At 45.6% G+C, this 57,671-nt stretch carries 43 protein-coding genes (1 of these 43 only partly in view); 2 read left to right on the forward strand and 41 right to left on the reverse strand.

From position 1 onward, the window contains the following. Nucleotides 1–250, reverse strand: partial view of a YhbD family protein gene (locus MKZ12_RS26815; RefSeq protein ID WP_339257623.1) — the 5' end (the start) only. 374 nt of this gene lie to the left of the window's left edge; the window shows 250 of its 624 coding nt (coding positions 1–250); the start codon lies at nucleotides 248–250; its stop codon lies off the left edge, out of view. A 299-nt stretch (nucleotides 251–549) separates the two neighbouring features. Between MKZ12_RS26815 and MKZ12_RS26820 the strand changes: the two genes are divergently transcribed. Beyond that, on the forward strand, nucleotides 550–1,338 hold the full coding sequence (locus MKZ12_RS26820; protein WP_339238098.1) for an alpha/beta hydrolase family protein: 789 nt from the start codon (nucleotides 550–552) through the stop codon (nucleotides 1,336–1,338). 195 nt (nucleotides 1,339–1,533) lie between these two features. On the opposite strand, the gene argH is transcribed toward MKZ12_RS26820, so the two are convergent. From argH to argC, 8 genes are all read right to left on the reverse strand, one after another. Then, the gene (gene argH / locus MKZ12_RS26825; RefSeq protein WP_339261529.1) at nucleotides 1,534–2,937 is read right to left on the reverse strand and encodes an argininosuccinate lyase; all 1,404 of its coding nucleotides are present in this window, start codon (nucleotides 2,935–2,937) and stop codon (nucleotides 1,534–1,536) included. 106 nt (nucleotides 2,938–3,043) lie between these two features. Continuing rightward, nucleotides 3,044–4,279: an argininosuccinate synthase gene (locus MKZ12_RS26830; RefSeq protein WP_145324334.1), complete on the reverse strand. Its 1,236-nt coding sequence runs from the start codon at nucleotides 4,277–4,279 to the stop codon at nucleotides 3,044–3,046. Nucleotides 4,280–4,437: 158 nt separating this feature from the next. Beyond that, on the reverse strand, nucleotides 4,438–5,403 hold the full coding sequence (argF, locus tag MKZ12_RS26835; protein ID WP_339257627.1) for an ornithine carbamoyltransferase: 966 nt from the start codon (nucleotides 5,401–5,403) through the stop codon (nucleotides 4,438–4,440). A gap of 200 nt (nucleotides 5,404–5,603) precedes the next feature. Then, nucleotides 5,604–6,857, reverse strand: coding sequence for an aspartate aminotransferase family protein (locus tag MKZ12_RS26840; protein ID WP_339257629.1), 1,254 nt, complete (start codon nucleotides 6,855–6,857; stop codon nucleotides 5,604–5,606). Nucleotides 6,858–7,180: 323 nt separating this feature from the next. Next, nucleotides 7,181–8,020 carry an acetylglutamate kinase gene (gene argB, locus MKZ12_RS26845; RefSeq protein WP_339257631.1) on the reverse strand — a complete coding sequence of 280 codons (840 nt, stop codon included), beginning with the start codon at nucleotides 8,018–8,020 and terminating at the stop codon, nucleotides 7,181–7,183. A 44-nt stretch (nucleotides 8,021–8,064) separates the two neighbouring features. Next, on the reverse strand, nucleotides 8,065–8,247 hold the full coding sequence (locus MKZ12_RS26850) for a hypothetical protein (protein ID WP_339257634.1): 183 nt from the start codon (nucleotides 8,245–8,247) through the stop codon (nucleotides 8,065–8,067). A gap of 93 nt (nucleotides 8,248–8,340) precedes the next feature. Further along, nucleotides 8,341–9,579 (reverse strand): bifunctional glutamate N-acetyltransferase/amino-acid acetyltransferase ArgJ, encoded by a 1,239-nt coding sequence (gene argJ / locus MKZ12_RS26855; RefSeq protein WP_339257636.1) that lies wholly within the window; start codon nucleotides 9,577–9,579, stop codon nucleotides 8,341–8,343. A 135-nt stretch (nucleotides 9,580–9,714) separates the two neighbouring features. Further along, entirely contained in the window at nucleotides 9,715–10,764 is a 1,050-nt protein-coding gene (gene argC / locus MKZ12_RS26860; RefSeq protein ID WP_339257637.1) for an N-acetyl-gamma-glutamyl-phosphate reductase, read from the reverse strand. Between the two features lie 330 nt (nucleotides 10,765–11,094). On the opposite strand from argC, the gene cls reads away from it, so the two are divergent. Next, on the forward strand, nucleotides 11,095–12,543 hold the full coding sequence (gene cls, locus MKZ12_RS26865; RefSeq protein ID WP_339257638.1) for a cardiolipin synthase: 1,449 nt from the start codon (nucleotides 11,095–11,097) through the stop codon (nucleotides 12,541–12,543). Between the two features lie 250 nt (nucleotides 12,544–12,793). On the opposite strand, the gene MKZ12_RS26870 is transcribed toward cls, so the two are convergent. From MKZ12_RS26870 to MKZ12_RS27025, 32 genes are all read right to left on the reverse strand, one after another. Beyond that, nucleotides 12,794–13,702 (reverse strand): YitT family protein, encoded by a 909-nt coding sequence (locus MKZ12_RS26870; protein WP_339238111.1) that lies wholly within the window; start codon nucleotides 13,700–13,702, stop codon nucleotides 12,794–12,796. A gap of 134 nt (nucleotides 13,703–13,836) precedes the next feature. After that, nucleotides 13,837–14,950, reverse strand: a protein-coding gene (gene prfB, locus MKZ12_RS26875; RefSeq protein ID WP_339238113.1) for a peptide chain release factor 2 whose coding sequence is annotated in 2 segments (ribosomal slippage) — nucleotides 13,837–14,877 and nucleotides 14,879–14,950 — 1,113 coding nt in all. Because the reading frame shifts where the segments join, the coding sequence is not laid out codon by codon here. Nucleotides 14,951–15,191: 241 nt separating this feature from the next. Beyond that, nucleotides 15,192–17,696, reverse strand: coding sequence for a preprotein translocase subunit SecA (secA, locus tag MKZ12_RS26880; RefSeq protein WP_339238115.1), 2,505 nt, complete (start codon nucleotides 17,694–17,696; stop codon nucleotides 15,192–15,194). A gap of 1,019 nt (nucleotides 17,697–18,715) precedes the next feature. After that, a complete protein-coding gene (gene raiA, locus MKZ12_RS26885; protein ID WP_124116500.1) occupies nucleotides 18,716–19,279 on the reverse strand; it encodes a ribosome-associated translation inhibitor RaiA in 564 nt (187 codons plus the stop codon). A 432-nt stretch (nucleotides 19,280–19,711) separates the two neighbouring features. Then, nucleotides 19,712–19,909, reverse strand: a complete 198-nt coding sequence (locus MKZ12_RS26890) for a cold shock domain-containing protein (RefSeq protein ID WP_024631599.1) — start codon at nucleotides 19,907–19,909, stop codon at nucleotides 19,712–19,714. 353 nt (nucleotides 19,910–20,262) lie between these two features. Continuing rightward, nucleotides 20,263–20,598: a hypothetical protein gene (locus MKZ12_RS26895; RefSeq protein WP_339257640.1), complete on the reverse strand. Its 336-nt coding sequence runs from the start codon at nucleotides 20,596–20,598 to the stop codon at nucleotides 20,263–20,265. Beyond that, nucleotides 20,591–20,986, reverse strand: a complete 396-nt coding sequence (gene fliS, locus MKZ12_RS26900; protein ID WP_339257641.1) for a flagellar export chaperone FliS — start codon at nucleotides 20,984–20,986, stop codon at nucleotides 20,591–20,593. The genes MKZ12_RS26895 and fliS overlap by 8 nt, the downstream gene beginning before the upstream one ends. A 29-nt stretch (nucleotides 20,987–21,015) precedes the next feature. Beyond that, on the reverse strand, nucleotides 21,016–22,560 hold the full coding sequence (gene fliD / locus MKZ12_RS26905) for a flagellar filament capping protein FliD (RefSeq protein WP_339257642.1): 1,545 nt from the start codon (nucleotides 22,558–22,560) through the stop codon (nucleotides 21,016–21,018). A gap of 39 nt (nucleotides 22,561–22,599) precedes the next feature. Next, nucleotides 22,600–22,986 (reverse strand): flagellar protein FlaG, encoded by a 387-nt coding sequence (locus tag MKZ12_RS26910; protein ID WP_339257644.1) that lies wholly within the window; start codon nucleotides 22,984–22,986, stop codon nucleotides 22,600–22,602. A gap of 135 nt (nucleotides 22,987–23,121) precedes the next feature. Then, a complete protein-coding gene (locus MKZ12_RS26915) occupies nucleotides 23,122–24,801 on the reverse strand; it encodes a flagellin (protein ID WP_339257646.1) in 1,680 nt (559 codons plus the stop codon). Between the two features lie 146 nt (nucleotides 24,802–24,947). Further along, complete coding sequence (gene csrA, locus MKZ12_RS26920) at nucleotides 24,948–25,193, reverse strand: carbon storage regulator CsrA (protein WP_339257649.1); 246 nt, start codon at nucleotides 25,191–25,193, stop codon at nucleotides 24,948–24,950. Nucleotide 25,194: 1 nt separating this feature from the next. Continuing rightward, nucleotides 25,195–25,677 carry a flagellar assembly protein FliW gene (fliW, locus tag MKZ12_RS26925; RefSeq protein ID WP_339257650.1) on the reverse strand — a complete coding sequence of 161 codons (483 nt, stop codon included), beginning with the start codon at nucleotides 25,675–25,677 and terminating at the stop codon, nucleotides 25,195–25,197. A 49-nt stretch (nucleotides 25,678–25,726) separates the two neighbouring features. After that, nucleotides 25,727–26,296, reverse strand: coding sequence for a DUF6470 family protein (locus MKZ12_RS26930; RefSeq protein ID WP_278298063.1), 570 nt, complete (start codon nucleotides 26,294–26,296; stop codon nucleotides 25,727–25,729). A gap of 19 nt (nucleotides 26,297–26,315) precedes the next feature. Further along, nucleotides 26,316–27,236, reverse strand: a complete 921-nt coding sequence (flgL, locus tag MKZ12_RS26935; protein WP_249912650.1) for a flagellar hook-associated protein FlgL — start codon at nucleotides 27,234–27,236, stop codon at nucleotides 26,316–26,318. A gap of 23 nt (nucleotides 27,237–27,259) precedes the next feature. Then, nucleotides 27,260–28,813 carry a flagellar hook-associated protein FlgK gene (gene flgK, locus MKZ12_RS26940; RefSeq protein ID WP_339257654.1) on the reverse strand — a complete coding sequence of 518 codons (1,554 nt, stop codon included), beginning with the start codon at nucleotides 28,811–28,813 and terminating at the stop codon, nucleotides 27,260–27,262. 19 nt (nucleotides 28,814–28,832) lie between these two features. Further along, nucleotides 28,833–29,336, reverse strand: coding sequence for a flagellar protein FlgN (locus MKZ12_RS26945; protein ID WP_076333996.1), 504 nt, complete (start codon nucleotides 29,334–29,336; stop codon nucleotides 28,833–28,835). Nucleotides 29,337–29,347: 11 nt separating this feature from the next. After that, entirely contained in the window at nucleotides 29,348–29,632 is a 285-nt protein-coding gene (gene flgM / locus MKZ12_RS26950; RefSeq protein ID WP_047840678.1) for a flagellar biosynthesis anti-sigma factor FlgM, read from the reverse strand. 176 nt (nucleotides 29,633–29,808) lie between these two features. After that, nucleotides 29,809–30,213, reverse strand: a complete 405-nt coding sequence (locus tag MKZ12_RS26955; RefSeq protein WP_339257657.1) for a TIGR03826 family flagellar region protein — start codon at nucleotides 30,211–30,213, stop codon at nucleotides 29,809–29,811. Nucleotides 30,214–30,363: 150 nt separating this feature from the next. Next, complete coding sequence (locus MKZ12_RS26960) at nucleotides 30,364–34,875, reverse strand: fibronectin type III domain-containing protein (protein WP_339257659.1); 4,512 nt, start codon at nucleotides 34,873–34,875, stop codon at nucleotides 30,364–30,366. A 318-nt stretch (nucleotides 34,876–35,193) separates the two neighbouring features. Continuing rightward, complete coding sequence (locus tag MKZ12_RS26965) at nucleotides 35,194–36,090, reverse strand: ComF family protein (protein WP_339257661.1); 897 nt, start codon at nucleotides 36,088–36,090, stop codon at nucleotides 35,194–35,196. A 113-nt stretch (nucleotides 36,091–36,203) separates the two neighbouring features. Next, the gene (locus MKZ12_RS26970) at nucleotides 36,204–37,457 is read right to left on the reverse strand and encodes a helicase-related protein (protein ID WP_339257662.1); all 1,254 of its coding nucleotides are present in this window, start codon (nucleotides 37,455–37,457) and stop codon (nucleotides 36,204–36,206) included. A gap of 1,078 nt (nucleotides 37,458–38,535) precedes the next feature. After that, entirely contained in the window at nucleotides 38,536–38,913 is a 378-nt protein-coding gene (locus tag MKZ12_RS26975; RefSeq protein ID WP_339238150.1) for a hypothetical protein, read from the reverse strand. 358 nt (nucleotides 38,914–39,271) lie between these two features. After that, a complete protein-coding gene (locus MKZ12_RS26980; protein ID WP_026081439.1) occupies nucleotides 39,272–39,994 on the reverse strand; it encodes a response regulator transcription factor in 723 nt (240 codons plus the stop codon). Nucleotides 39,995–40,001: 7 nt separating this feature from the next. Next, complete coding sequence (locus MKZ12_RS26985) at nucleotides 40,002–41,162, reverse strand: sensor histidine kinase (protein WP_074092506.1); 1,161 nt, start codon at nucleotides 41,160–41,162, stop codon at nucleotides 40,002–40,004. A 47-nt stretch (nucleotides 41,163–41,209) separates the two neighbouring features. Further along, nucleotides 41,210–43,933: a stalk domain-containing protein gene (locus MKZ12_RS26990; protein WP_339257665.1), complete on the reverse strand. Its 2,724-nt coding sequence runs from the start codon at nucleotides 43,931–43,933 to the stop codon at nucleotides 41,210–41,212. 272 nt (nucleotides 43,934–44,205) lie between these two features. Then, entirely contained in the window at nucleotides 44,206–44,916 is a 711-nt protein-coding gene (locus tag MKZ12_RS26995) for a hypothetical protein (protein WP_339257667.1), read from the reverse strand. A gap of 110 nt (nucleotides 44,917–45,026) precedes the next feature. Then, nucleotides 45,027–48,737: a SwmB domain-containing protein gene (locus tag MKZ12_RS27000; RefSeq protein ID WP_339257669.1), complete on the reverse strand. Its 3,711-nt coding sequence runs from the start codon at nucleotides 48,735–48,737 to the stop codon at nucleotides 45,027–45,029. Nucleotides 48,738–48,929: 192 nt separating this feature from the next. Beyond that, on the reverse strand, nucleotides 48,930–50,132 hold the full coding sequence (gene metK / locus MKZ12_RS27005) for a methionine adenosyltransferase (RefSeq protein ID WP_339257671.1): 1,203 nt from the start codon (nucleotides 50,130–50,132) through the stop codon (nucleotides 48,930–48,932). A 255-nt stretch (nucleotides 50,133–50,387) separates the two neighbouring features. Continuing rightward, entirely contained in the window at nucleotides 50,388–50,660 is a 273-nt protein-coding gene (locus MKZ12_RS27010) for an alpha/beta-type small acid-soluble spore protein (RefSeq protein WP_017691962.1), read from the reverse strand. A gap of 148 nt (nucleotides 50,661–50,808) precedes the next feature. Further along, nucleotides 50,809–51,375, reverse strand: coding sequence for a hypothetical protein (locus MKZ12_RS27015; RefSeq protein ID WP_339257673.1), 567 nt, complete (start codon nucleotides 51,373–51,375; stop codon nucleotides 50,809–50,811). Nucleotides 51,376–51,513: 138 nt separating this feature from the next. Continuing rightward, complete coding sequence (locus MKZ12_RS27020; RefSeq protein ID WP_339257675.1) at nucleotides 51,514–54,108, reverse strand: hypothetical protein; 2,595 nt, start codon at nucleotides 54,106–54,108, stop codon at nucleotides 51,514–51,516. A gap of 155 nt (nucleotides 54,109–54,263) precedes the next feature. Further along, entirely contained in the window at nucleotides 54,264–57,293 is a 3,030-nt protein-coding gene (locus MKZ12_RS27025) for an S-layer homology domain-containing protein (RefSeq protein WP_339257677.1), read from the reverse strand. Nucleotides 57,294–57,671: the final 378 nt, after the last annotated feature.

Genomic DNA, 57,671 nt, shown 5'->3' on the forward strand with positions numbered 1-57,671 from the left:
CTTCACCCAACGTAGGTGAGAACACGTCCGCCAGCTCATCCAGCGATAATCCGTCTTTCATATTGAGAATCTTGTCAATGCGCAGTAAAATCTGTTGTTTGGGAAAAAAGGTCTCTTGTCCGGTGTAGGACGACTTCCGAATAAACCATTCTTCCGGAATGAGATTTTTCCGCTTCCAGCGGTATAACTGGCCGTAGGAGATTCCTGTCAGGTCCAGCAGTTCTTTTTTGGAGATCAAATCATCCGTCATATATGGTCCCCCTTTATCGTGAAATCAGTGTAACATAACATTGTTACGTTGTAAATAACGTCGTAACAATGTTGATCTTCCCTCCACGCCACTCATCTGGCTTAGCCTGTTGAAACCTTACAATTTAGAGATACTTCTGCATAATTTTTTAATGTGCATCTTTGTTATTGCATTGCACCAGCAATGCGTATAACCTGTTAAATATGGATACTTAAAAGCTAATAGGGAGCAATCCCGGCTCATCCTCTCAAGTCAAAAACACGTGGTTAACGAACTTATGAAAGGGGTTTCTTATACTCATGGCACTTATTAAATGTGATTTTTACTCCGATACACTTGGGCTGAGTACCAGTATGCATGTCATTCTGCCGCAACAAACCCACAATCAGATCGGTATGGAGAACGTGACTGGCAAAGGACTTCATCCAACCCTGTACCTGTTACACGGTCTATCGGATGATGATTCCATCTGGCTGCGCCGCACATCGATTGAACGTTATGTAGCCAACCTAGGAATCGCCGTTGTTATGCCGCAAGTACATCGCAGTTTCTATACAGATATGGTCGAAGGCGGAAAATACTGGACGTTTATCAGCGAAGAACTGCCTAAACTTGCTCGTTCTTTCTTCCCTCTGTCACCAAAGCGTGAGGATAACTTCGTTGCTGGATTATCCATGGGTGGTTATGGAGCGTTCAAGCTGGCCCTTCGTAAACCAGAGCAGTATGCGGCTGCTGCCAGTTTGTCTGGAGCTCTCGATATGTCTGCACATATGGATAGAAACGCATCCTCGGCCTTACAACAAACGGAGTTACAGCGGATTTTCGGACCCGATGTGACAGGTACAGAGAACGATCTAATCCATCTGTTAAAAGAAAATCAATCTGGCGAAAGCCCACGACCTTTGCTCTACCAATGTTGCGGAACGGAAGATTTCCTGTATGAGGATAATCAAACTTTCCGTCAAGCCTGCGAACAAACAAACTTCGAATTGACGTACGAGGAAGGGCCTGGTGAACATGAATGGGGCTACTGGGATGCCAAGATCCAGGATGTATTGAAATGGTTGCCTTTGCCCAAGCGAGATTAGTAGAGCATTAATAACCGCTGCAGACAATGAAGACTGGCATTCAGATGGCAACAACCTTCTGTTGCTATGGAGCTGGAATGATCCACATCAAATCGCTGTAAAACACAAAAAAGCAGGCCGTTGAGAACAAAGTTCTCTGGCCTGCTTCTTTATTGTCCTGTCGTATCTGTACAAATCCCTATAATGACCGTGGTATTAACCGCGGTTCGTAATCCATTGCTCGGTAATTTCCAATACCTTCTCACTGCGTGCGATGGCTTCGGCAACTTGACCCGAAGCTGTTCCTCCGTAAACGTTACGAGCGTTCACTACCGCTTCCGGTTGAAGTACATCATAGATCCGGTCATCGAACAGTGGTGAGAACTGCTTGAATTCATCGATCGTCAGATCCAGCAAATACTTGCTGTTCTGGATGCAGTAAAGCACCGTTTTGCCAATCACTTCATGCGCCTGACGGAAAGGCAAGCCTTCCCCTACGAGGAAATCGGCAATATCCGTAGCGTTCGAGAAATCCTGGTTGACCGCTTGACGCATCCGATCCTTGTTCACAGTCATTGTTGCGATCATTGGAGCAAACAGTTGAAGTGCACCTTCCAGCGTTGCTACAGTATCGAACATGCCTTCTTTGTCTTCCTGCATATCTTTGTTGTATGCCAGTGGAAGAGATTTCAGTACAGTCAGCAAACCAATCAGGTTGCCATACACACGTCCTGTTTTACCACGAACGAGTTCAGGAACGTCCGGGTTTTTCTTCTGAGGCATAATGCTGCTGCCTGTGCAGAACGCATCGTCCAATTCAACAAATCCAAACTCTGTACTGCTCCACAATACCAGCTCTTCACTCAGACGGGACAAGTGAGTCATAATCAGCGAAGCTGCCGCCAGGAACTCAACGATAAAGTCACGGTCGCTTACTGCGTCCAGACTGTTCTCGTACACGCCATCGAAGCCCAGTTGTTCCGCCACAAAATGACGGTCAATCGGGAATGTTGTGCCCGCGAGCGCACCTGCACCCAGTGGCAGGATGTTAATTCGTTTGTAGCTGTCCATTAAACGCTCCGCATCACGTTGGAACATGGATACATACGCCATCAGGTGATGGGCGAACAAGATTGGCTGTGCCCGCTGAAGATGCGTATAACCCGGTACGATGGTATCGAGGTTATCTTTTGCTTGTCCAATCAATGCTTCCTGCAAGGAATGCAGCATGCCTACAAAACCAACCACGCGCTCACGCAGATACAAGTGCATATCCGTTGCAACCTGGTCGTTCCGGCTACGGCCTGTATGTAATTTACCGCCTACAGGGCCAATCGTATCGATCAGGTTTTTCTCAATGTTCATGTGAATGTCTTCGTCCGATACGGAGAATTCCACTTCGCCTGCACGGATTTTGTGCAGAACGGTGATCAGACCTTCTTTGATCGTTTCCACATCTTCCGCAGGCAGAATGCCGCATTTGCCCAGCATCGTCACATGGGCCAGACTTCCCTGGATATCCTCTTCAGCCAATGCTTTGTCAAAATTGATGGATGCCGTATATTCCTCAACCAAATGATTGGTTTGTTTCGTAAAACGTCCTCCCCACAGCTTGCTCACAGTGAGTACTCCCCTTTCGCTCATGGACAAAGCCGCTCCTGCCAGATGTGCAAGAACGGCCTGCCTTGTCAATTATATTAATGTAGCTCTAGTATGCAGGTTGAACTTAGTTTTTGTTTTGCTCCACGCCGGAGTTTACTTTCAAACGCAGTGCATTCAGGCGAATAAAGCCTGTTGCATCCCCTTGATCGTAAGCTTGCGTTGGATCAGCTTCCATCGTTGCGATGTCCGGGTTGTAAAGGCTGACAGGACTTTTCACACCTGCGCCGATGATGTTACCTTTGTACAGTTTCACACGAACCGTACCTGTTACGTTCTTCTGGCTCTCTGTTACCAGCGCTTGCAATGCAAGACGCTCCGGTGCGAACCAGAAACCGTTGTACACCAATGTACTGTAACGTGTGATCAGGCTATCACGCAGGTTCATCACTTCACGGTCCATCGTGATGGATTCCATTTTGCGATGTGCAGTGAACAAGATCGTTCCACCTGGTGTTTCGTACACACCACGGCTCTTCATACCAACAAAACGGTTCTCAACCATATCTACACGGCCGATACCATGTTTGCCACCCAGCTCGTTCAGTTGCTCCATCACTTGCAACGGACTCAAGCGCTCACCGTTCAGTGCAACACAGTCGCCTTTTTCGAATTCAAGCTCGACATATTCCGCTTGATCTGGTGCATCTTCAGGTGCACTGCTCAGCAGGAACATGTCTTTGTTCTCGTCCGCGCTTGGATCGAACCAAGGATCTTCAAGCACACCGCTCTCATAGCTGATATGCAGCAGGTTGCGGTCTGTGGAGTATGGTTTAGCCGCAGATGCAGTTACCGGAATGCCATGCTTCTCAGCATACGCGATCATCTCGGCACGTCCCGGGAATTGGTTGCGGAATTCTTCCAAACGCCAAGGTGCAATGACGTTAATGTCTGGTGTCAGCGCGGCCGCGTTCAACTCAAAGCGAACTTGGTCATTTCCTTTACCCGTAGCGCCGTGAGCGATGGCTGTAGCGCCTTCTGCACGAGCAATATCCACCATGCGTTTAGCGATCAGTGGACGAGCGATACTTGTGCCAAGCAGGTATTGTCCTTCATAAAGGGCACCTGCCTGGAACATTGGATAGATGAAATCTTTCGCGAATTCATCGCGCAGATCGTCGATGTATACTTTGGAAGCGCCAGTAGCGAGTGCTTTTTCCTCCAAGCCATCCAGTTCGTCCTTTTGTCCGATATCCGCTGTGAAGGCGATAATCTCAGCATCATATGTTTCTTTCAACCATTTCAAAATTACAGATGTGTCCAACCCGCCTGAATACGCGAGTACAATTTTTTCCTTAGCCATGTTCGATGGTCCTCCCCAAGATCAGTTAAGTTAAAACAGAGCCTTCATACACTGAATCCTACGAGCTTCTTGTTTAATTAACTTTTTAAAGTACATTATAGATGAATCTATCATCGCGAAATCTGCGCCTAAAATCAACCCATAAAGGCAAACAACATCTATTCGCTCATTAACGCAGCCATTAATGCTTTCTGTGCATGCAAGCGATTCTCCGCCTGATCAAAGATCAGGGAGTTCGGTCCGTCAATTACACCGGCACTCACTTCTTCGCCGCGGTGTGCTGGCAGACAGTGCAAGAACATGTAGTCCGGCTTCGCGCCTTTCATCAGTTCCTCATCCACTTGGTATGCCGCAAACGCCTTCTCACGAATCTTCTGCTCTTCCTCAAAGCCCATGCTCGCCCATACGTCCGTATACACGATATCGGCATCTTTCGCGGCTTCTTGTGCACTGTACGTTACAGTCACTTCAGAACCGCTCTCCTGTGCGATAATACGTGCCTGCTCCACTACTGCGCTATCCGGCTCATAGCCTTCTGGCGTTGCTACAGCAACATGCATCCCCATCTTCGCTGCACCGAGCATCAGGGAGTGTGCCATGTTGTTGCCATCTCCGATGTAAGCCATTTTCAGACCTGCGAGCTTGCCTTTGTGCTCCAGCACCGTTTGAAAGTCTGCCAGTACCTGACAAGGATGCGCTGCATCGCTCAGGCCGTTAATGACCGGAACATCCGCATGCTCTGCCAGTTCAGTTACATTATGGTGTCCAAAGGTACGGATCATGATGCCGTCCAGGTAGCGGGACAATACTTTGGCTGTATCATGTGTGGTTTCCCCGCGACCCAGCTGGATATCATTTTTGCTCAGGAAGAGCGCGTGTCCACCCAATTGGAACATGCCTACTTCAAAGGATACACGCGTACGTGTAGATGATTTTTCAAAAATAAGTCCGATCGTTTTGCCTTTCAACGGTTGAAACGGTACACCGCGTTTTTGCTTCCCTTTAATCTCGATCGCGAGATCAAGCAGATAACGAATCTCCTCTGCCGTGTAGTCCGTGAACTCGATAAAATCCCGGCCTCTCAGATCAATCTTCTGAATCTTTTCCGTCTGTTGTGCTGTCATCTATAATGTCCTCCTTATTTCCGGTTCCCTGCACCCGCATGGGCAGAAGAGAGAGCAACGTTGACACGTTATCTGGGTGCTTCTCACGTTTTGTAATCATTTCCGCCTTCTGCAAGTTCACCGCGCGGCTACAGGGATTCATCATCTCATTCTGCTTCGAGGCCGGTAATGGCCCCGAGACAGAAAGGTTCTCATTTATATTAGGCTTTCGCCGCTACGTACTCTTCGATCAATGTGCCTACCAGCGATACGGCCTCGTCGATCTCTTCTTTGCTCACATACAGGTTCGGAAGCAAACGAATCACATTCGGTCCTGCAGAGACAAACAAAATACCGCGTTTTTGCCCAGCAAGCACAATATCACCTACCGGCTCAGCACATTCAATACCAACGAGCAATCCCATGCCACGTACTTCCTTCACAAAGGAATTGCCTGCCAAACGATTCCGCAGGGAGCTCATCAGGTATTCACCCATCTCCGCTGCACGCTCTGGCAAACGATCTTCCAACATCGTTTCGATGGTCGCAATCACAACGGATGAAGCAAGTGGTGTTCCACCAAAGGTGGTCGCATGGCTACCTGGCGTGAACGCATCCCGCAGGAAGCCTTTACCCAACATCGCGCCTACAGGGAAACCACTGCCGATACCTTTAGCCACAGTAAACACATCTGGCTCGATGCCATAATGTTCGTGCGCAAACAATTTACCAGTACGTCCCATTCCAGTCTGCACTTCATCCACAATGAGTAACAATCCATGCTCGTCACACAGTTTCCGTACATGCTTGACGAATTCCGGCTCAACTGGATATACACCGCCCTCGGCCTGAACCATTTCCAGCATAATTGCTGCCGTCTTAGGTCCAATTGCCGCTTCAAGTGCAGGAATATCATGCAAAGGTACAGTTACAAATCCGGCTGGCAATGGCAAAAATCCTTCTTTCACCTTATCCTGTCCAGTTGCCGTCAATGTTGCAAGTGTCCGTCCGTGGAAGGACTGGGCAAAGGTGATCACTTCATAGCGATCTGTTCCTTTCACTTTCTGGTGATAACGACGTGCTACTTTGATTGCCGCTTCGTTCGCTTCGGCACCACTGTTACAGAAGAACACGGCATCAGCACATGTATTGGCTGTCAGCAGTGATGCTGCTTTCTCCTGGCCCGGAATCTGGAACAGGTTGGACACATGCCACAGCTCATCAATCTGAGCTTTCAGCTTGGCACCGACTTTCTCTGGTGCATGGCCCAGGCTGGTTACAGCGAGTCCGCACATGAAATCTAGATAACGGTTGCCTTGGTCATCCCACAACCAACTTCCTTTACCTTTGACCAGACTGATTGGATAACGCGCATATGTTTGAAAAAGCGAGCTTTCCGTCTGTGCCGCTGCACCTGTTGCTGCTGCGCCCGCTACCGCTGTGCCAGAACCTGGCTGTTCGTTGCCTTTTGCCATCACCATATCACTCCTATTGGTTGGTGCAACGGCACTAATTATGAGAACACCTTAACTTTACACTTTTCACTTCGATGCCAGAACAACCTTCCGATCGCTGTTATCCCCGGATTTTTTGATTGCCCCTTAAAGGGGAAAATCCGGGGATAGTGTATGCTTCCGAAGTAGCTTTCTTTCAGAAAGCTTTTAGGCGCACGCTTCGCTTCTTCAGGTTATTTCTGTCCTCTACGTTATTGTGTGATGTTCAATCTTCACATAAAAATGCCGTGCACATATTTTTTATTTAATATAAGACCATGAAGACCCTAGCGCACTGAGAACAATTATTGCATACGGATAATTTTTGTTCCGATGACTTCTCCGCCGAGCACTCGGCTCAGGATCTGTGGTTCGCTGCCGTCTACGATGATGACCTCACGTACTTGACCATGAATACATGCAATAGCTGCACGCACTTTGGGGATCATGCCACCATAGATTTCTCCGGTTTGGATCATATCCTCGATCTCCTGTACAGAGACGGATGGCAGTACTTTTTTCTCGCCGCCTACGTTCTTCATGATGCCAGGAACGTCGGTTACAACAATCATCCGGCTTACGCCAAGATGAGACGCCACAGCACCCGCAGCTGTATCTGCATTGATGTTGTAGCGTTGTCCGGTGGCATCCACACCAACTGGCGCGATAACCGGCATGTAACCCATGTTCACAATGCCTTGGATAATTTCTGCGTTCACACCCGTGACATCGCCTACCCAGCCGATCTCTGCGTGATTTGTAACAGGTTTAGCCTGGATCAAACCACCGTCCACGCCGGATAAACCTAGTGCACGACCGCCCACACGTTGGATCAGGCGCACGATCTGTTTGTTGATACTGCCCGCAAGCACCATCTCCACTACATCCAGCACAGGTTCAGTTGTTTTGCGCAGGCCATTAACGAATTCGGTTTCGATACCAAGCTTCGCCAGGTTATCCGAAATCGCAGGGCCTCCACCATGCACGATTACCGGCTGTGTGCCCTGAGACTGCAAATCACGTAGATCCGCGAAGAAGGACTCTGGCAATGCCGCCAGTGTGCTGCCTCCACATTTCATGACAAACATCTGTTTCTCTGTGCTCGCTTCCGTTGCGGTACTGTTGTTTGGCATTGTTGAATTCATGAGGGCAAGCTCCTTTCGTTCAAATATTCTTAAAGGCTTAACACTTAATTGATGCGATATTCGTTAGCTGACCGTTCCGAATCCGGATCGTTCTTTTGATCGCTGTTGTCTCCAGGTTTTTTGATTCCCTTTATAAAGAGGAAACCCGGATACAAAGGCGAACGCTTCGCTTCTACAGAATCGATTCCGTCTTCTCCACTGCCTTCGCCAGTTATCTCAAAGACCAAATAAAGTTCAATCCTTAAAGATTTTCTATATATTTACGAAACAGCTTCTCATAGGGAAGCTGTTAGCTTCAATAGAATAAATGCTAAGACGTATTACGTACGGTATGCTGCGTTAATTCGGACGTAGTCATACGTCAGGTCACAGCCCCAGGCTGTTGCCGTTCCTTCGCCGTGGTGCAGATCCACCACAATGCGTACTGTATCGGTCTGTAAATAGGCCAATGCCAATTCTTCGTCGAAAACGACGGGACGGGACTGTTCGAGTACCGAAATCTCTCCCAAACGAATATTTACCGTATCCGGGTTCACTGGTTGCCCTGCACGTCCTACGGCTGCAATAATCCGTCCCCAGTTGGCGTCAGCGCCGAACATGGCGGATTTCACCAGACTGGACCCGATAACCGTTTTGGCAATCGCTTGCGCAGATTCATCACTTACCGCACCCGTAACTTCTACCTCAACCAGTTTGGTTGCTCCTTCACCATCGCGAGCAATGGCTTTGGCCAGCACTTGGCATACATAGGTGAAGCCGGCTGCAAAAGCGTCCCAATCCGGGTGCTCTGTTGTCAGCTCTTCATTGCCTGCATATCCACTGGACATGGCTACCAGCATGTCGTTTGTACTTGTATCCCCATCGACGGTAATCATGTTAAATGTGTGATTGGTTGCCTGGCGCAGCAGGCGCTGCAACGCTTCTGCACCAATGACCGCGTCAGAGGTCATGAAAGCGAGCATCGTCGCCATATTCGGATGAATCATTCCCGAGCCTTTGGCGGCTCCCGCAATCGTAACCGTCTTGCCGTTAACCAGAACGGAGACGCAGGCTTCCTTTTTCACCAAATCCGTTGTCAGAATAGCTTGTGAAAATTGTTCCGCCTCATTCGGCTCCTTGCCCATATGCGCCGGAAGGCCGGTGATGCCTGAATGTACAGCATCCATTTTGAGCAATTCCCCAATGACACCTGTGGAAGCCACCGCCACGTCCTCTTCTGCCACACCCAACTCACGCGCAGCAGCCGAGCGCATCGCATATGCATCTTCTTCCCCTTGTTGCCCTGTGCATGCATTAGCGTTACCGCTGTTAACGATAACAGCCTGGAGTCGTCCGTTGTTCAAGCTTTCGCGCGTTACTTTGAGTGGCGCGGCCTGAAACACATTCGTTGTATACACAGCAGCAGCTGTAGCCGGTACATCACATCGGATCGCTCCGATGTCATTACGAGAAGTTTTTTTCAATCCGCAGTGAAGTCCACCAGCAGTGAATCCCCCAGGGGTTACAATTGTTCCGTTCTCAATCACGGTAAAACTCTGTTGCTCCACATTCGTTCCCATATCTTATCCCCCGTATGCGTTCAGCTATATGCCGATGATCCGCCTGCTTAACCTGATCCGATCTCCCTAAGTTCACTCCAAGAATGCACTCTTACTTTAACTTTGAATATTCCAGTGCCTTCTGAATTCCAATCCTTATGGATATACAGGTGTCATGTTCAGCCCGAGGTTCTCCTCCCATCCCATCATCAGGTTCATATTTTGAATCGCTTGCCCGGATGCACCCTTCACCAGGTTGTCGATGACCGAAATAATCGTCAAACGCCCTGTGCGAGGATCTACCGCAAATCCGATATCACAATAGTTGGATCCGTACACTTCTTTGGTAGAAGGCCAGATGCCCGGTTCACGTACACGTACGAAAGGTCTGTTCTCATAATATTTGCGATATAAATCCACGATCTCCCGGTCGCTGTGTTCCCCAATGAGTTTTGCATACATCGTACTCATGATTCCACGTGTCATTGGCACCAGATGTGTGGTGAAGGTAACCGTAACGGGCGTTCCCGTTATGTTGCCAAGCACTTGCTCGATCTCGGGAATATGTTGGTGTTTGTTCAGTTTATAGGCTTTGAAATTCTCATTCATCTCTGCATAATGGTTCGTCAGACTTGTTCCGCGTCCTGCTCCGGATACACCTGATTTGGCATCTATAATAATAGTAGAAGGATCAATCCAGCCTGCCTCTACTGCAGGAATCAGTCCAAGAAGTGTAGCCGTTGGATAACAGCCTGGGTTAGATATGAAATTCTGTCCCTTCACCTTATCACCGTACACCTCAGCCATGCCGTACACCGCTTGTTCCAGCAAATCAGATGAAGGCGCCGGATGTTTGTACCACTCTTCATACACCGTTCCATCCTTGAGTCTGAAATCGCCAGACAGATCAATGACCTTAAGCCCTGCTGCCAGCAAACTTGGTACGAGCTTCGCACTTACGCCGGACGGGGTCGCTGTGAATACCAGATCCGCACGACTCGCAATCTCAGCCGGATCTACGCCGTCAAGTGGCCTGTGAATCACGTCCGTCAAATGCGGAAACCCATCTGCGATGGATTCACCACTGCTCGATGATGAGATCACCGATGTGATTTCAACCTGCGGATGGTTCTGGAAAAAACGAATCAGCTCCACCCCGCCGTAGCCGGTGGAACCGACGATTGCTACTTTTAATTTGTTATTCACTCTCGCTCCCCCAATCTCGATGTATGCGCTACTTGTGCTATGTTCTTGCATGAATCAGGCTCGAACACAGCAATTCCGTCGCTTATATGCATATTTGTGTATTATTATACGACTCTGGTTATATAAATACAACACTCTATCATCAATTTCACATGGATTTCCACCCAATCCGAACATATCTTTTTTAACATCCGGGACGAACAGGTATACTTCTGTTAAAATACGTATTAGTAGGAAACATTACAATCAGGGTCTTATTCATAACTAACCTGCTAATCAAGGACATATGAATAGATTCATGATGGTCATTATGAGACGTGGGGGACTATAGTGCATATCGAATCCATTTTACTTATTGTACTCCTGGGCCTGAATATTATTTTTGCGGCAGCCGTTGTTTTCTTCGAACGGAAGGATGCTAGTGCTTCCTGGGCTTGGCTGCTTGTCTTGAACTTTATTCCGGTGTTTGGGTTTGTACTTTATCTTTTAACCGGTCAGAATCTGACCCGATACCGGCTTTTCCAATGGAAGGAACGCAAAAAACTCGGGCTGGAGGAACGTATTGAAGCTCAGCTCGCACAGTTGCATGATAACCGTACCCCTTTCCGCAACCAGGCAACCGAGAGTAGCCAAGACATGATCTATATGAACCTGAAGCAGAACGGTGCCCTGCTGACCGAGGATAATGCGGTTGAGATCATTACGGACGGAACTGACAAATTCCAGCGGCTCTTGGATGACATCGAAGCGGCCAAGGATCACGTGCACGTGCAATACTACATTTATAGAGGCGACCGACTGGGCAAAAGAATTCGGGATGCACTCATCCGCAAAGCGCGGGAAGGCATCAAAGTTCGTTTGCTGTATGATGCGCTCGGCTCGCGGCGGGTATCCAAACGCTTTTTCAAAGAATTGCGCGAAGCAGGCGGATTGGTTGAAGTCTTTTTCCCATCCAAATTCAGTCTGATCAACTTGCGTATGAACTATCGTAATCACCGTAAGATTGTCATCATTGATGGTAACCTGGGGTACACGGGCGGATTTAATGTTGGAGATGAGTATCTTGGCTTGAACTCAAAATTCGGTTACTGGCGTGACACACATCTGCGTATTCAGGGGAATGCCGTTCATGCATTGCAGACCCGTTTCCTCCTGGATTGGAATGAAGCGTCCAAACAACACGACACACCATATGTTCCGGCACATTTCCCTCATATTGAGGGTACGGGCAATACGGCCATGCAGATTGTCTCCAGTGGACCGGATGCAGAGACTGAGCATATCAAGAACAGTTATCTCAAGATGATTAATGGTGCCAAACATTCGATTCTGATCCAAACGCCTTATTTTATCCCGGATGCCAGCGTATTCGAAGCGATTCGTCTCGCGTGTCTGTCCGGTATCGATGTTCGCATTATGATCCCGAATAAACCAGACCATGCTTTCGTCTATTGGGCAACGTTATCTTATATTGGCGAGTTGTTGAAGGTTGGCGCCAAGGTATTTATATATGACAATGGCTTCATTCATGCCAAAACACTTATCATTGACAGTTTGGTTGCATCCGTGGGAACCGCCAATATTGACTACCGCAGTTTCCGGTTGAACTTTGAGGTGAATGCCTTTATGTACGATAAAACGATTGCGACAGCACTTGTACAAACCTTTGAGCACGACCTGCATGTATCGCGCGAGATGACACTCGAGGAGTACCAAAAACGCAGTCTGATTATTCGTTTCAAAGAAGCGATTTCCCGTCTGTTATCTCCGATTCTGTAGTGATAATACTCCGATGACAGAACATCCTTCCGAAGTAGCTTTCTTTTAGAAAGCTTTCAGGCGAACGTTCCACTTCTTCAGGACATTTCTGTCCTCTCCGTTATGTGGAATGTTAAATTAAACTTCTAATAGTAGAAAAGCAGGTACTCCCTCTCTGCCATTGCAGAGAAGGATGTACCTGCTTTTTTTTGAATTTTTATTCCCAAACGTATGAGTCCTACACGGCTCACTCACCTAATTCTCACACCGTTCACACATGCTCTCCCCGCTTAAAACCTTCGCCGAGCACTTCGTGCGCGTTACTAATAATGACAAAAGCTCCCGGGTCTACGGACCGGATCAACGTTTTGAGCCTCGGCACCTCATTTTGCCCAACCACCACCATCAGTACGGTTCGCTGATCATCGGTGTAACCACCTTTAGCTTCAAGCTTCGTCAAACCGCGATCCAGATCATCCAAAATCACTTTGCTAATCGCTTCAGTCTGGTTGGAGATAATATAAGCCACCTTGGAGAAACCCAGCCCCATCTCAACGGCATCGATCACTTTCCCCGTAACATACAATCCAATCAGTGCATAGAGAGATTGCTCTAATGACAATACAAATGCAGCCATAATAATAACGGTAGCATCCATAATCACCACACAGATCGAGTAACTCAGCCCACTGTATTTCTGAACGATTCTGGCCAGAATGCTCATGCCCCCCGTTGATCCTCGACCGCGGTATACAATGCCGATCCCCAAACCAACGCCAATACCGCCATACAGTGAACCAAGCAACGGATTTGTTGTTGGAATGGCCCAATCCTTCGTCAGATAGACTAATAATGGCAGGACAATACTGCCGAGGACTGAGCGAATTCCATACTGTTTACCAATGAGTAGAAATCCTGCAATCAGAAGTGGAATGTTAATCGCCCACTGGGTATATGCCGGTTCCCAATTAAGCCATTCCTTGCCCAGGATCGATAAACCAGACACCCCGCCTGAAGCAATCTGATTCGGTAATAGGAATAAATTAAAGGCCACTGCAATTAAAAACGAACCTACAATAATGGATAACGTATCCACGACGTTTCTCCATGGCCCGTTTAGGGGGATGAGGCTGGTTAACCTCTTTTTGCGATTATTATGAAATTGTGATCGTTGTTGCATGTTCTCGTGCTCTCCTTTGTTGTGACTGATCAGTTGTTCGTTCATGTTCTCTATATCTTATAAAATGATTCAAAAAAAAGCTCCTGTATACACCAGCATACGCCTAGACGTATGGGTCCATACAGGAACTTCTATTAATCGGTTTCTACTTTAATCTGGCTACGCAAATAACCATCGATGAATGCATCGAGGTCGCCGTCCATTACTGCTCCTGTGTTTCCTGTCTCTACACTTGTACGGTGATCCTTTACCATACTATAGGGATGGAACACATAGGAGCGAATCTGGCTACCCCATGAAATATCCGATTGATCTCCTCGGATTTCATCCAGCTGTTGTTTTTGCTCTTCAATTTTACGCTCATACAATTTCGAACGAAGCATCGTCATCGCTCGCTCACGGTTCTTGATCTGTGAACGTTCATTCTGACACGTTACAACTACACCTGTTGGAAGGTGAGTAATCCGTACGGCAGAGTCGGTGGTATTGATATGCTGTCCACCCGCGCCACTTGCCCGGTACGTATCGATCTTGAGATCCTCTGTACGGATATCGACTTCAATCGTGTCATCAATCTCCGGTACCACATCACAGGATACGAAGGATGTATGTCTACGGCCAGATGAGTCAAAAGGAGAGATCCGCACCAGTCGGTGTACACCTTTCTCGGCTTTTAGATAACCATAAGCGTTATGTCCTTTGATCGACAACGTAACACTCTTGATCCCAGCCTCATCACCTGGCAGATAATCCAGTACCTCCACCTTGAAACCTCGCTTCTCAGACCAGCGTGTGTACATGCGAAGAAGCATCTGGCCCCAATCCTGAGACTCGGTACCACCCGCACCCGGGTGAAGCTCCAGAATCGCATTCATCTTATCGTATGGCTGGTTCAGGAGAAGCTGAAGCTCGAACTCTGCAACCTTATTCACGATCGCTGTAATACTGTTACCAATCTCGGTAGCGAGGTCTTCGTCGCCTTCTTCATCCGCCAACTCTATCATCATCACTGCATCATCATAATCCTGCTGTAGTTTGGTGTATTGATCTACAGATCCCTTTACCGCATTCAGCTCAGCGATTACAGATTGCGCCTTGTCACTGTCGTCCCAAAAATCCGGGGCAGACATCTTCACTTCGAAGTTGCCAATCATCTCTTGCTTCAGATCTAAGTCAAAGAGACCCCCTAAGGTTTGTTAGTTTCTTGCCTATTTCACGCAGGTCATGCTTCACATTTGGATCGATCATGTGCAATTCCTCTTTTCATTAAGATAAGCTCCCCGCATCCAGGGCATTCCTCCAGATCAGGTATCAGATGCACCACCCTGGTGTTGAGACTACTGTTGTATCAGTATCTCTCTCCTCCGTGATCATGGTCATATTATTATAACTATGCACCATTCATCGGTTTTGCATCCTTCACTTCATCCTATGGAATACCCGGCTGCGAGGAGCCGTTCATGTCATCGTGTATATAAAAATCGTTGTACTACTCTTGACCGTGGCAGTGTTTGAACTTCTTGCCACTACCGCATGGGCATGGATCGTTACGTCCGATTTGGTCAGAAACCTTCACTGGACGTTTCTCAGCAGGTTCACCGCTTGTCGAGATCTGACTTTCCTCAACAACCGCTTGACGCTCCTGATTGCTCTCGATCTGTGCTCTCATTACATAAGTCGCTACTTCTTCCTGAATTGAAGCGATCATCTGATGGAACATCTCGAAGCCTTCGAACTGGTACTCACGCAGTGGATCTGTACCGCCGTAAGCGCGAAGGTGGATACCTTGACGTAATTGATCCATTGCATCAATATGATCCATCCACTTGCTGTCTACTGCACGCAGCACAACCACTTTCTCGAACTCACGAACCATCTCTTCGCCAATTCGCTCTTCACGTGCATTGTACTTGTTCTGAACTTTCGTGAACAGGTACTCGATGATCTCTTCTGCTTCCTTACCCCATAGATCATCTTTCGTTACCGAACCATCATCCAGCAATTTGCTGTTCATGTAATCGGCAACTTCCTGCAACTCCCAGTTTTCCGGAATATCGTCACTACAATGTGCTTCAACGATACGTTCAATGGAAGGTTTGATCATATCCATAACGATCTGTTTGATATTTTCGGACTCCAGTACCTCGCGGCGCTGTTTATAGATAATTTCACGTTGTTGGTTCATGACATCATCGTATTGAAGAACGACTTTACGCACGTCAAAGTTATTACCTTCAACACGCTTCTGCGCCGATTCTACTGCACGGGTAATCATCCGGCTCTCGATCGGTTGGTCTTCTTCAAAACCAAGGCGCTCCATCATGTTCAATACATTGTCTGCACCGAAACGTCTCATCAATTCATCACCCAGTGACAGGTAGAATTGTGTTGAACCCGGGTCACCCTGACGTCCCGCACGACCACGCAGCTGATTATCAATCCGGCGTGATTCGTGACGCTCTGTACCGATGATATGAAGGCCGCCTACTTCAGCTACACCTTCACCCAAGATAATATCTGTACCCCGTCCTGCCATGTTGGTAGCAATCGTTACTGCACCCGCTTGGCCAGCACCTGAGATAATCTCTGCTTCTTCCGCGTGGTACTTGGCGTTCAGTACCTGGTGTTTTACACCACGGCGCTTAAGCATATCAGACAAGCGTTCAGAGTTCTCGATGGATACTGTACCTACCAGAACCGGTTGATTCTTGCTGTGGCGCTCCACAATTTCTTCTACAACCGCCTTGAACTTGCCATCGATGCTCTTGTACACGACATCTGCCATGTCATCCCGTTTGTTCGGACGGTTGGTTGGAATCTGCAGTACTTCGAGGCCGTAGATTTTTTTAAACTCTTCTTCCTCGGTTTTCGCTGTACCCGTCATACCCGCAAGTTTACGGTACATCCGGAAATAGTTCTGGAAGGTAATCGTAGCAAGCGTCATACTCTCGTTTTGTACTTCAATTCCTTCTTTGGCTTCAATCGCCTGGTGCAATCCATCACTGTAACGACGTCCAGACATCAGACGACCTGTGAATTCATCAACGATCATAACTTCTTCGTCACTGACTACATAATCCACGTCACGACGCATGATTACGTTCGCTTTCAAGCCCTGTACGATGTGATGGTTGAGCGTAACGTTGGCATGATCATACAAGTTCTCGATCCCAAATGCTTTCTCTGCTTTGGCCACACCCGCCTCAGTCAACGCTACGGATTTCACCTTAATGTCTACCGTAAAGTCTTCCTCTGGTACCAAACGCTTCACAAAACGGTCAGCCGCATAATACAGATCTGTCGATTTCTGAGCTTGTCCAGAGATAATGAGTGGCGTACGCGCCTCATCGACCAGGATGGAGTCCACCTCATCAATGATACAGAAGAACAATGGACGTTGTACCATTTGCTCTTTGTATAGCACCATGTTGTCACGCAGATAGTCAAAACCAAACTCATTGTTCGTTCCGTACGTAATATCACATGCATATGCATGCTGTTTCAAAGCATGGTCCATACCGCTCAGGTTAACCCCTACCGTCATGCCCATGAATTCGTAGATTTGTCCCATTTCCTGGCTATCCCGCTGTGCCAAATAGTCATTGACCGTAACCACGTGAACACCTTTGGACATCAACGCGTTCAGGTATACCGGAAGTGTTCCTACCAGCGTTTTACCTTCACCCGTTTTCATCTCGGAAATACGGCCTTCATGCAGCGCGATACCGCCTAGCATCTGTACATCGTAGTGGCGCTTGCCCAGTACACGGCGTGATGCCTCACGTACAGTTGCAAATGCCTCTGGAAGAAGCTCATCTGTTGTTTCTCCCTTTTCGATACGAGCACGGTATTCCTCCGTTTTACCTTTCAGTTGTTCATCAGACAACGCCTGAAATTGTGGTTCCAGTTTATTGATCACATCGACCGTCTTCATCAGACGTTTAACATCACGTTCATTCATGTCGCCGAAGATCTTTTTGACAAGTCCTAGCATGGTATACCCCTTTCGTGCAAAACAGAATAGACCCCCTGTTGCCGCCACGCGACACCATCGGATGGATGTTGCTCCACTTGCCCGGGGGTGACAAACAATATAATTTGAGCTTATGAAGGTTACACTTCATCAACTCAGTTGCCAGAATGTCCTTTTGATCGCTGTTATCCCCTGATTTCTTTTAAACTCTCTTCTCAGAGGGGGAATTCCGGGGATAAGCGTATGCTTCCGATGTAGCTTTCTTTCAGAAAGCTTTCAGGCGAACGCTTCGCTTCTACAGGTCATTTCTGCCCTCTTCGTCATCCGTGTAAAAATCAAATTCAAATCATATGCTAATAAGTAATATGATGAATCAACTCCAGGCTTGCCAAGGGTTCCTCATGAAGCTGATTCGGTGTTCAAACGGATTCGGTTATTAGAAACTAGCCGAAGCCCGAGCCTTGCGAATCATGTTCATGGTGCTGTGCCTGTCATTGATTATGATTAGCGATCATTCGTTGACAATTCCTCATCAGGACAATGATTCTCTTTGCATAAATTGTAACAGTTTGTAAGGGTCGCCGCAACACGCCACGGCACACTTCTTTGAACTTCTGAGACATATCAAATGGAGTTTAAGTGCAAAAGATCATAGTCGTTAGCGGAAGCGTTCGATTGTCTTGTTTCATTTTACAAGGCAGACTGCCCTGTCAGCGAATTTTGATGGTAAATTTGGATGATAATCTCAAAATTAAGTTCTCGATATTAGGTGTACGAATATTTTCGTAACCATCGGAATCTAGTGGTTAAATTGTACCGATTATTGATTCTTCATACTATCTATTAGACGCAGCAGCATAGGGAATAGTTTCACCATTTTATTTCCAAAGGTCGTTTCCCCGTCCCTCTACGCACAAAAGAGCCCCATCCCCTAAGGGATGGAAGCTCTTGTTAACTCTAATCCAGGAAACTACAGTTCCTGAGTTCATTATTAAAATTTAGATATTCTTATTCAGTTCCGATGATCCTGTACGTTAAAATTAACCTTGTTCGATCAAACCGTACTTACCATCGTTCCGTTTATAAACCACGCTAACTTCTTCACTGTCAATGTTGGAGAATACGAAGAAATTGTGACCAACCATGTTCATTTGGAGGATGGCCTCTTCCACGTCCATTGGTTTCAGCATAAAGCGTTTCGTACGTACAACTTCCAAATCATCTTCATCCGTGTCCGCATCCAGTTCAGCTGTAGCTACAGTACCTGTTGGATCTTCAACGAAGAGTGTTTTCAGGCTGCCTTCCTGGCGGAATTTACGGTTAATTTTAGTTTTGTGTTTGCGGATCTGACGTTCCAGCTTGTCCACCACGGAGTCAATGGATGCGTACATATCGTCGCTCTCATCCTCAGCACGGAGCACAATGCCTTTCAAAGGGATCGTCACCTCTACCGTATGCAAACCTCTCGTCGTGCTCAATGTAACAGCACCGTCAGAGTTAAGGGGTGCATCGAAATACTTCTCGAGTCTACTCAACTTTTTGTCGACATAATCCTTCAAAGCATCAGTAACCTCGATTTGTTGACCTCGAATACTTAAATTCATAGGGCACTCCTCCTTTTTCCTTTGCCACTTCATTATAACACGAATGTAAGCGCCATGTAAAAACTCCCGGTGACCGAATAATGACATCTGTTGAAGCCACATCTGCCAACATAGGCATAACGCCATATTTCGCGATATTTCATCATATTCAGCCATAATCGAATATTTAGTTGGTATGAATTATTAGGCGCTTGATGATGTAATTAACCGTTTTTGAGCCACCTCAATCTAATATGTAAAATGAACTTCACTCGATCTCTTGGATCTACTGCTTTAATCTATTAAACTCACAAAAATACTGTTCCCGGAATGATCTTAATCTCGAATCTATTGAAACAAAAAAAGACCCCGGAACATACCGGAGTCTGATGCTAGCGATAATTCAATTTGGTAACCATCTAACCATATATGTAGGTCGGATTGTCCGGATGATTATAATTTGATTACGTTAGCTGCTTGCGGTCCACGCGCGCCTTCGACGATGTCGAATTCTACGGATTGACCTTCTTCCAAAGTTTTGAATCCTTCGGATTGAATTGCGGAGAAATGTACGAATACGTCGCCGCCATCTTCAGTCTCAATGAAACCGTAACCTTTTTCTGCGTTGAACCATTTTACTTTACCTTGCATGCACTAACATTCCCTTCGTCATCAAATGAAGTGAAGCTTTCGGCCTTAACCTCTGCCCACAATTCAGATAATACCATCCAAAGTTATCCATTGTCAATTGGAAAAGTAAATGTTTTCTTGGAATTTTTTGTAGATTAATTGGGGATTGTGTTGAATGGTGGGATAACTTGAATATATCAGGTAATCGGAGGGTTGATAAGTCTATTTTTTATGTATTAATAATAGAAACTCGGATGAGAGTTTACTATTCAGATAACGAGAAATAGATACACTTTTTTATAGAAAAAAATATAACACAACAGAAAAAGGACGTAAAATATCCCTCATAGGTATCTTACATCCTTCTGTAATATTTAATATCTTTTCGTGTCTACAATAATGCTGTCCACTGCGTAGGACGTCTCATATGCATTCTTCTGTACTTTAGCCTGTTTGCGTTGAATGAGCCAGTCTTTAGCTTCGATCTTCAAGCTGTTCATTCTCATCAGAATAGCATGATCATTATCCATGATCTTCTTAAGCCGTGCTTGTTGAGGTATTGAAGCTTTACCCTGACCTTGCTTTAGCATAGAATCAATAATGCTCTGACGCTTGTTCACAAATAGTTCTAATTCATCTGAACTCACTTCATTAATCTGAAGCATGATATCTTGCGTTAGCTGCTCTAGCTCCTTAAGCAAATCATCCATGAACGGCTCCGAGTTCAGATGAGGTTACCATTTTACTTGCCTGAACCCAGGTCTCTTTTAGCTCTTTCAAATAGCCCAAAGCTTCCTCAGCTGGCTCAGCAGCCTTTTTCGTATTAGCATCAATAAGAAGATAATTAATATATTCGTACAAAGCATTAAGATTCTCTGCAATATTAGAAGAGCGATCCAGCGTAACTGATAACTCGCTAACAATCGTTTGTGCTTTTCCAAGATTCAAACTAACCTTCTGATAATCCTTGGCACCTAATCCATCAATCGCTGTCCGTACAAAACGAATAGCCCCATCATACAACATTATCAACAACTGCCCCGGTGAAGAGGTCTGAACGGACGACTGACGATATTGATCATATGGAGACTTAATCATATTTACACCCTTTCAATCTTTAAATTAACTTAACTGGAGAAGAAGCTGGATAGGCTTGAAGCCTGACTTTGATATTTGCTCATCGCCGTTTCCATAGCCGTGAATTGTTTGTAGTAACGATTTTCAAGGTCTGCGAGGCGTTTTTCAAGCGCTGTGATTTGAGTATTATAACCTTTCAAGGCCTTACCCATAACGCTTTCTTCCTTGTAGAGACTGTTAACGTCACCGCTAAATTTGGTTGTACCGGCACGTTCTGCAACTTTGGTCATTGCAGTATCCATCTCTTTGTATATTTTTCCAAATATTGAGTTGTCCGCATTAGCACCAGACCCTTGCAAAAGATCGGAGACTTGCTGCGGATTGTCAATAATCGCTTTTTTGAACTTCTCTTCATCGAGATAAATCTTACCGTTTTCGTAATACTTACCCGCTGTAATCCCTATGTTGCTTAACTCTCCCATTTTCTCGCCCATAATCGTTCTTAGGGTAGAAGTCAGACTAGAGAGAATATCATCATTTTTGAGAAGACCACTCTTGGCTTTTTCCTCCCACAGCTTAATGTCGCTCTCCGACATCGCACTTCGCTGTTCAGAAGTTAGTGGTTGGAAGGTACGGTATTTCGCCTCTCCAACCTTCGTATTCATGAGGTCCAGCATTTTGTTGTAATCCTCAATAAAGGATTTAACTGTACTAAGGGCCTTGTCTGGATCACTCTGAGTATTTATGGTGAATGGCTTGTCGCCAGTTATGATACCATTTGTATCTCTTGTAACAGTCTCCGCCAACAGGTTCATCTGCACACCATTGTAAGTAATAACATTACTCGTTGGAGCTGGATTTAGCGTTAATCCGTTAATCTTAACTATTGCATCTTTAGCTGCAACGTCAGTGATCACCGCAGTAGCACCTTGTCCAAAAATATCTAGTAAAGAATTATTTCCGGCATCTGGGGGCTGAACATCAAGGATCCCCGTAGTACCAAGATCTTTAGCAGCAACAGTAAACTTCCCTGTTAGATCATCAAAACTAGCTTTGACGTTTAAATCCGTTTTACTATTAATTTTTGCAAGAATGGAAGACACCGTGTCTTGACCCGTAAAGGTCATTTCCACGTCGTTAATCTTAATTTTGTATTCTTTGGTATAGTCACTTGTTCCCAAGCTTGTTGTAGGCTGCCCGAATTTAATACCGTTGGCCAGCTCAGCTAACGATTGTCTTGAACTAAAGCCTTGACCCTTTCCATCAGTTACCTGCATTTTAGCAGTAGCCAATTGTTCAACGGAAACTTCCATTTTAATTCCGTTAGCTGCCGCACCTGCCTCAGCTTTGACTGCGTCGGTATTACCGGTTACTACTGCTTTTTGTGTATTAAGTGCTGATGACTGTCTATATGTCTGTTGCAACTTGGTGTTACGGAATTCATACATCTTACTGTTCAGTTCACGATAACTGTCCCTTTGCCACTCGAGCAATGTTTTCTTCTGGTTTAATTTATCAAGTGGAGCACGTTTGGCTGTCATGAGTTCTTTGACCATACTATCAACATCCATACCGGAAAATCCGTTAATACGCATAAATTCACTCCTTGCTTTTAGGATATATTAAGTACTTTTCTATACTTTCTCGTCGATCAGGATGCCCGCTATTTCCATCATCTTGGCTACCAGATCCAATGTCTTCTCAGGTGGAATCTCCCGAAGCACTTCTCCCGTTTCCTTGTTCAGCACCTTGACCATAATGTCATGTGTCTTCTCATGGATGCTGATGTCCAGCGTTGTCTCCGGACCTTGTAGTGCTTTCACCGCTCGGTCAATATTGCGGATCAGCAGTTCTTCTCCCACCGATAGATTTACACCCTGCTTTTCTTTGCTATAGGCTTCTTTTGCTGTCCTGATGTTTAATGTGTCGGTTCCCGCTTGAGAAGCGCCTGCCGGGTGCTGCACCTCTATAGCAGGATTACTTGCAGATGAGGCAGCAGATAAGGAAAATTGAATGTTCACCCTTGAACGACCTCCAACTATTTCGCATTTATAATATATATCGGCGTATCGCCTGTCCAGCTTTAGGAAATATGTAAAATCCAATAAAAAAACCTTGGATCAGAGATCCAAGGTTTAGTATGAAGCAAATTAAGATTAACGAAGCAATTGCAGAACGCCTTGTGGTTGTTGGTTAGCTTGAGCCAACATTGCTTGAGCTGCTTGAGCCAAGATGTTGTTTTTCGTTTGGCTCATCATTTCTTTCGCCATGTCAACGTCACGGATACGGGATTCAGCAGCTGTCAAGTTCTCGGAAGCCGTTCCCAAGTTGTTGATTGTGTGCTCCAAACGGTTTTGAACAGCACCCAGTTTAGCGCGCTCGCTGGAAACCAGGGAAGTTGCTTTGTCCAAGATGTTGATTGCTTTGGAAGCATCTTCACGAGTGGAGATATTCAGAGCTGCTTCAGCTTTGATATCGTTTGTTCCGTTAGTAACGGAGTTCTCTTTCGTGAAACCAGCTTGTCCAGCGTTACCTGTAATACCCAGGGCAGCGGAACGAACATCGTTGATTTGTAAGGACATGGATTGGCCAGTGTTAGCACCGATTTGGAATTTCGTAGAGAAGCCTACACCTTGTACTCCCGGTCCAGTTACCTGTTGCACATTTCCAACCACATCAGCCGCTGCGTCAACACCAATTGCTGTTAATGGCGAACCTGTTCCTTCAGTAAGAGAGATATCTTTTCCTGATTCTGAAATGAACTGAATTTCGTTATCTGCAGAAAGCGAAGCTGTTACTTTGTCGGAAATACCAGCTTCTTGCAATGCAGCGTTCAAATCTTTAATTAAGTCTTGTGAAGCTGCATTTGCTATGTTTTTATCAGCATTGGCAGTATCGTAAGTTTTTCCTTCTTTCAAAGTAACGGTTACTGCACTTTCAGTACCAACAGTTACTTTAAAAGTAGAGTTTGCTGCAATCGTATTAGCTGTCCCGCCATCACCGAGGGCAGTTCCACCTTGAATACCATGACGCTCAACTGTTGATGGAGTACCTTTATTCTCTGTAGGGTTTGTTCCAGTAATTCCAACAGCCGTTGCTCCAGCTGCGTCAAACTTAATATCACTGGTCGATCCAGAAGATTTTGCAGTAAAAGTGAATTCCCCGCCAGATTCAGTAATGTCAACAAGGTCAGATAGCTTCACTCCACCAGCCGTAACATTACCCAAGTTTGCTACCGCGTTAGCGCCGTTAAATGCAGGAGTTGCAGCTCCATCACTCAAGTCTGTACCAGCAAGATCAAATGTTGTGCCGTCTACAGTGATTTTACCAGCTGCGATTGTTGTAGCAGTTACAGCTGTATCAGATGTAAGAGTTGCACTTGTTGCTTTTGTAGTTTTTGCACCATCATTGCTTCCAATACCACCGTTCAACAATTTTTGAGTATTGAACTCAGTAGTGTTACCGATACGGTTGATCTCGGAAGTCAATTGGTTCATTTCGTCTTGCAGAGCTTGACGATCTGTATCAGTGTTCGTTCCGTTCGCAGATTGGTTGGAAAGCTCACGCATACGTTGCAGGATGGAGTGAGTTTCGTTCAATGCACCCTCAGCTGTTTGGATCAAAGAGATACCATCTTGAGCATTACGGGAAGCTTGGTCCAAACCACGGATTTGACCGCGCATTTTTTCGGAAATTGCCAGACCTGCAGCATCGTCACCAGCACGGTTGATGCGAAGACCGGAAGACAATTTTTCGATGTTTTTGTTAGTGTTAGCAGTGTTTGCAGACAGTTGACGGTGTGTGTTCAACGCCGCAATATTATGGTTGATAATCATTAGAGTATTTCCTCCCTGAAAATAAATTAGTTCCACATCCATGTGGTAAACGCCGCGACATTAAGGTCGGCCGCCCTGCCGAAGCAGCGTCTAAATTATATATCGACGGAAGGTGAACAACTGTTTATAGCAAATTGGAATATTTTTTAATCTTTTTTTATTCCGTTATTTCTAAGACGCTCCATAAAGGCCTCAACATTGGCCGCAAGCGGTGTTGCAGACTCTCTGTTAGTCTCTTGAATAGAGGCATAGACCTCCTGACGAAAGATATCAATATGTTTGGGTGCAGATATCCCGATACGTACTGTATCTCCCTCAACTGCAAGTACCGTCACTTCGATGTGGTCCTGAATGATAATAGACTCGCCCTTTTTTCGAGATAATACCAACATGTCACACCCCACCCTTCACGGATTTAGCTTCTTCGTCTTCTGACCAGATCAGGTGGCGCGTCTCATAGATCGACTGATGGAGTATAACTTGCTTACCTAGACGCTTTTCGGGATTGAGCACAACAGGTGCAAGTAAGTTCATTGTGGAATGATTCGCCTGGGAATGAATTGTGACCATGGAGTATACTGATACTTGCTCTGCAATCTCCAATTCTTCCTTATCCACTCCGCTTAATTCAAAACTATAATCCGTAACAAACGTAAATGGACTTACCAACAAGAAAGACAAGTCCTTTTCTCGAACAGATTGTAAATAACTAAATGGCGTATCATCCCATGGGATAAGCGCGAACTCCGTCTCCTCTTCAAACCCAGGTAAACCTTTTGGAAATTGATATATGTCTTTCTCCTGAACCTCTACTTCTCCCCACATGCTTGTCTGAATATGAATAATAAACGCCTCCTTGGCGATGAATTTATACAAAAAGAGCCATAGAGGGCTGCGTCCGAGACCGTCTATAGCTCATTATAACTTATAACTCCATATCTATGGCTGGTGGAGTATATTGCACTGATGCGTACTGTTTTACATAAATGTCCAGTTTACCTCTCTGATACTCAATCTCCGGCTTATTCACGATGACGTTCATCTCAGAGACCGCCGGATCATAGCTAATATCTGGAGGTCTTGTGTTGATACGAATATCCACATTATCAAAAGAAGCAGGGGTTCTCGTCTCTGGAAAAGGTTGCGGTTTCCAGTCGGTACCCACAATATTAGCAATCGTATTTCCCGGTTTATGAATAGCTGCTAACTGATTACCCTGCTCTACACGTGAAGCTATATTCTGCAGAAAATTCTGTTGGATCCCCGAATAGATACGAGCGTTCATATCAATCATGTTGCCACCGGTATATGCAGAGAATGCCTTACTTTGATCAACGTTCAGCTCAATTGGATGGCTTTGTACAGTCAGTTTCGCAGGTTTGGTATGAAGTTGAACCTCCGCCTTAGGCTGACGAATGGAGTACTGTCCAGGGTCAGCATCGATGTTTAAAATAGATGGCGTAGTTCGAATCTGAACAACAGGAAGAGTGTTCATAACATGGCTCCTCCTTATATTATCTCAGGAAGTCCACCAGAGATGGCGAGATGATTTTGGCACCTGCTGAAAGAGAAGCATTATAGATATTTTCTTGAATTTTAGATTGCAAAGATAGTTCTGCGTAATCCGCATCTTCCACCTTGGATTGCAGATCTGTCAGATTAATACCGAGATCTTCCAAGCGCCCCATCATCAAGTCAACACGGTTAGTCTTTGCTCCAATTTCGGATCGAATCGACAACATTTTACCCATTCTACTATCGATGTTATCCAACTGATCAGATAGCTCTTTCTGATCACCTTCAGTCAAGGCTTGCATAATGGTATTCATAATGACAAAAAGATTATCTTCTTCCGTCTCTGTTCCAAATACTTCATTACCACTCACATTAATAGGCAATTGAACACTTTCCCCTACAATGAAGTTAATTTTTCCTTTATCCGTAACAACAGAGGCAGCATTCGTTGTATCCAACGTACCATCAGGATTTGCAGGGAAATCGTACGGTTTCACATCATATGTCTCACCATTGAAAACATATTTGCCGTTAAGCTTACTATTGGAGATATCAATCAACTGTTCATTAAGTTGTTTTACCTCTTCTTTAATGCTATCCAGAGCAGACTGAGGATTCGTACCTGTTGAAGCTTGTACCGTCAACTCACGCAGACGCTGCACGACATTCCCCGCCTGATTCATAACAGTATCGTTGAACTCAAGCCAGGAAACCGCACTATCTACGTTTTTCTGATACTGCTCATTGGATGAAAGTTCTGCACGATAACGAAGGGAGTATGTGATCCCTACCGGATCATCCGAAGGTTTGTTAATTTTACGGCCTGTTGCCAGTTGAGTCTGAGTATTGTTCATCTGCTGTGCATTCCGGTTCAAGTTCAAAAGCAACTGTGAACTAAGCATGTTATTCGTAATTCTCATAGTTGTTAGGTCACTCCCTTCTATTATCTGCCTACCATGCCGGTAGAGTTAATCAATTTATCGAGAAGTTGATCATATGTGGTCATAAAACGCGCAGATGCACTATAGGCATGCTGGAACTTAATCATGTTCGCCATCTCTTCATCCAGCGATACACCACTCACGGATTGGCGTCGAGTGTCCACTTGCTCTACCAGGAACTCCGAGTTGGATGTCTGACGAGCCGCTTCCTGAGATTGAACCCCAAGTTGTCCCACAATGGCACTGAATTGCGCACCGATCGTTGCATTACGTAAACCGTCCGCTGATTTCATCGGTGTATCTTTCAGATTCGCAAGCAAGATGGCAAGTGTATTATTACCTTTGATTACAGTCTCTGTACCAGAAGCATCCGATGTTCGTAGTGAAGTCGCAATTTTATTCGGATCAGCCAGGATCTCTGCGTTCAATGAGATATTGCCGGCTGTAATGGTTGTTCCACCACCCGCTGCTGTAAAGAATGGGACACCTCCCGTGTTCGTACCATCCATGCTGTATCCTAGCTGATGCAGTCCATTCAGACCCTTGACTGTAACCTTCAAGTCTGTAGCAAGTGTACGCGCTGCACCTGTGTATGTAACACCATCCAGTACAGTATTGTCTGGTAAAACAGAACCCGCAGGAAGAGTTATCTCGATATCTCCATTAGCAAGGGTATTGGCCAAATCGTCCATTTGTTTCCGGTAATCACTTACCAATGTATCTCTGGACTTAATCATGCCGTGAACTTCACCATTGGTGAGTGTACCCGCAGTATATGCATCATTAAGATAAGCAGGATCTACCGCGACTTGTACTGCCCCGCCTGTAACGAGTGCCTGTCCATTCATCTGGATAGCATATCCTTGCGGGGAATCCGTTACGGTAACATTCATGATTTTGGAAAGCTTGTCCGTCATTAAGTCGCGTTGGTCACGCAAATCGTTGGCATTGTCGCCAAGAGACTCAATTTTCACGATTGCACTATTGAGGTTTGCAATGTTACCCAGGTAACCCTGGATCTCATTACTTTTCACAGCGATGTTACTGTCCAAATCCTGACTAAGCGCATCCAATTGGCGGCTAATCTGATTCATTGCATCCGTAAGCGCGAGTGTAGTTTCCTTGACAATCCGCCGTGCCGTAACGTCCTCAGGGTTTTTACTCAGATCTGACCATGATTTGTAAAAGTTATCCATAACCGTCCGAAATCCCGTGTCAGAAGGTTCGTTCACAATGGCTTCAAGTTTCTCAAGTGTATCTCGTTGAATAGACCAACTCCCGAAGTTGGTGTTTTCATTACGATACTGGTCATCCAAGAATTTCTCACGCACACGGGTAATGGAGTCGAACTCTACCCCTGTACCAAGCTGTCCTGGTGTTGTGCTATGCAGAAATGCAAATGGCTCCATTGGAATGGATGCCTGCATGTTTACCTTTTGACGTGAATAGCCTTCCGTGTTGGCATTGGCTACGTTATGGCCTGTTGTGCTAAGAGCTGTCGTCTGTGTGAACAAACTGCGTTTAGCCGTTTCGATTGAATGAAATGTAGATGTCACCTGGTTTCCCCCTAATTAATCAGGCACGCGTGTCAAACAGACCGATTCGCCCTGGATTGCCGTTCTTATCAGCAGGATGCTGATATGTGGCATCCTGTTCTGGCCGAGAAGCAAAGATGTCCATTGAAAGATCAATAAACATCAACGATTGCTCGATCAGCTTTTGATTCAGTTGATTGATTTCCTTTAACTCCTGTAGTGTTCCCGCCAGCTTCTTCTGGACTTCGAGCAATCGCTGTTTGTCAGCCGGATCAAAAATCAGTTTGGAGATCTCTGTAATGTTCAGGTTCAGCATGGACTTGATTCCACGCTCCTGAAGCAATTCGTGAACCGCACTCTGTCGTTCAATCTCCAATGGCTCCTGTTGTTTCATGAAACGGGACTCTTTGTTCAGAACGGCAATGAGTTCATCCACATCGTTTTTGACAATGACCTGTCTCTTGACCTCGCTGAGTGCCAGCATATCGCGGTGACTTTGTTCCATTTGCTGCAAAACTGCAATTAATCTGTCCAGTGCTGCCATTACGTGATCACCTATTCCTTATCAAAAGACTTAAAATACGGTAGCAATTTGTCAGCAAGCTTACTACTATCTACCTGATACGTTCCCGAACTCACTTGTTCTTTAAGTTCCTGTATCCGTTGTATGCGTCCTGCATCCTGTGTACGACTTTGTTCCTCAAGCATCTTCATCGCCTCCGGAGAAATGGATACTTCGTCCTTACGGCGGCTCTTCTTGGCATCAGCCTGCTGATTGGATTCAACGTTCCTTTGATATGAATTGATGGCGCCAATTCTACTCGGTTCATTGATTTTCATTTAAAATGCACTTCCTTCCACGTTAGAATTTTACATTGATATACGTTTTTCTTACTTTATCTTTATGTTATCGAAATGATTAGGATAATAAAAAAAACCGATAATCTTTAATAAGTTTATCGGTACGTTTCAAAACATTTGTTATAGCAAAACATGTATTTGAGCCCTGACTCCTATTAATCGCGTAGTTTGTCGACAGCATTGTAGGTTCGTCCGCCTACATTGTTGTTATCCTTCTGACCTACATCGCGAGCTGCACTAGCCAAGTCTTTCGTCAAGCGATGACGACAAGAGTCACACATATGACCTTCACGAATCAATGTTCCGCACACTTCACAAGGATACATCATATTCGGGGCATTTTCGATGGAAATCCGTCCCTCACGGATGAACTTGGTAATGGTTTTGATCGAAACTTCTGTTGCATCAGATAGTTCCTGTATATTGGTGCCTTTGTTTTCGCGCAAATACTCTACACAGATCTGATATTCCTGTTCCATTTCCTTAATACAATTTGAGCATACATCTCGAAAATTCAACGCATATAATTTACCACAGCGAGGACAATTACCTAGATTCATCGCTAAAACGCCCCTCTCAAACTTCCATTTCCGAATAGATAATAACTATACATTACCTTATTTTCTCTGATGAATCCATAGTCTATTTGCAAAACAAAAGAGGGGCGCAGGATGCACATATACGCAACCCTGCTCCCCAATTTTATATTCCTAATTCAATGTTCTAATACTTAGTACAGAAGACCATACGCTTGTGTTCTGATCGTTGAATGCGCGAATGCGATATTTATGCAAACTGGACGGTAACAAGTCAGAATGAGTAAATGTTGCATCACTGACCGTCGCCACAATTTGCCCATCGGCTTCAATTTCGTAAAACAAGGCCCCCATAACCGCACCCCATGTCAGAATAACGTTTGTTCTGTCGGAAGTCCCCTTCAGCACAGGTGTAGTTAATTGAGTCATTCCCGTTATAATCTCACTCCAAGCTCCTGCACCAGAAGCATTTTTAGCACGAATTCGGAAGGTATGCTCCGTATTTGGGGCAAGTCCGCTCTTCGTATAAGCGACTCCACTCACGGCAACTACTGTACCATCAATCTCTAGATCATATCCTGTAGCTCCAGTTGCAGCAGTCCATCTCAGCGCGATAGCCGCTGTAGTTGCAGAGGTAATACTTAAACCTGAGACACTGGCAGGCAACGTAGTTTGGGACAGTATTGCTGTCCAGGCACTCACATTAGTATCGGTCAGGGCACGTATACGGTACTTATGCGCCGTCCCACCAAGTAGTCCATTGTGGATATACAAGGGATCACTCACTGTTGCAACCACTATGCCATCGGCCTCAATCTCATATTTTGTTGCACCCGCAACTTCATTCCATGTCAGCGTAACTGCCGTTTCTTCAGGTACAACTTTCAGCGTTGTTGGTACATTTAATTGGGTCGAAGCGGTTACGACCTCACTCCAGCTACCAATGCCAGCAGCATTTTTGGCACGAATGCGGAAGGTATGATCTGTATTCGCTAGAAGACCACTTTTCGTATAAGCAGATCCACTCACAGAAACTACAGCACCGTCAATTTCCATATCATAAGCGGTAGCACCTGTAACTGGGCTCCATTTCATTGAGATCGCAACAGGTGTAGCGTTATTTAACATGAAACCGTTAACTGCAGCAGGGATGGTACTTTGCGTCAGCACTGCTGTCCATGCACTTGTGTTTTCACCTTTTAAAGCACGAATTCTATACTTGTGTGCTGTTCCGGGCAATAAACCATCGTGTATATATACTGGCTCACTAACTATGCCAACAATTGTACCATCGACCTCAACTTCATACGCGGTCATATCTTCTACATCCGACCATGATAGATTAATTGTTGTTTCTTCCGATGTTGCCTTTAATACAGGTGTATTCAAAAGAGTCATACCACTGATTAGATCGCTCCAAGCACCTACTCCTGCGGAGTTCTTTGAACGAATTCGGAAGGTGTGCTCCGTATTCGCAGCAAGACTACTCTTCGTATAGGCTACTCCCGTTACCGGGACAACCGTTCCGTCGATCTCCAGATCATATCCCGTGGCTCCCGTTACTGCTGTCCATTTTAGAGTGATGCCCACATTCGTAACAGAACTAATATTAAGTCCTGCAACTGAAGCAGGTATCGTACTTTGCGACAGTACAGCAGTCCATGCACTCGTATTGTTATCCGTTAGAGCACGTATACGATACTTGTGCGCTGTTCCTGGTAACAACTCGATATGTGAATATGCCGGATCACTAACTGCGGCAATCAATGTACCGTCGGCTTCAATTTCATAAGTAGTAGCGTCTACAACCGCTGCCCAAGTTAAATTAATTGCCGTTTCTTCTGATGTTGCTTTTAATACGGGTGTATTCAGTAATGCCTTCCCACCAATCAGATCACTCCAGGCACCCACGCCTGCCGCATTCTTCGAACGAATACGGAAAGTATGGTCTGTATTTGCTGCAAGACCGCTTTTCGTATAGGCTACTCCCGTTACTGGGACAACGGTTCCGTCAATCTCTATATCATATCCCGTCGCTCCAGTTACTGCCGTCCATTTCAATGCAATGGCTACGTTCGTCGCAGAGCTAATATTCAACCCTGTAACCGAAGCCGGTATTGTACTTTGCGTCAACATCGTTGTCCATGCACTCGTATTGATATCCGTAAGAGCACGAATTCGATACTTATGCGCAGTACCTGGTAACAGATCAACATGTTCATACGCTGGATCACTAATTGTTGCAATTACTGCACCATCGGCTTCAATTTCATAAGTAGTAGCGTCTGCAACAGCTGCCCAAGTTAGGTTAATTGCCGTTTCTTCTGATGTTGCTTTTAATACGGGTGTATTGAGTAGTGTTGTTCCACTAATCAGATCGCTCCAGGCACCTACGCCTGCGGCGTTCTTCGAACGGATACGGAAGGTATGATCTGTATTTGCTGCAAGACCGCTTTTCGTATAGGCTACTCCCGTTACTGGGACAATGATACCGTCGATTTCCAGGTCATACCCCGTCGCTCCAGTTACTGCCGTCCATTTCAATGCAATGGCTACGTTCGTCGCAGAGCTAATATTCAACCCTGTAACCGAAGCCGGTATCGTGCTTTGCGTCAACATTGTTGTCCATGCACTTGTATTGTTTTCTGTCAAAGCACGAATACGATACTTATGTGCCGTTCCCGGCAATAGATCGCTGTGTACAAATGTTAGTTCGCTGGATGTTGTCATAACCGTACCATCGGCTTCAATCTCGTATGTAGTCGCATCTGGTACATCTGCCCAAGTCAGATTGATACTTGTTTCTGCTGAAGTAGCCTTTAATACAGGTGTATTCAACAGTGTCGTTGTACTGAGAGGATCACTCCAATCACCCACGCCTGCTGCATTTTTCGAACGAATACGGAAGGTGTGTTCTGTATTTGCTGCAAGGCTATTCTTTGTGTAGGCTACGCCAGTAACAGATACATTTGTACCGTCAATCTCCAAATCATATCCTGTCGCCCCTGTCACTGCTGTCCATTTCAGATTAATAGCTGCATTAGTGACTGAGTTTATAGTGAGATTCGAAACAGGGCCGGGGAGTGTACTTTGAGACAAAACTGCAGTCCATGCACTTGTATTGGTATCATTCAAAGCTCGTACACGATATTTATGAAGTGTCCCTGGTGATAGATCAGAGTGTGTATAAGCTGGTTCTACAACAATTCCTACATTAACTCCATCTGCTTCCACCTCATAAGAGGTAGCCCCCTCAATTGCAGGCCATACCAAAATCATCTCTTCTTGCGATGAAATTGCTTTAAGAACAGGCGTACCTAAAAGTGTCGAAACAGTTAGCATATCAGTCCACTTACCTACGCCACCTGCATTTTTAGATCTCAATCGAAAAGTGTGCTCGGTATTGGGCGTAAGAGCCGTCTTGCTGTATGTTGTACCAGAGACTGGAACGATGATCCCATCAACCTCCAGATCATATCCACTAGAACCTTTAATCGCAGTCCAACTTAAAGAAATTTTATTGAATGTAGCTTCTGTAATTTTCAAACCACTTGCTGAGTCTGGCACAACAAGTTGCGTAGCCGTTCTACTCCAGTTGCTCTCATTATCTGAAGATACTGCTTTTAATGCATAGGTATGACTGGAATTGGCCTCCAAACCAACGTGTTCGTAATTCGTTACATTACCTAGATCAATCGGGGCTTCACCATCAATCTGAAGTTGATAACCATCGGCATGATTAATTGCAGCCCACTCTATTATATTTTTCCCTTGCTCAGAGCTCGTGGAGATCACAGGTTCGTTAAGCAGTGTTTTAATAGTAAAGACACTACTCCATTCACTTTTTCCTATCGAATTTATGGCACGTATTTTGTAAGAGTAATTTTGGTTAGGAATGAGCACGGCATCATCGAAGCTGGTACCATAATAAGGACCCATTAAAGTACCATCACGCTCAATTTCATATTGTACAGCTTCCTGTGCATGATCCCAACGAATATGAGTCGTGTTTTCACTGGAGTTACCCGTTATATTCGAAGGCACAGATGGTACATTATTAATCGGTAATGGATTTACCTCCTGTTTGGTAAAAGAAGCAGGTTCAGCTTTACGTGTATAGTACGGATTAAGTTCAGAGTAAAAATCTACAACTTCTCCCGTATCTGCGTTTACAACCAAACTCAACTGTCTGACATCATAATCATATACATCAATCGGTGTCAGTTGACCTAGCACATTATAATGTGTGATCTCCCATTGTCCGACTTGGTTATACGGTTGTCTGTACGTCATCTCGGTAGCAATCTCACGAACTTTGCTTAAATCAATGAGAAAAGCATTATCGATCTGTCCGGCATATTTGGATGTATACGATCCAAAGCTTATGTTGGTAATATCACTTGTGAAACCCAGGATAGACTGCATTCTGGTGAAAGAATATCCCGTTGATGAAATATTGTAGGATCTAGCCCAACTCAGTTTAACTGATTTTTGGTTCACCTCTAATTGGCCGTTATTGTTGGTCATTACATATTGATAATCATTGCTTGATGAGACTATCCCGCTTCCTACCGCTGCATGTGCCCGGTTTCCCCCGTACACGCCAAACTGTCCGAATACCAGCATGAATACTAGTAGACGGACAGTCCATAAGTAAAATCCGTTTTTTCTTTTTCCTGCGACCACTTTTGTTCTCCCCTTCAAAAGATATGTTGTGCCACTCCCTATGCTGTCACCTCTATGAACGGCAAAACTATCTATTCTGCGCGAGAAAACCAATTCCTCTTTTTTACATGTAAAAAATTTCTTGTTGCGCTTTCATTTATAATTTCATCAAACAATTATATTTCACACGGTATAAATACGAAAAGAGGAATTCGTATTTGTGAAATTATTAATAAGAGAACACATTTTCCTATCTATTAAAAAAATAAAGCGTAGGTTGTGTATGCAAGGAGACTTGAAAAATATTTAAACAGTAGTTCAATAGACTGATTTGGCCTATTAGGATCTTGCCAGTGTTAGTGTGTAAATCTCAACCGGAATTCCCATGGTAAAACCATCATTTAAGATAACCTGCCCACAAGCGTCCAAGGTGCTGCCTGTTGTATATATATCATCGATCAGCAGGATCTGTATGGGTTCGTCATGTGACATGCCCTTTTTTGCTGTCAGATGAGATTCCCTGTATAGTCTTTCAATTAAATGAATGCCTTCGGGGTTGATGGAAAAAGCGTTCTTCATCGTTTCGATACGCTCACCGCGTGATTTGAAGCTTTGTTTGGTGGTGTTGATCTGGCGCTGCAACAGATCAACGATGGGCAGGCGGCAGGCGGTGGCAAGCCCAGCAGCCAGCCGCTCCGCCTGATTGAAGCCGCGCTCGGCCAGGCGCTCGCTGCTCACCGGAACATAAGTGACCGCGTCAGGCAGCCATTGCGGCTTCGTTGGTTGAGCAAGTGTGGCGGAATGAGCCACGGGGGCTGAGGGTTCTTTTGCCAAAGCAGAAATGTGTTCCTCGCTCATCGCTTGAAAGGCTTGAATCAACAGCGCGGTTAAGAGCGGCGCGTATCGTTCATGACCTCTGAATTTGTACATGCCTATCCATTCTTTCATAAGAGGGGTGTACTGTACGGCGCTGCGGTTGAGGATAAAAGAACGGTTTTGCATATGTGGACGAGCACAGTCCGGGCACCCAACGCCCCGACCACAACGCAGGCAGCGGATGGAACGAATCCATGGAATCTGTTGCACACAACGTGGGCATATACCCGGATAGAGCGAGGATAGGATCGCCCGAGTGCCACATGTCAGACAAGTCGCTCCAGGTGGGGCGAGCAGATGATGGAGGCGTTGGGTAAGAAGCTGAGCGTGATCGGTGATGTTGCTGAGCCAGTTAAACATAATCGTGTAAACCTCCTCCAATCTGGTCTGGGGAATCTAATGGTATCTACGGTGATAAACGCTTTGTATACTTTAAAATATGGATGCTAATTCATAGATTAGGCAGATAACAATTATGTCTTGGATGGCGGATGTAGGTAGCCTTTGCGACGAGCGATGGTGTTCATTTTCCGAATTTGTGCAACGGCCTTCACCTGTGAACGTGTCCGACGAGATGATGCAAAAACCACTCTACCCGCCGGGTCATCCATGGAACGCCCTGCTCTGCCCGCCATCTGAACCAGTGAAGCTTCATCAAAGAGACCATTGTCTGCATCCAATATAAAGACATCGCTACGCGGAATGGTCACGCCACGCTCCAGAATTGTGGTGGTTACGAGCAGACGAATTATACGTTCACGAAAGGCTGTAACTTTGCTGGCGCGATCGGGGTCCTGAGATGAAGTTCCTTCGATATGTATTCCGGGAAAGGTACGGCGCACCAGATTCACAAACGCCTCAATCTGGGCAATGCGTGTCACAAACACAAATACCTGGGCGTCACGCTGCAATGAAATTTGGACGTTAGATTTCAAAGAAGACGGAAGATTTCGTTTCCTAATACATTCAGCAACGGTAACCATCTTAATCAAGATTGGCACAGGCAAAGGATGACGGTGGAAACGTACCGGGACTTTGGCATGAGTGAGTTTCCCCTGTGCTGCTTCCCTCTGTAGCCGAGCTGGTGGTGTAGCAGACAAATATACAAAATTCCCATTCGGTTTACAGGAAGATGCCGCCGCGTGAGCGAGCATGGGATCGTTATGGTACGGGAAGGCATCCAGTTCATCGATGATCACGAGATCAAATCCCTGATAAAAACGCATCAGTTGGTGTGTGGTCGCTAGCGTGAGCTGAGCATCTTTCCAACGTTCGTCACTGCCGCCGTAAAGGGTAGCGAGCGATGTGTCGGGAAAGGCTTTGGCCAGACGCGGAGCCAATTCCAGCACCACATCCCTGCGCGGCGTAGCGACCAGCGCTCGTCCACCGCGATCCAATGTATGTTGGAGCAGTGGGAAAATCATCTCGGTCTTGCCGGCCCCGGTCACTGCCCACAGCAAGAACCGCCCCGGTCCATCCCCTGCGGGCGATCTGGCCAAAAATGCGAGCGCAGCAGCTGCTGCTGCGCTCTGCGCTGCGCTAAGCCCCCACCGGGCGAGCCCGCCGCCGGTGGGGGCCATGGCCGTGCCACGCGGTGCTTCGCCGCGTACTGGCACGGCCCCTGGCGCTGCACTGCGTAGCAGCAGCGCACAAGCACGGCTGCGCCCCAGCGCGAGGCAAGCCTCGCAGTAGGCGCACGCCGCCAGGCCGCAGGCAGCGCAGGGCACGCGCTGCCCGGCTTCGCTGCCACAACGGTGGCAGCGGGGCGCGCTCCGCGCGCGTCCAAGCCACGCGTGCCGACGGCGCGTGGCAGGCCCTTGGAGGGCGGCTGTGATACTCAGCCGCCCGTGCAAGCGCGCGAGCTGCGCAGCCGCGCGCCACTCCCTTGGCGGCTGGGCGGTATCCGCCAGCAACGCCTCCGCCTCGGCCGCCAGTAATTGGCGGCCGCTGATCCGCTCAGCCAGCAGGGCCGCGTCCCGCTCCAGCTGAGCCCACTGCCCGGCGGGATACGGCTCCGGCATCCCGCCTACCTGAATGCGACGCGCAGCGACACTCCCCGCTTTGCCCGCTATACCTTTTCTCGCCTCAACTTCCACCGAGGCCAGTTCATATACATCCAGCTTCCGCGCAAAATAACTCTGCCATTCGCACTGGCCCCACTGATCCATGCCTCGCTCCATCTCAAAATGTTCAACCAACCAGGATGCCTGACTTAACGGCAATGCCTGATCTAACAGCAACCAGCGCAGCACATGTCGCCCACTTCCTCCCTCTAGCCACCAGGCCACATCCACACGAATATCGAGTGACAACATCATGCTCCACCCTTCACCTGTACGGCACACATATAAGGCAACCTTCATTTACTCTCCTCCCCCATCGTTATTTTTCCGAACGCAAAAAAGCACATGCCTACCCGGCTAATCGCCGGCGCATGTGCTTCATGTCCATAATCATCTTCTTATGATCAATCTACTTATCACTATACCAATTGAATCTTCACAGCACAAGGTTAGTCACGCATCATACAATTCTTCTAATAACCAGAATCTTTCTATAAAATTGCGAAACTTTTTCCAATCTCTATCGTCTATACTTTTAAATTAAGAGTTCTGACTTCGAAAATCTTATTTCCATGATCAGGAACTCCTCAAACCCAGGCAATAACCATAGATTGCATAAAAACCCATTTTTAATTTAAAAGCAGACTTGGCTACAATTACAAAAAAAGACTACAGCTTCTGCTGTAATCTTTTCACTGTAGATCTACGAAATGTTAATCCCATTTCCCGTTCAGATGATGATTTATTGCTCAGACTCACGCAAATCGATCAGTCGAAAAGTGTGATCGGTTTGTGCTATCCGTTCAATATCAGCAGGGACAGCAGGCAGATAAGATGTCTCCATTCCTTGCCTTTGCATCAACTTTTCAATAATCGTAATCGTTTCCGCTTCTGTACGATCAGCAACAACGGTTAATCTGAAGCTCTTTCCACGGTATAACAATTCCCGGCAAAGTGCTCTTACAATGCCTTCGATCCGCCCTGCCTGATTGGAAGGGATGAGCAAGATCTGCTCGAATCCTTCAGATTCCGGACGAGAAAGATGGCGCTGGTGCATGGCATGAACGGCCATTGCCGCCAGGAAGTATATGAGCAGAATCATAGTCAGATGAGCAACCATGGCAACTGCACCTCCTCGGAAGGTCATGCTCACCCATGGCGAACATCCCTGTATACAACAAGTATATGCTGTACTTCCTGAAGGGTTACACTTGCATTTCCTATCACTCATATTCCACGCTGATCGACACCGGACGAAGAAAGACAGGCCAGGTCATTCATTCACGCCTAAGCTTGAACACATGTTCCGCACAACCTTACGCTTTGCTCATTTGCAGTGATAAAGTCCATTAACCCGCAGACCAATCCAGCATTCTGGAAAGGGCGCGAGTGAACACCAATCTATACTTCGTCAAGGTTGAATCAACCAATGGACTGACTTACCATAAGAATACTGCTTCTACGATAAACATAAGGTATTAGAGCGTAACCCAACCATATTTGATCGAATTGATAACAGCTTGTGTACGGTCGTCCACTTCCATCTTCTGCAGAATACTGCTGACATGGTTTTTTACTGTTTTTTCACTGATGAACAGGAATTCACCAATCATTTTGTTGCTCTTACCTTCTGCCATTAAGCGAAGCACTTCAGCCTCACGACGTGTGAGCGGGTTATTGTCACCAGCGACAAATTTAACGCCCGCTTCCTTCGAAGCTCCTTCACTCATCGCCCCTGTTTCATTAAGATACGTCATACGACGCAGCTGCATGATCAGTTTGCCTGTTACTTTTGGATGGATGAACGCATGTCCTTCATGCACGGAACGAATCGCATTGATCAGAGACTCGGCCTCCATATCCTTCAGCAAGTATCCGTTAGCCCCTTTACGAAGCGTCTCAAACACATAACTTTCATCATCATGAATGGACAAGATAATGACTTTGACATCAGGGAACAGCTCACGCAATTTCTCCGTTGCTTCAACCCCATTTTCAATCGGCATGTTGATATCCATCAATACGATATCCGGTTTATCCTGATTGCAGAATTCGAGCACTTGAATTCCATCGCCGCATTCGCCGATGACCTCAATGTCGTCCTCCATATTTAAAATGCGTTTCAGTCCCTCACGGAACAGCTGATGATCATCAGCCAAAAGAACTTTAATCGATGCTTTACCAGTATCACGGTTTTCCATCATCCTGCTACTCCTTTCCCTTATCCACGTTTGTCGGGATATGAATCACTATTTTGGTTCCTTGATTTTCTCCGGACTCAATCTCTATTCTTCCTTCTAACAGTTCAACCCGTTCTCTCATCCCAATCAGACCGAAGTGGGTATGATCCTTGCTTTTCTTTGCAAGAAGCTCCGGTTTGAACCCAAGCCCATTGTCCTGAACGACAATTTTGACGAGCTGAGCCTGGTATGTAATTTCCACTACAACATAAGTGGGATAAGCATGCTTTGCAGCATTCGACAGACCTTCCTGCACGAGGCGGTAGATCGCTGCCTCCATCGCGGAAGATAAACGGTGTTCCTTACCTCTTGTTTCAAAAAGCGACCGGATTTTTGTTTTTACCTCAAAATCCTGCACATACTTCCGAAGCGTTGGAATCAGTCCCAGATCATCCAGTGCCATAGGACGCAGATTGAAAATAACTTTTCTCATTTCTTCAAGACTGGAACGAACCTGGCCTTTCAAATCTACTATTTCGGCCTGGACCATCTTAAAATCCTGCTTAATGAGCATTCTTTCTACAATTTCCGTCCTAAGCACTAGATTTGCGAGCATCTGTGCAGGCCCGTCATGAATCTCACGAGCAATACGTTTCCGCTCTTCTTCCTGGGCCAAAATTATTTTCAAACCAATCATTTGTCGATTCTTGGCAGATTCGATGATCCGGGTCACTTGACCCAGTTCACCTGACAGGTATTCGAGTACAACACCCATCTGCGAACCGATGGTCTCGGCACGCTCTACAGAAGCTTCCACATTTTTGGCACGCTTCTGCAGATCATCCCGACGGGCTTTCAGATACATTTCCTTCTCACGATAAATCATCAGATCCAGCTGCAGCTGTGTTGCTTTCTCGTACGCCTGCTTGATATCATGCTCGGAATAACGGACAAAGTCGCGGCTAACCTCAGTCAGCCGGATCCGGGAACGGCGGTAGTTCAACTCCAATTGATCTACTTTCTCGATCGTTTCCGCCGTTTCCTTCAGTACCGACTTCAACTCCTCGTTGAGTGTCTTCAGCTCATCGCGAGTTGCGTCCATAATTTCGAACATTTGATATTTGCTGTTTTCCATGACTTGTATGGCGTTTTTAATGACGCGGTCTATGGCATCGGCTTGTAAATCCACGTTTGTTCGACTCCATTTCTATCGTTTCCGGTATATATCATACCATATCACGATGAGATGGTAACGGTCTTCGTTTTCTGTTCCCATTTTACAGTGAGTCCAAGCTGCTCGGAAACGAGTCTGAGCGGGACTAAAGTCCTACCACCCGTTACGTATGGTGCAACAGTTGCGCTTTGTCTTTTACCATTTAGAATGAATTCTTTCTGCCCTACAACCAGATCAATCAGCTTGCTACCACGTAATACTGTGATCCGCTGATTTTTGCTATCCCAGCTTGCCTGACCACCAAAAGCGTCCAAAACATGTTTGATTGGCACATACGTCGTACCATTTTTCAGGACTGGTGCTGCATCAATAACCTTTTTCGTTCCATTCACCGTCATCGATTTCTGTCCAAGCACAAGCGAAGCTGTTCCCGTAGGCAATCCAACTTCACTGGACTTGGAAGGCATCGTGAATGCGATATTGTCAAAAGCAACCGTACCTGTCTTCGCGCGCTCATCCTGACCCTCTTCCACATTCACCACATAAACTCGCTTCAGCTTCGCCGGATAGGCGATATTCAGTCCGTTCAGGTCCACGCTCAGCTTCTTCCATCCGCTCCAGTCAATCGCTTTAGCAAGATCGGCATATACCGTTTTGCCATTGGCATCCGTGAATTCAGCGCGCAACCAGTTCAGGCTCTTATCTCCCATAACATCCATCGACATTGATGTCGCTGCAGCAGATACCTCTCTGCCGGTAGAACCATTCAGTTGTGCATAAGCATACATTTTACCTGTTCCAGCAGTCATGTCATAACCAAGTTGCAATACATTGGAGCCGGCTTTCTCACCCGTTCCTGCTGTAACAGTTGCCGATCCGGTCACACCCGCTGCGTTTGTCGTGAAGTTGATCGGATAGCTCACATTTTCGAAGTTCTCCCAGATCGTTTCGCTTGCAGAAGCCGAGAGTACAACGACTGTGCTGTAACCATCATAACGTCCAATCGCATATCCCACTTGTGCACCAGAGTTGACCGAAGATACGGTTAATTGGTCCGCCGTAACTTTACCTTTGAACCCGATAAATTCCCATGTCAGCGAATCGGCCGGAACCGTCACACTTTGTCCGCTCTTCGTTGTTACCGTTACCGGAATGGACATCGTTGTGCCCGCTTTGAGCGAACCGAGACCTGATCCTGCTGTCAGAGAAGCCAATTCACTTCCACCCAGTACCGATACTTTAATGGAAGATGAAGCTCCATTGCTCGTTGCCGTCAACGTTGCTGTGCCTGGTTTTACGCCTTTGATCGTGCCGTTGCTGACACTCACAATGCCGTTGTTGCTAGATTTCCAGGACATGCTGATATCACCTGTTGCGATCGGGTTGTAGTAGGTGTCATATCCTTTGGCTGTGTACTTGCCCTCTTGCCCCACCAGCAACGTTTGGCTGCCACTCACGGCAAAGCCCTTCAGTTTACCTGCTGGAGCCGTAGAGAACACACCCAGCGTGTTTACAACCTGACGTTGCTCGGTGCCATACTCTGTGTTGAACGTCAGACCTGCGGTCTGCTCACCTAACGGACGTGTTACCATCGTTGTGGAGCCGCCACCGTCCAGGTTCATACCTTTCCAGACACCCACACTGGTCATAAAGGATTGCAGTTCCGTCAGCGACATCCCGCTGCTGTTACTGTTTTTCTCCGCTGCAACGATGTAGACATAACGACCATCCTGAGAGTAGCCTACTGCCGTTCTTGCACGAATACCACCAATGCCGGACGCAGCGATATCCCGGGAGAAGGAAGCTGCCTTGCCACCGTTCACCAAAATGGTATGACCACCAATCATCATCTCCAGATTACTTGGATCAACCGATTGCCCGGTTGTTTTGGCTTTCAGCTTGTAATCCGCATCCAAGGTTTGCCCAACAGAGAGATGGCTCATGATCCATGTCGCTGCTGTTCCATGCGCACGCAAAATGTACCCATCCTGCGGCACCGTCATGTTTAACGCTTTTTTATCCGAGATTTGGGTAATGACTCCGTTCTGCACAAGAACCTCTGTTGGCGTTGTGGAAGGGTCATTCGGACGTTTGGTGGACGTCCATGCCGGTGTATAGATATACATCGAGTTGGCATGACTATATTTCACCGCGCCCGACTCTACCGTATAATCCTCTTTATTTATCCCACGCAAAGCAAAGGTTGAACCATCCTGGGCCTTCACCGTTCCATCAAAAGAATACTCGTCGATCATCGGTTTACCGTCCTTGGTCACCGTGAGTGCATACATGCCCGACAGTTCGGAAGGTGTGGAGACCAGTACGCCATCAGAGACCTGTCCACCAATTGGCGCGAGTTCACCGGATACATTGAAGTAATCGCCATTCACAGCAGCCACTGCACCATTTTCCTTAGCCATGGCACCTGTGCTCTGTTTACTGTTCAGATTACCGCCCTTGCCTGTCATCACATCCAGCTTCACATACGGGTTCTGCAGATCCACCTGGATCACATCCGCCAGTACGTTGACCTTGGAACCGGAACGTGTTGTCGTATATCTGTATTTCATGAGCTTCGCACCGGAAGTCAGAATTTCTTCACTCAACTTACTTGTATTCGTAGATGCCGCTGCGGCCACCGATTGCCACGAAGTGCCAGACCACATCTGTTCACCTGCGCTCATCACCGGTGCAATCCAGATTACACCCGCCAGCGTCACAATTGCCCATTTCTTCACCTTACTGCTCTTAACGTCTTCCAGCTGTTTCCCATGTTTCCCCAGCATGTCTGAAACGTCTCTCCCATCTTGTATATCAATCTTAGACATCACGAACACTGCCAAGTAGGCAGCCGATAGCGAGATCCCTAGTATACTCTTCTATTAATAGACTGCTTTTAGTGGAAAAAGTTACGCCACTAGCTAACTTTGAGGTATTTATTGGTTAATCCATTCCACACGTTTATGCTATGTAGTTCAACTAATCAAAAAATAGACTTCGTCTGTGCACGAGTCAGCACAACAGAAGTCCATTTATAATTCATATATGTCCTATTAACTTAAAAGTCTTCTACCACAAATTCAATATCATTATAGTACCTCTGCAATGATAATTGGTTTCGACTTTCTAATACCTTTTTCACCAATTCATGTGGTGATCGTTTAAATCTAGGATTACCAGCTATATTTTTAATCATCGGGCCTTGTTCTTTATTATACTCCCATTCTGCACCAAAACGTTTTATAATAATTTCCCCAAAACAAAAGCCTACCGAGTATGTTTCATTTTGATCTATCTCCTGTTTGATCAACTCATCTAATATAACAACCGAACTTGGATCTTCTAATTTAATATGATTTGTCTCGATAAAATCATGCATAAAGTCTATCCATTCAGTACCTAGATAATTGGGTGGTGCGGGCGAAAGGACGACTGCATGCTCTGCAAACCATTGCAAAGCGTATTTCTCTACGAGTTCACCAAAATAGTTAAGAATTTGATGCAGTTCTTCTTTACTTTGATATACATACCACTCACGAATACTTCCTTCAGCCAGCTTTGTACTACTAATTGAATTAGAACCCGTTTGGAAAGTGCAACGAATGGTACAAGATTCCCAATCGCTTCTATCAATCTCTATCATTTCTTGGGAATAACCAATTCGAGATCTAATGAAAACCCAAGGATTGGATGAAGATTCTTGATAAACGAATGATAATTCTCGAAATCGTTCATATAATGCTTTTTTGATTATCTTAGTAATGTTCATAAAATTCACTCTTTCTATAAAAATTCAACTCTCGAGAGATTGTTAGATTTGCACACATCTTAATAAAAAGGAACACCTCAAGAATGAGCTCTTGAAGTGTCCCTATTAATTTATAGATATTCCAACTTATCCAAAACCCGTTTTAACATGACTGCTGCCTGAGCGCGAGTCGCGTTCCCCTGGGGTTCGAATGTTCTCGCTGTCATGCCTTGAATAATTCCCTCTTGCACTGCTTTGGCAACAGAATCCTTGGACTGAATTTTATTGCTGTCCTTGAACTTGGACAATGTCGACGTAGCAGAGGATTGAAGTGAGACCGTTTTCCCACCGTAGCTCATCGCCCGAACCATCATGAGAGCCATCTGTTCACGCGTGATTTCGCTTTCCGGTTTGAATGTACCATCCGTGTTGCCTGTAATAATGCCGGCTTCTGCCGCGGCACCAATGTAGGCACTGGTCAGATCTCCTCCACGAATATCACGGAAACGACGTGCAGCATTCTGATCTCCTTTCAAACCAAGACCTTTCGCTACCAATTCGGCAAACTCGGCACGTGTTATTTTCTGATTAGGTCCGTAATAGGAGCCATTCGTGGCCCCAATGATCCATTTGGACGACAATTCTTTGATGACTGCACCTGCCCAATGGCTGGAGGTATCCTGATAACTCACGGAATGAGTGACAGGCACGATGGTTTGGTTACCGTTCAGTTGTCCTTTAACAACCACTCCTCCTGTTGTACTCGCAAACGTATGCGGCACATTCGCCAGAATCAGTGTAGTCGGATCAATATACGTAAACCCTGAAGTCGCTGTAGGTGTGTTTACAGGCAACTGCAGCGCCAGCTGGCTTTTAATATTTTGTTCTACCCGTTGATTCGTATTTCCACTAAACACAGAGAGGTAGATGTCTGTAACATTACCAAGTTTCTGTGCTCCAGCAACCGCCAGCATTCCGTCGATCGTTCCTGAACTGGAGACAGGAACTGTCTCCACCTGTACATAGAAGTAGGAGGCATCGGTGTTGGTTGTGTTTCCCCCTACAGCTTGACTCATTGCAGGTACATTCAGATTGGATAGTGGAACCATCCATAGACGGTCACCATATTTGATACCGATTGAACCTGTACGGTTACTTAATGCAACCTGAGCCAATGTGTTCAACGGGAATCCTACATAAGCAGAAGATTCACTGGCAGGGACTTCGAATACAACAGGTTGTGTTGTTTTGCCAGTCGTTGTTGCGTACTGGAAGGCCTGCAAAAGCTTCGCACCGTCTACATTGAACTGACGAGTAGAGCGATTGTTGCGTGACATCATCGAAGCTGTAGCTGCCGTATCCGTGCTCATCACAAGCAATGCTTGTCCATAACTTGACGAGTCTTGTTCTGTCAGCCAGGAAGGCCGGCTGTTCGTCTGGTTGCCTGTCGAACTACTGCCATTTTGTTGCAGGGGAAGCGGTCCAAACGCAGTAATGGTGTTGTTCAACGCATCTCGCAGTGGCACTGCTCCCGGAGTATAGCTGACCGTCCCTGTCTGTCCTGCTGTTGCCGAGTTCAATAGATTAAGAGTCACGATCGAACCCGATATGGAAGCATTCAGGACATTCGTTGTTGTTCCTCCAAGCTGCACACTAAACTGTGAAGCAGTTAGAGCCGTCTGAGCCTGAAGTGCATCTCTAAAGTTAATATATACTTTGTCCCCTTGAAGAGTTGCCGACAATATTTTTCCGTTACCAAAGGTATATTTTACTGGAGCCAGATTAACGTAGCCTGCAGGATTGTTATTTAGATCGGTTAACCGCAGGGTACCTGGCACATAAGAAAAGGTTACATTTTGAGTACTGGCAACTGTGTTGGCTAGCGTCAATGTAATCAGATCATCCTCAATCTCGGAATCATTTACAAATACGGCTTTACCATCTACCAATACGGAATATTGGCTCTTGAGTGGCTTATTCGTTCGGCTCAGCGGCTCATTATATCTGATCCACATCGTCGTACCACTCACTTCTGCACTCTTGAACTCAGGTGGTTTCGTATCAATACTGTTACGTACATAGAATCCGTTGAATCCAGCAAGAGCTTGACCACGACTGTCTTTCACTGGCCATGTTCCTGGCGCATAGGATACTTGTACCACTTCACCATTCTGTATGGAACGACTGAGACTAAGCGTTACCAACGAACTGTTATTGGTGGATATGCTACTGATGCCCACCGCTGACCCATCTGCTGTAACACTGAATTGTCTCACTGCATCACTAGAGTTGATATAGACGGTCTCTGGATAGTAGAGACTAATTGTATTGTAATAAGCTGTACCTTCGCGTGGTTTAGACATTATGGAATCGAGACTGTTCTCTACATCTCTGGCTCCGAATGCTGGAGCCGCGTTAAGAGACAAATCCTGAATTTTACGTGTTCCTGTTCCCGGTGTGTAGGCAATGCGGACAACCTGACCTACAGCTACACCAGTATCCAGAACAACATACACACTGTCTCCTGAAACATAGGAAGAACTTACATTCCGGTTCTCTCCGTTAACCGTCACTGTGAAGCTGGAAGCAAACGGATCAAGACTGGAGAGCAACTCATCATACGTTAATCGAATGATCGTATTGCTGTACATTTTGGCTGTTTTCAGTACAGGTGGTGTTGTGTCTACGGTCAACGTTCTAAAGGTCCACGATGTGGCTCCATTCAGACCAGTGAACAGATTTCCCGTCTGATCCCGGAACACATTCGCAGGAATATCAACCGTATACGTTGTGTTGCTTGTCAGAGTCGTTTGCGGGATGATGCGCAACTGTCTGGGGTTGGACGTACTAATTAATGTCGTGGAAGCCACAATCCCGCCGTTTGCATTCTTAACCGTAGCTGAACTTGCGAAATTCCGGTCCAAGTCTTTGTTGAATGTCAACGTAAATTCATTAGTGAGTGATACGCCCGTTGCTCCGTTTGTAGGAGACAGGCTGGATACGGTCAAGGCTGTGGGATCGGATATTACATTGAATCCCCACATCGTTCGCTGAATGGCTCCCGTATCATTGTTCAGGTCATCACGCAAAAAACCTTCCGGAACTGCTATGTAAATCGTGCTGTTATTCGCCCAATTGTTCACTGGATCAATTGTCACCGTGGTTCTCGCCGTGTTGAAACTAATTCGGGTTGAATTGGCATCGATTTCTTCCAATAATGTACTGCCACGATAGATCTGTAATTTGCCTGCACCAACCTTCACTGCCCGATCATAAGTTAGTTGAATATTGGCTGAAGGAGATACATTGGATGCCGCATTAAGAGGTGACTGCCCTGTTAATTGAGCTGTACTAACTCCTGCTGTGCGGAATGTCCACTCTTTGTTCAGACCCTCAACCGGTTGACCGTCCCCATATACGAAAGACTGGCTACCAATCGTAACATAAAATGAACCTCCAGGCAGAGCTGCAGGAAGCTGGATTTGCACACGTTTCCCCAAATATGCATCAATAGCAGCATCATCTGCAACGACAGTCACTGCTGCATTCGTTACGGGAACTCTCGTTACGATCGAGTCATCCTGAACCCGGTGTACAACAATTTCCTCAGTAGAAGCGTCGATTTTCTTTACTGGCTTAATAAAATCAATCGTCAGTGGTGCTGATCCACTCGCCTGTTGTTCGTTCACAGCAGGTGACGTTGTGTTAATTCCTTTTCCCGTCAACTCATCGGCGGCATATGCGGACTCTACTCCTCCCCATCCGGCGAGTATCCCTTGAGTGACTAACATCAAAATCATAAGACTAGCCAATCCCTTACGGGCCATTTTTTTCACAAACACCCAACCTTCCCCCTCATCTCATTTTCCTAATTGTCTGATATACAGACCTCTATATTTATGTCGGTCAGAGAGAGATTTTCAATTAATAAAATGGAAATGTATGGTTCTTTATTTTGTAAAAAGATGCAAAAAGCCCCTGATTCCATATCGGAACCAAGGGCCTCATTTGATGATCCATATAACGTTAGCTAATTACAGACCTGCTTGAGCTTTCAAAAGGTCTACTTTGTCCACTTGCTCCCAAGGTACATCCAGGTCTGTACGGCCGAAGTGACCGTATGCTGCGGTTTGTTTGTAGATTGGGCGACGTAGATCCAGCATACGAATGATGCCAGCCGGACGAAGATCGAAGTTGTTTCGCACAAGCTCAACCAATTTCTCTTCGCTGACTTTGCCAGTTCCGTATGTATCCACGTTGATCGATACCGGGTTGGCTACACCAATCGCATACGCGAGCTGGATTTCCACCTTGTCTGCAAGACCTGCAGCTACAAGGTTTTTCGCTACATAACGAGCCGCATATGCTGCGGAGCGGTCTACTTTTGTCGGATCTTTACCAGAGAAAGCACCACCGCCGTGACGTGCATAACCGCCGTAGGTATCTACGATGATTTTACGTCCAGTAAGGCCTGCATCTCCCTGAGGTCCGCCAATAACGAAACGTCCTGTTGGGTTGATGAAATATTTAGTCTGCTCATCCAGCAATTCAGCTGGAACGACAGGCAAGATGACATGTTCTTTGATGTCTTTTTGTATCTGTTCAAGTGTAGTCTCTTCAGCGTGCTGAGTAGACACAACGATGGTATCCACACGTACCGGCTTGTCACCGTCGTATTCAATCGTTACTTGCGTTTTACCATCCGGACGAAGATATTCCAACGTACCATTCTTACGCACTTCCGCCAGACGGCGTGCGATACGGTGGGATAATGCGATTGGCAAAGGCATAAGTTCTGGTGTCTCGTTCGTTGCAAAACCGAACATCAGACCTTGGTCACCTGCACCAATGTTTTCTGTTTCACGAGCGACTTGTTCTGGGTCACGATTCTCAAGCGCTGCGTTAACGCCTTGGGCAATATCAGCAGACTGCTCATTCAGAGAAGTCAGAACTGCACAAGTGTTATAATCAAAACCGAACTTGGCACGTGTGTAGCCAATATCCTTAATTGTATTACGAACGATGGACGGAATGTCCACGTATTCAGAAGCTGAACTGATTTCACCGATGACAAGCACTAAGCCTGTGGCTACGGAAACTTCGCAAGCTACACGAGCATTGGGGTCGTTTGCAAGAAACGCGTCCAATACGGCGTCTGAGATCTGATCGCAGATTTTATCCGGATGTCCTTCAGTTACAGACTCCGATGTAAATAGATGCCGGCCTTTAACAGACATGAAGTTTCAACCTCCCATAACTAGTAGTATGGCGATTGCCCGAACAAAACATGACAGCGATTCGTTCACTGTACCCTCGAAGCTTTCCATAATGGAATAAGGACGCAGAGTCCGCAGTACCGAAGATAAGGATTTTTCAGGTAATTGCCTCAAACGAAAATCAACCTTTCCCTAGTGGAAAAGGTTGCATACCTCAAATGCCATCTTAACGTATTTGTCAAGACGTGTCAAACGAATTGGGGTTAGGAAAAAGCCTTATAAGTGCTGCTCTGCCTGACGAATTAGCCTTTTGGTGATCTCTCCACCAACCGATCCATTCTCGCGGGAAGTCAGATGTCCCCACCCTTTGTATTGCCCATAAGAGTGATCACTCACTTCACCCAATTCAGATCCAAATTCTGTATCCGCACCAGCCAATCCTCTGCCACCATACCCGACATTAAGACCAAACTCTGCAGCAATCTCATACTTCATCTGATCCAACATTTGACGACTTTCGGGTACCACTTTGCGATTGCTTCTAGCCATAGTTCCTGCACCTCCGTTAATTGGTTGTCGACAGTTATAGAGTGAGCAGGAACAAGGCTGGCTAGCCGTATTAATGTTTGTTAGAACTGGGTAATCTGAGCAAATGAAATGTATGACGAATGAATAATTCCTTTAACAGAAGCAAAACCTATTTCAAAGTATATCCACCGCGAACCATTACGGTTAGGCTATATTTGTTTCCTTCCAATACCGTGATCCCCCGTCCATCCCTTGGAAAAGAGAGCAGATGATTGGTCGGCGCTGCCTGTCCATTCGTCAGGTCCATCCCGTCCGTCAGATCAGCTACACCATTCGTACCTTCACTGACGATCACAGCTTTGCCGCTACGTACAATGAACTCCGCGCCAGACTTGCCGATCAGCTGTTGACCCGGCTTCACGGTAACAATCTCAACGGCATCAGAAGCGCCTGAGACCAGTGGAGGAAGCGACGTATCTCCACCTGTGCTACCCGTGTTCCCTGTTCCCGTAGAGCCTGAGTTACTACTTGATGAGTTACCAGAACCTGTGCTAGCACCGCCACCCAATGCTTTTTGAATCTGCTGATCTACATAGCTCTTCGTTACAACCGGATCGTCTGCTGTTCCTGGCTGGCTTGTACCTGCACCGATGGCTGTATTGCTGTATACCGACCCAACCCACACGCCAACACCGATCGCGAGCGCAGCAAGGGATACTTTCATATAAGGTTTCATCTGAATCATTTTCCTCCTCTGGTAATCTATTAACTTTAACTATAGTGAAAAAATAGGGATGCCACAAGCAAAACCTCGTTTCCGTTGGGGTGGAAACGAGGTTTTGTAGACAAATCTAACGATTATGAATCTATGCCTCTATCTTATATCGACAGGTTCTTCCTTCGGAAGTTTGGTCAGGTCATATCCGTAGCTTTGCTCTGCAAGACGAATACGTTGTCCCTGGAACTGATCATCTACGCTTAAGCGATACGAACCACCACGCAGCTTCTCGAAGAAGCTGTCTTCTATGCTCCAGCTCAGTGTCTGGTTGGTCCCCACTTTCAGATCGGTTCCCAAAGTCAGCTCTTTCTCATATGATTTACCTGCTTGATCCGTCATTGTAAGGATTAACTTATGCTCGTTCTCACCCATCTCAATCTCTTCATTACGTGATAAGCTGTAATTCATCTCGATCTGTACAGACGAGCTGCCTGCCAGGTATGCTCTCACACTGTTGGCAGTCCAAGAGTAAGGATAGAGATCAATATTAGTTATCGAGCCTTGAACACTAATGGAGGTTGGCGGCACTTCGAATGCCAGAGCATTCACATAAGCAGTTGCTTCCCCTTCACCCGTTACAAACTTGCTATCTGCAATTCCTTCACCCACAATCAGACGCAGGTCTGAGAAGGTAACGGATTTCGGAATCTTAGCCCAGAATGTAACAATCGACTTCTGACCCGGACCAGGCAGACGCTCTGCTTGCTTCGCAGTTGCTCTGTAATACTGGCCATCCGATGTTTTGAAGTAACCTACAAGTTTGCCAAGCCCACTTTGACGCAGTGATTTGTTCGTCATTTCGAATTCGGTATATACAATGTCCGATGACGTTCCCGGATAACGAATCGTTCTGCGCACACCCATTTCGGTCTCTTTATCCGCCGTACCCGATGTGTATGTCTTTCCGTTTCCTACATAAGATAACGGTGGAATTAACCCAGATGTATTTAACGTGATCCATTCATTGGTTTCTTCTTCACTAACTTTCTCATTCAAACTAAGTTCCAGACGAGATATACGTAATTCAGAAGGAATCTTGGTCAACAGGTAAGCCTCGGTTGTCATTCCGGCTCCAAGTAGCTTGCCACTTTGTGTGTAAATTAGTTTCTTGTCTCCTTCAATCTCAGCAGAATCAATCATAAACATCGCTTCAAGCTCAGGAAGCTGTACTGTTTTGGTACCAGCATTACGAATAGTTACTTTGGCAGCAACAATATCACTGTCCAACCACGGCAGACGCTGTAATGATCCAAAAGACACACCAAATGTACCTTTGTTATTCTTAATGACCGTTTCGGTCGTTAATCCATCTCCGCTGGATATCGATTCAGGGATTGCGTAGACACCTACAGGATAGGAAAAAACAAATCCATTGGTTGGAGAAGAAGCTGTTGCTGACTCTGTACTTTCATTTTTGTCCACCGGGCTCATTACATAGAGCTTGATCTTTTTGGTATCCCCATTACCCTGAAGGGTTGCACTGAGCTTAATCGTCTTAATATCGCCTGGGTTCAACTTCAATGTATCCAATGCTTTAGTTTCAATCGGATAGACTGTTCCGTCTGTATTCCGTACCTCAAAAGTATATGTTGGCACCTTAATAGCTTTTTTCCCTTCATTCTTGAGCTTCATTTGAAGGTTAAGACTATACTCACCATCATCGATTCGAACTTTGGCAGATTCAAGCAATGTGGACAGTCGTTGTCCTTCAACAGAGATGATATTGGGCTGATTGGCAGCAACCTCTACATTCGTTTTGCTAGCCTCTGGCAATTGCAGTGCAGCAACAGGCAGAACACTCTTCTCTTCACCCTGTTCTTCTACCAGCAACAACTCAGACTTTTGCAGCTTCACTGACGTAGGAAGAGATGCCATCAGGCTAAGTGCCTTATTGGCCTGTGCCTGGATGCTAACATTCGTGCTGTCTTTATCCGGGGTTAGCGGATAGTTCGTCCCACTTGGCGTACGCAAAATCCATTTGATATTCGGATTTTCAAGTAGTTTATAACTGATATTGTTTAAATTCACGCCAATTTTCACATACTGATTCTTATCTTCACCTGGAAACACTTTAATGCCTGATACTTTCACCTTCACGGCAGAATCACTCAGACGAACCGTCTTCGGCTTACCTACAGGTGTGGTAATGCTATAGGATGCGGGCACGTTAAATTTACCCAGCGTACGTTCATAGTTAGCTTGACTGAAATCCCACTTCACGATGAGGAAGTTCAGATCACTGAGTTTCACCTCGCGACCCACTTTCATAACATAGGTCAACTCAACGGTTGATCCAGGCGCGACGGTTTTCTTTTCCTGATCTTTGGCGATCAGTTTAGGCGAGAACAATGTTCCACCCTTGGTTTTCACCTTGCTCCAGTAATCGAGCATCATCATTGGGGTGCTGTCATTATTCTTGTAAGACAATGTATACGTAACCACATTGCCATCGTCCTGCGCCAAAATATTGACATCTGTTAATCTTACGGAACTTCGTGCTGTCACTTTAACAGCCGACAGGTTACCGAGTGTATGTACAATTTTCTGCGTTGTTGTTTTCTTCGATATACTGCTATTTGAACTGGTGGCAGACGTTTTATTGGTTGTGCTCGCTGCCATGGCGATGCCAGCGGTTGAACTGATCAACATTGCACTTGCGAGCAAGCTCACAAACATTTTCTTTTGATTCACTTCCAAACCTCCCATAAGTTGCTTGTTGCTTTATAGTATAAACGTTTGGGAAGGGGAGAAAGTTACGATGTTGTTGTATGTAACTATTTCTTCAAACAAATAAGAAAAAGCCATGTGTCCTAGGGACACACGGCTTTTTCTTATTTAGTTATTAATTAGAAAGTTTTGATTGCTTGAACTACACCGCTCAGTGAGAATGCATCAGCAGCATTTTTCTCATCAGAATTATCAGTGATAATTTTAGAAGCAGTGTTGCTGCTGTTCAGTTCTACAGTTACAACAGAATCATCTACAACAACAGTATCAGTTGTGAATGTAACATTTAATACTGTTGGATCAGTTGTATCTTTTGCGTATGAAACGTTGGAAACTGTTTTACCTGTTACGCTGAGTTTTACAACGTTAGTACCAGGAACGACAGCAATTTCCTCATTAAATTTAACTTTAGCTACATACTCAGTAGCAGAAGCACCTTGAGCAAGTTGAATCTCATTATCGCCAACTTTAACAGTTGAAGGTTTAATGTTATCAATTACATCAGGTCCAGCAGTTACAAGTGGAACAGATACACGTACACCAAGATTATCTTGAGTGTTAGGAGTAATTGCCACGTTTGCATCAGCTGCTGAAGCTTTCAACCCGAATTTCGCAGTAGGAGCTGCATCCAATTTAGTATCACCAGTCAGTGCAAAGTTAACGACTGTATCACCGTTAGAGTATGTTGGTTGTCCGTCAAGTACAAGAGCATAATTGCTAGTACCTACGCGAACTGTAAAGTCATTCGCATCAACTGTATTCAGGATACCATTGAATTTAGCAGTGATTTTGTTAGTAGCAGTAGCTTTAACAGAATCAGCAACTAGTGTTACTGCAGTTCCAACTACATCGATTTCACCACTTACATAGCTATTGTCTGTGTAAGCAAAGTTTCCAGCTTGATCAGCTACTAAAGATACACGCAATTTAGCATCAGCTGCATCAAGTTGTTTCTCAGTGTACGGAACTGTGATTTTAACAGTTTCCGGAGTAACCAATTCTACTGTAGCATTGCTAGGCAGTGCTTCGTAGGAAGTAGCTGCTGTAGTCCATTTAAGTGCATATTTGGATTTCTCCAAAGCGTTACCAGTTCCTTCAGTTGCAACAGCTTTACTGAATGTAACGAAGAAGTTCACGTCACGTTTTGCACCATTTGTATTTTCAGTTGTACTCCAGAATCTTGTTACTTTAAATTCGGAAGTATTTCCAATAGTGATTGCTGAAGATACTGGTACAATTGTATTAGGAACATAAGCATTATCTTGTACTCCAGATACTTCTACAGTGTAGCTTCCTTGTGGAAGGTATCCAGACAAAGTGATAATTGCTTCATTTGTGTTAGAATCGAAACCGATTGTTTTAACTGGGTGTCCGCTTCCATCCAAACCGTAACCTACAACTACTTTACCATCTTTATCTTTGATAGTGTAGTTAGCTTTAGCTGTACCAGTAGCGTTAGTTGCAGATGAAACAGATTTGCTGTATTTCACTTTCAGTACATGGTTTCCGCTCTCAGTAGATACTGCAACATTGTTTACTGCTGGTTTCACAGTATCCAGAGTTGGAGTAACTTTCACTTCACGAGTAGCAGTGTTACCACTGTAATCAGTAGCGCCTTCGATAACAATCGTGTTTTCACCCACACTCAGAGCGTTAGCTCTAGTAAATGTAACAGTCAATTTGTTACCAGAACGTGTAACTTCACCAGTTTTGGAAGAAGTACCGTTATATACACGAGTGTAAGATCTGATTGGCTCGTTGAATTCAATCTCAACTTTTTGCAGATCATGAGATTTTGTAGTAGTTACAGTAGGAGCTTCAGTATCAGCAGCAACAGCGAAATCAGATTCTACAGGAACTACTTTCAATCCAGAGAAATCTTGAACGTTGCTAACTGACAATTTGTGATCTCCAGTTGTCAAAGCAGTAGTGATAATAACACTGTTAGGGAATGCATATTCCACAGTACCAGAGATTACTTTACCGTCTACTTTGTAATTGGAAGTTGTGATTGCAGAAGCGCGATCAACTGGTTCGGAGAACACTACTTGGAATGCTCCTGTACCCAGACCCTTAACTTCTTTTACAGTTGGTGTAGTTACATCAACTGGTGTGAAAGTAACTTCTTGTGCAATTGTTTTAGAACCGTCAGAGTTTTTGATTCCGCTAACAGTCAATTTAATTGCTTTTTGGTTTTCGAGTTTGTTACCACCTGTGTAATACTCGTTATCCAAAGTCAATACTACAGTCTTCTTGTCAGCAGACAAAACTGCAGATTTGATATCTTTGCTCAGTTGATAGTTGTTAACGTCTTCTGCTGTGTTAGCATCAACATCACCATCAAATGTAACAGTTACTTCTTTCAAGTTGTCAGCAGTAACGCTTTGAACTTTAGTAGCTGCAGTTACTACATAAGTAACTTTCTCAGTGAACTCTTTATCTTTGTAAGTGAATTTCACTTCAGTTTCTTTGTTAGCTTCAAGAGCTTTATCCAAAGTTACTTTTACAGTTTCGCCGTCGCTGATTTTGAATTCAACAACTTTTCCACCTTCAGTTACTGTGTAAGATTCTACTTTCAAGCTTTGAGCTTGATCGATAGAGTAAGCTGCACCTACCAACAATTCGCGGGAAGCATTGCCAGCGAAGTTAGCGTTAGCGTCGATCAGACCTGCGTTGATCGCTGCTTGAACATAACCTTTAGCCCATGCTGCTGCATTGTTGTTAGTTTCAGTTGGGATTTCAAGGTCAAGTGCACGAGTCAAGATTGTTGCCATCTCTTGAATTGTTACTTTACCATTGAAGCTGAAGAGTTTTTTCTCAACGTTAGTGCCTTCCATGATACCGGCAGCAGTTACTGCTTCGATATAAGGTACAGCCCAGTTATTAGCGTTGTAGTTTTTGTCAGTGTAAGAAAGAGTTCCAGTGATCTCTTTCAGACCGAGCAATTTAGTGATAACTTTTGCGAACTCAGCGCGAGTCATCTCTTTGTCCAGACCAGCTGTGCCATCTGGGTAACCATTGAAGATACCTTTTGCTTTCAATGCATCAAACTGTTGTTGTGGTGTTACTGCTGTGTCACCGAATGCTACAGATGCAAACATTGAGAATGCCATTGCTGTAGACAGTGCTACGGATAAAATTTTCTTCATAACCTTTTTGTCTCCTCCTTGGGCGTTCATAACATTGGAATTTTCTTTAATAGGGTCGCTCGTATTCCTCATTCTATTGTCGCACCCCCTTTCCAGAGTTATGAGCAAGTTAATATAAATGATGTCTGTGAGCATATCACAGAAACTTGTAAACAAGAATAAAAGATAGAATCATACGTAAATAGAGTAGTTTCCTAATCCTACCTTACGTATTATACAATGGGTCTCTCGTGCCGTAAAGCAATTTTTTCTAATAAATAGACAAGATTCTTCACGAGGTCATTCTTGGTAAGTTGCCCAATGTTTTCGACTCTACATCTTAAACGCAGCAGATTTCAAAAAGTTGCGGATTCCTCAAAAAAAGTTTTGAATTTATTT

It is taken from the genome of Paenibacillus sp. FSL R5-0713, from assembly GCF_037973325.1.
Classification (GTDB): Bacteria; Bacillota; Bacilli; order Paenibacillales; family Paenibacillaceae; genus Paenibacillus.

Bases quoted from the DNA above. Each gene is read 5' to 3' on its own strand.
- MKZ12_RS27025 (WP_339257677.1), bottom strand. From the start codon at position 57,293: ATGAAGAAAATTTTATCCGTAGCACTGTCTACAGCAATGGCATTCTCA.
- MKZ12_RS26990 (WP_339257665.1), bottom strand. From the start codon at position 43,933: ATGCTGGGGAAACATGGGAAACAGCTGGAAGACGTTAAGAGCAGTAAG.
- MKZ12_RS26830 (WP_145324334.1), bottom strand. From the start codon at position 4,279: ATGGCTAAGGAAAAAATTGTACTCGCGTATTCAGGCGGGTTGGACACA.
- metK (WP_339257671.1), bottom strand. From the start codon at position 50,132: ATGTCTGTTAAAGGCCGGCATCTATTTACATCGGAGTCTGTAACTGAA.
- MKZ12_RS26890 (WP_024631599.1), bottom strand. From the start codon at position 19,909: ATGCAAGGTAAAGTAAAATGGTTCAACGCAGAAAAAGGTTACGGTTTC.
- MKZ12_RS27010 (WP_017691962.1), bottom strand. From the start codon at position 50,660: ATGGCTAGAAGCAATCGCAAAGTGGTACCCGAAAGTCGTCAAATGTTG.
- MKZ12_RS26820 (WP_339238098.1), top strand. From the start codon at position 550: ATGGCACTTATTAAATGTGATTTTTACTCCGATACACTTGGGCTGAGT.
- MKZ12_RS26945 (WP_076333996.1), bottom strand. From the start codon at position 29,336: ATGGCAGCACTGGACAGATTAATTGCAGTTTTGCAGCAAATGGAACAA.
- csrA (WP_339257649.1), bottom strand. From the start codon at position 25,193: ATGTTGGTATTATCTCGAAAAAAGGGCGAGTCTATTATCATTCAGGAC.
- MKZ12_RS26955 (WP_339257657.1), bottom strand. From the start codon at position 30,213: ATGAATCTAGGTAATTGTCCTCGCTGTGGTAAATTATATGCGTTGAAT.
- MKZ12_RS26975 (WP_339238150.1), bottom strand. From the start codon at position 38,913: ATGGTTGCTCATCTGACTATGATTCTGCTCATATACTTCCTGGCGGCA.
- MKZ12_RS26995 (WP_339257667.1), bottom strand. From the start codon at position 44,916: ATGAACATTACTAAGATAATCAAAAAAGCATTATATGAACGATTTCGA.
- argJ (WP_339257636.1), bottom strand. From the start codon at position 9,579: ATGGGAACGAATGTGGAGCAACAGAGTTTTACCGTGATTGAGAACGGA.
- argF (WP_339257627.1), bottom strand. From the start codon at position 5,403: ATGACAGCACAACAGACGGAAAAGATTCAGAAGATTGATCTGAGAGGC.
- flgL (WP_249912650.1), bottom strand. From the start codon at position 27,236: ATGAGAATTACGAATAACATGCTTAGTTCACAGTTGCTTTTGAACTTG.
- MKZ12_RS26965 (WP_339257661.1), bottom strand. From the start codon at position 36,090: ATGTTTAACTGGCTCAGCAACATCACCGATCACGCTCAGCTTCTTACC.
- fliS (WP_339257641.1), bottom strand. From the start codon at position 20,986: ATGATTAAGTCTCCATATGATCAATATCGTCAGTCGTCCGTTCAGACC.
- MKZ12_RS26840 (WP_339257629.1), bottom strand. From the start codon at position 6,857: ATGGCAAAAGGCAACGAACAGCCAGGTTCTGGCACAGCGGTAGCGGGC.
- secA (WP_339238115.1), bottom strand. From the start codon at position 17,696: ATGCTAGGACTTGTCAAAAAGATCTTCGGCGACATGAATGAACGTGAT.
- raiA (WP_124116500.1), bottom strand. From the start codon at position 19,279: ATGAATTTAAGTATTCGAGGTCAACAAATCGAGGTTACTGATGCTTTG.
- MKZ12_RS26915 (WP_339257646.1), bottom strand. From the start codon at position 24,801: ATGATTATCAACCATAATATTGCGGCGTTGAACACACACCGTCAACTG.
- MKZ12_RS26980 (WP_026081439.1), bottom strand. From the start codon at position 39,994: ATGGAAAACCGTGATACTGGTAAAGCATCGATTAAAGTTCTTTTGGCT.
- MKZ12_RS26870 (WP_339238111.1), bottom strand. From the start codon at position 13,702: ATGCAACAACGATCACAATTTCATAATAATCGCAAAAAGAGGTTAACC.
- fliD (WP_339257642.1), bottom strand. From the start codon at position 22,560: ATGCGTATTAACGGATTTTCCGGTATGGATGTTGATAGTATGGTCAAA.
- flgM (WP_047840678.1), bottom strand. From the start codon at position 29,632: ATGAAAATCAATGAACCGAGTAGAATTGGCGCCATCAATTCATATCAA.
- MKZ12_RS27015 (WP_339257673.1), bottom strand. From the start codon at position 51,375: ATGAAACCTTATATGAAAGTATCCCTTGCTGCGCTCGCGATCGGTGTT.
- MKZ12_RS26895 (WP_339257640.1), bottom strand. From the start codon at position 20,598: ATGGATGATTTGCTTAAGGAGCTAGAGCAGCTAACGCAAGATATCATG.
- argB (WP_339257631.1), bottom strand. From the start codon at position 8,020: ATGAATTCAACAATGCCAAACAACAGTACCGCAACGGAAGCGAGCACA.
- MKZ12_RS26930 (WP_278298063.1), bottom strand. From the start codon at position 26,296: ATGAACACTCTTCCTGTTGTTCAGATTCGAACTACGCCATCTATTTTA.